This window comes from Microbacterium sp. B35-30, from assembly GCF_010634855.1.
GTDB lineage: Bacteria > Actinomycetota > Actinomycetes > Actinomycetales > Microbacteriaceae > Microbacterium.
This window is the reverse complement of sequence record NZ_MWLQ01000006.1, coordinates 57672-115342: the sequence shown is the minus strand read 5'-3', so window position 1 is coordinate 115342 and position 57671 is coordinate 57672. Positions and strand designations below refer to the sequence as shown.

The following is a 57671-nucleotide window of genomic DNA, read 5'->3' as shown; positions in this document are numbered from 1 at the left end:
TTCGTCGCGAACACGCCGCCGCCGACGCGGAACCGCTCGGTGCCGAGCGCCTCGGGCAGGTGCTGGTGCAGCGTGCCGCCACGCGCGACGTTGACGAGCTGGAGCCCGCGGCAGATCGCGAGCACCGGCATCCGTCGCTCCTCAGCCCCCCGGAACAGCGCGAGCTCCCACGCGTCGCGTTCGGGACGCGCCGCGTCGGTGAGCGGATGCCGCTCCGCACCGTACAGCGACGGGTCGACGTCGAGCCCCCCGGTGAGGATCAGCCCGTCGAGCCCGTCGAGCACCGCGGCAGCCGCGGCATCCGGCTCGGGCTGCGGCGGCAGCAGCACGGCGATGCCGCCCGACGCGGTCACCGAGTCGAAGTACTGCTGCGGCAGGAATGCGGCGCGGACGTCCCAGACCCCCTGCTTCGCCTGCTCGAGATAGGTCGTCAGGCCGATGACCGGCCGACGCCCTTCCCCGTCAGAGCCGTTCGAAACCACGGACCCTCTCCCAATCGGTCACGGCCGCGTCGTAGGCCTCGACCTCGATGCGCGCCTGGTTCAGGTAGTGCTCGACCATGTCGTCGCCGAACGCCGCACGGGCGATGGCCGACTCGTCGAACAGCTGCGCGGCCTCGCGCAGGGTGGTCGGCAGGTGATCCACGCCGGACGTGTACGCGTTGCCCTCGAGCCGGTCGGGCAGCGGCAGCTCGTGCTCGATGCCGTGCAGGCCGCCGGCGATGATCGCCGCGATGCCGAGATACGGGTTGACGTCTCCGCCGGGCACCCGGTTCTCCACCCGGAGCGAGTGGCCCCGGCCGATGACCCGCAGGGCGCACGTGCGGTTGTCGATCCCCCACGCGATGCCGGTCGGCGCGAACGACCCCTTCGCGAACCGTTTGTACGAATTGATGTTGGGCGCGAACAGCAGCGTGAACTCGCGGAGCGTGGCGAGGATGCCCGCGATCCAATGCTCCATGAGGGGGCTGAAGCCGTGCTCACCGTCGCCCGCCATCACGGGCTCGCCGGACGCCGACCGCACCGACAGATGGATGTGGCAGCTGTTCCCCTCGCGCTCGTTGAACTTCGCCATGAAGGTCAGCGCCTTGCCGTGGTGCTCGGCGATGGCCTTCGCGCCGTTCTTGTAGATCGCGTGCTGGTCGGCGGTCTCCTGCACCTCGGCGTAGCGGAACGCGATCTCCTGCTGGCCGAGGTTGCATTCGCCCTTGACGCCCTCGGTGTAGAGCCCCGCCCCGTCCATCGACAGGCGGATGTCGCGCAGCAGCGGCTCGAGGCGACCTGAGGCGAGCAGGTCGTAGTCGACGTTGTAGTCGGTCGAGGGTGTGAGATCGCGGTAGCCCTTGGCCCAGGCATCCCGGTACGTGTCGTCGAAGACGATGAACTCGAGCTCGGTGCCCGAGAACGCGACGAGCCCCTGGTCGGCAAGACGGGCGCGCTGGCGATTCAGGATGTCGCGCGGCGACTGCACGACGGGCTCGCCGTTCTCCCACGTGAGGTCGGCCATGACCAGCGCGGAGCCGGGGAGCCAAGGGATGCGGCGGAGCGTGGCCACGTCGGGCCGCAGCATCATGTCGCCGTAGCCGGTCTCCCAGCTGGACATCGCGTAGCCGTCGACGGTGTTCATGTCGACGTCGACCGACAGCAGGTAGTTGCAGGCTTCGGCGCCGTGGGGCAGCACCTCCTCCTGGAAGAGCCTGGCCGAGACGCGCTTGCCGACCAGCCGCCCCTGCGCATCGGCGAAGGCGACGACGACGGTGTCGATGTCACCCGCGGCGATCCCGGCGTTCAACTGCTCGACGGTGAGGTTTCCCGGCATCCGCCCTCCTCCTCTGATGACGTGCGACTGTCGACGTGCGACGAACTCGTGAGCGCGGTCCCCCCGAACCGCGCTCACCCGCACACTCTAACGAAAATCCGCTTCAAAGGTAGACACAGCCCACCAATAAGCACCACAATCGGCGAAAAGCGCATCCGCGCGACCCGAGCGCACCTCCCTTCGCAAATCCCTGGAGGACCGATGTCCCAAGCGAGCAGTGCACCCAAGCCGGAGTCCCCGGCATCCACACCCGATCGTTCTTCGAAGGTCGCCGGGGCGACCTATACCCGAGCCGGTCAGGACTACTTCCAGAAGCGCACCCTGAAGCGCTCCGCCGGCGTCTGGGGCCTCTGGGGCCTCGCCGTCGCCGCCGTCATCTCCGGCGACTTCTCGGGATGGAACTTCGGCATCGGCGCCGCCGGCTTCGGCGGCATGCTGATCGCCTTCGCCATCCTCGTCGTCATGTACTACGGCATGATCTTCTCGATCGGAGAGATGGCGTCCGCCATGCCGCACACCGGCGGCGCATATTCGTTCGCACGGTCCGCGATGGGACCGTGGGGCGGCCTCGTGACCGGAGCGGCCGAGACCATCGAGTACGTCGCCACGACGGCGGTGATCGTGTTCTTCTCGGCCTCGTACGCCAACGCCATCACGTCGGAGCTGCTCGGGATCTCGCTGGACGCGTGGGTGTGGTGGATCATCCTCTACGCCGTGTTCATCGCGCTCAACGCCGCGGGCGCGAACATCTCGTTCAAGTTCGCCATCGTCGTCTCCATCATCTCCATCGGCATCCTCGTCGTCTTCTCCGTCATGGCGCTCTTCTCGCCGGCGCTCGACTGGAACTCGCTCTGGAACATAGCCCCCGACCCGGGATGGAACGAGTTCCTGCCTCACGGCGTGCTGCCGATCCTGTTCGCCCTGCCGTTCGCCATGTGGTTCTTCCTCGGCATCGAGGAGCTCCCCCTGGCCGCCGAGGAGTCCCACAACCCCGTGCGCGACATCCCGCGCGCCGGTTTCTGGGCCCGCGGCACGCTGATCGTCACGGGTCTGCTGGTGCTCTTCCTCAACACCGCCGTCATCGGCGCCGAGGCGACCGGCGTCGCCGCCGAGCCGCTGCTCGACGGATTCCGGGCGATCGTCGGCGACCAGCTCGCCGCGGTGCTCGCGCTGTTCGCGCTGATCGGGCTGCTGGCATCGCTGCAGGGCATCATGTTCGCCTACGGCCGCAACATGTACTCGCTGTCGCGCGCCGGCTACTACCCGAAGTTCCTGTCGCTCACCGGCAAGCAGCAGACCCCGTGGGTCGCGCTGCTCGTCGGTGCCCTCATCGGCTTCGTCGCGCTGGTCGTGCTCGACGTCCTCGCGAGGATCGACCCCGACAACGCCGGTGCGGTCGCCGGCGCGATCGTGCTGAACATCGCGGTGTGGGGCGCGGTTCTGGCCTACCTCATGCAGATGATCGCGTTCGTCATCCTCCGGCGGAAGTACCCGAACGCGAGCCGCCCGTACCGGAGCCCGTGGGGCGTCACAGGGGCGGTCGTCGCCGCCGTGATCGCGGCGCTCATCTTCCTCGGGTTCCTGCTCAACTCCGCCTTCCAGCCGGCCATCGTCGCGATCGCCATCGTCTACGTCGTGATCCTCGTCGGCTTCGCGGTCTACTTCCGGCACCGCCTGGTGCTCTCCCCCGAGGAGGAGTACGCGCTCTCGGGCGGCACGCACGGCGACCCGCAGGCGGAGGGGTACGACGCGATGGAGACCGAGGTCTTCGGCGGCAAGTCCTAGAGGGGTTCGGCCACACCCTCAGGTTGGGGATAGGCGAAGCGGGGCGGTCTGGGGGCCGCCCCGCTTCGCCGTGTGGCGAGGACGGCGAGGACGGATGCCGCAGCCGTCAGATGCCGCAGCCCGCGGGAGACGGATGCCTCTCCCGGGCTGGACGGATGCCGCAGGTCGCGTGAGACGGATGCAGCGGCCCGCGCCGGCCGGTCCGGAGAGCGGGGCCCGTCAGTAGAGCAGGAACTGCTTCGGCTCGGTGGACCCTATGCCGCCGATCTCGACCGAGAGGTGGTACGAGGAGCCACCGCCCGGCGCGAGGGGGCGGTTGCCGTCCGCGCAGGTGCCGACGGCCGAGCGCGTCCGGTCCCACGCGAGGGGTGCGGCGCTCGACACGGTCTGGCCAGCGGCGATCATCACGACCATGTCGCTCGGTTCGCTCTGACAGTCGGTCGACCGCCACCAGACGTCGTCGCCGCTCATGACGGTGAACGACTGGGCGGTGGTGCCCACGTTAAGCGTGCAGTCGGCGCCGTTGTTGGTGAGTGTGATCGAGAACTCCGGCTTCTGATCGCCCGCGTAGGTGTCGGCGCTCGTCACCGCCTCGACGCTGATCTCGCTGGCGACGCAGGGCAGTGCCGTCGGCGTGGCACCGGGCGTGGGCGTCGCACCCTCGACCACCGCCCCCTCGACGACGCCGGTGTCTGTGCCGCCCGCCGTCGCCTGCGACGACGGCACCGGCAGGGAGTCGGCGGCGTTCTGCTGCTGTTGCGAGGGCTCTGTCTCGTCTGACGCGTCCGTCGCGGCGACCGCCCACGGCTGCGCGACGAGGAGCCAGACGACGCCGGCGATCACCAGGAGTGCGATCACCAGCAGCGCGAGACGCCGACGACGATAGACCGCCGGAGAGTGGCGACGTCGCGGAGTGGTGCCGGTCATGCTGACAGGTTAACCGCGGCGCCTGGGTTCTCCGTTCGGCGCGCCCTTCTTGCCGTGATGCCGCCGCCCCGATTCCTGAGGGACGGAGTCAGAGGCGCTTCATCATGCGGGTGTTGCCGAGGGTGTTGGGCTTCACGTGCGCCAGGTCCAGGAACTCCGCGATGCCCTCGTCGGGCGAGCGGATGAGCTGGGAGTAGACGTCGGGGTCGACCACCTGTTCGCCGATGGGCGCGAAACCCCGTCGGCTGAAGAAGTCCACCTCGAACGTGAGGCAGAACAGGCGCGACAGGCCGAGCGTGCGCGCGTTCGTCTCGAGCGCCTCGACGATCGCGCGCCCCACGCCATGATGCAGCCAGCCATCCGCCACGATCAGCGTGCGGATCTCGCCGAGGTCCTCCCACATCACGTGCAGCGCCCCGCAGCCGATGAGCTCGCCCGCGGCATCCTCGGCGACCAGGAACTGCTGCGTCGCCTCGTACAGCACGACGAGATCCTTGCCGAGCAGGATGCGCCGCTGAACGAACGGCTCGAGCAGCGCCTGTATGCGGCGAACATCGCGCGTGCGCGCGGGCCTGACGGTGAAATCTGCCACCTGTCCAGCGTAGATGCCCTGCTCAGGCAGCCGGACGCCGCGTTCCGCCCGTCGAGGATTCAGGAGAATCGCCGCTTGAGCACTCGGCCGCGGCGCCGGCTACAGCGTGTCTCCTGAATCCTCGACCGCGCGGCGGAGCGAACACCCGGCGGACGCAGAAGAGCGGATGCCGCGGCACAGGGCCGCGGCATCCGCTCTTCGAGTTCTGGTTACGCGTTGGCAGCGAGGTCCGGGGTGGCGGTGATCTCGCCGTTGTGGACGACGCCCACCGCGACCTTCTCGCCGCGCGGCCCGTGCTCGAAAGCGAACTCGCCGTTCTCGACGTCGACCTTCACGTGGTCGCCGGGGTCGAGCTCGCCGTGCAGGATCTTCTCCGACAGGCGGTCCTCGACCTCACGCTGCATGGCGCGACGCAGCGGGCGGGCGCCGAGGGCGGGGTCGAAGCCGATCTCGATCAGCTTGTCCTTCGCGGCATCCGACAGCTCGATGGTCATGTCGCGGTCGAGCAGGCGCTCGCCGAGGCGCTTGGTGAAAAGCCCCACGATCTGGCGCAGCTCGTCCTTATCGAGCTGCGGGAAGACGATGATGTCGTCCACGCGGTTGAGGAACTCGGGCTTGAAGTTGCGCTTGAGCTCCTCGTTGACCTTGCCCTTCATCCGCTCGTAGGTGGTGCCGCTGTTGCCCTCGACCTGGAAGCCGACCGGACCCCCGGCGATCGCCGACGAACCGAGGTTCGTCGTCATGATGATCACCGTGTTCTTGAAGTCGATCATGCGACCCTGACCGTCGGTCAGGCGACCCTCTTCGAGGATCTGCAGGAGCGAGTTGAAGATGTCGGGGTGAGCCTTCTCGATCTCGTCGAAGAGCACGACCGAGAACGGCTTGCGGCGCACCTTCTCGGTGAGCTGTCCGCCCTCTTCGAATCCGACGAATCCGGGAGGGGCACCGAACAGGCGCGAGACCGTGTGCTTCTCGCCGAACTCCGACATGTCGAGGGCGATCAGCGCGGCCTCATCGTCGAAGAGGAACTCGGCGAGCGCCTTGGCGAGCTCGGTCTTTCCGACGCCCGTGGGGCCGGCGAAGATGAACGAGCCCGACGGGCGCTTCGGGTCCTTGAGGCCCGCGCGCTGGCGGCGGATGGTCTTCGACAGGGCGGCGATCGCCTCTTCCTGGCCGATGACGCGCTGGTGCAGCGCCTTCTCCATGAAGACGAGACGGCTCGACTCCTCCTCGGTCAGCTTGAAGACCGGGATGCCGGTGGCCTGGGCGAGCACCTCGGCGATCAGGCCCTCGTCGACGACCGCGTGGGTCGCGACGTCGCCCGAGCGCCACTGCTTCTCGAGGCGCAGGCGCTCGGCGAGGAGGGACTTCTCCTCGTCGCGCAGGCCGGCGGCCTTCTCGAAGTCCTGGTCCTCGGAGGCGCGCTCCTTGTCTTCACGGACCTTGGCGATCTTGTCGTCGAACTCGCGCAGCTCGGGCGGGCTCGACAGGATCGACAGGCGCAGGCGTGCGCCGGCCTCGTCGATCAGGTCGATGGCCTTGTCTGGCAGGAAACGGTCCGAGATGTAGCGGTCGGCGAGGTTCGCCGCCGCGACGATCGCGCCGTCCGTGATCTGCACCTTGTGGTGCGCCTCGTAGCGGTCGCGCAGCCCCTTGAGGATGTTGATCGCGTGGGGCAGGCTCGGCTCGGCGACCTGGATCGGCTGGAAGCGGCGCTCGAGCGCGGCATCCTTCTCGAAGTGCTTGCGGTACTCGTCCAGCGTGGTCGCGCCGATGGTCTGGAGCTCGCCACGTGCGAGGAGCGGCTTCAGGATCGACGCGGCGTCGATCGCGCCCTCGGCGGCGCCCGCACCCACGAGGGTGTGGATCTCGTCGATGAAGACGATGATGTCGCCGCGCGTGCGGATCTCCTTGGTGACCTTCTTCAGGCGCTCCTCGAAGTCACCGCGGTAGCGGGAACCGGCGATGAGCGAGCCGAGGTCGAGCGAGTAGAGCTGCTTGTCCTTCAGCGTCTCGGGCACGTCGCCCTTGACGATCGCCTGGGCGAGGCCCTCGACGACCGCCGTCTTTCCGACGCCGGGCTCGCCGATGAGGACGGGGTTGTTCTTGGAGCGGCGCGACAGGATCTGCATGACGCGCTCGATCTCCTTCTCGCGCCCGATCACCGGGTCGAGCTTGTTGTCGCGCGCCGCCTGGGTGAGGTTGCGGCCGAACTGATCGAGCACCTGCGAACCTCCCTGGGTGGTGCCCTGAGTCTGCTCGCCCGCACCGCTCGCGACGCCGGCGGGCTCCTTGCCCTGGTAGCCCGACAGCAGCTGGATGACCTGCTGGCGAACCTTGTTGAGGTCGGCGCCGAGCTTCACGAGAACCTGGGCGGCGACGCCCTCGCCCTCGCGGATGAGGCCGAGGAGGATGTGCTCCGTGCCGATGTAGTTGTGGCCGAGCTGCAGCGCTTCGCGCAGCGACAGCTCGAGCACCTTCTTGGCGCGCGGCGTGAAGGGGATGTGGCCGGTCGGCTGCTGCTGACCCTGGCCGATGATGTCCTGCACCTGCTCGCGCACGGCGTCGAGCGAGATGCCGAGGCTCTCGAGGGCCTTGGCGGCGACGCCCTCACCCTCGTGGATGAGACCGAGCAGGATGTGCTCGGTGCCGATGTAGTTGTGGTTCAGCATCTTCGCCTCTTCTTGGGCGAGGACGACGACACGACGGGCACGGTCCGTGAATCTCTCGAACATCATTCACTCCTCCTGGGCGATGCGGGTCTGCTGAGCCCACTGCGCCTTACATCGAGGGTAGCCAGCAGGTGGATGCCGCATGCCCGTGTTCGCCGTGGGCATAGCGGGCCGGATCTCCGTCGGCGAGCGGGCACGGAATGCATGGGAAAGCAACACCGCGGGATCGACGAATGCCTTGACCGGCGGCATCCGATGGGCATATCGTTCTTCGATAACAACGTTTATCGATATGAAAGGAGTTCCCCATGACTTGGACATCACGTCTGCACGTGTCCCGAGGCGAGGGGTTCGCCCTGGGGCTCATCGCGACCGGTGCGATCAGCGTCGCCGTGGCCGCTCTGGTGGCCGTCGTCCGCGGCGCCGTCGAGATCTTCGGGAGCGCACCGACGGTCCGGATGCTGGTGACCAGGGGTGACGTGTCCGATCTCGCCGGCGTTCCGGAGATCTCGGCCGCCTCTTATGCGTCGGCCGACGTGACGTTCACCGAGCTTCCCGGTGCGGTCGGCTGGATGCTGTGGCTCGAGCTGGCACTGCCGGCACTCGCCACGATCGGCGTCTGCATCGTCGCGTGGTGGCTGGGCGTCTCGCTCATGCGCGCGCGTCCCTTCCGCCGTGCGATGTCGACGGCCATCGGCGTCGTGGCCGTCCTCGTCGTCGTCGGCGGCGTGCTCAGTCAGGTGCTCGGCGCCTTCGGCCGGGCACTCCTGGTGGATGACCTCGCCGCGACCTCGCCCGAGGTGGTCGACGTCTTCGGGACCTTCATCATGGAGCTCGACCTCGCACCCGTCGGCTGGGGTTTCGCGCTGGCGCTCGTCGCCGGGGCATTCGAGATCGGCACGCGCCTGCAGCGCGAGACGGAAGGGCTCGTGTGATGCGGGAGACGACGACGAAGGAGCGCAACGACATCCTCTCGACCCTCGTGGTCGCGGGTATGGTCGCGGCGATCGTGGTGGTGACTTCGGTGGTCCGGTGGTTCGAGACGTTCACCGGCGAAGGCGTCTTGGTCGCCGTGCCGTTCGCCGGCGTGCCCGCCGACTTCGCACCGGCTGACGGCTTGCCCGAGACGACGGTGCGGGTGACGGAGGGCGACGTGATCGCCGAGGGCGTGAACGCGCTCTCGACGGTCTCGATCGGCGCGTCGATCATCGTGAGTGCGATCGCGTGGCTCGTCGTGATCGCGCTCTTCGGAACCCTGGCGCTGCGGTTTCTCCGAGGACGGTTCTTCGACCCCACCAATCCGCGCCTGCTCGACGCCGCCGGCTGGACGATGTTCGGCGGGGCGCTGGCGATCTACTTCCTGGACACGTTCGGGCGCAACGGCGTCCTCGCGGCCGCGGGCCTCGGCGAGTTCTACCCGAGTTCCTGGGCCATCACGGCGTCCTTCATCCCGATCTGGATCGCCGCGACCGTGCTCGGCCTGATCTCGCTCGCGTTCCGCCGCGGCATCCGCCTGCAGCGCGACACGGATGGGCTCGTATGAGTCCCGCCGAGGACGAGGGCCCGTCGGGGGTGCACTGCCGGCTCGACGAGCTCCTGGCCGAGCGCGGCATGACCCTGACACGACTGTCGGAGCTCGTCGGCGTCTCTGTCGTGAACCTCTCGATCCTGAAGAACGACCGCGCGCGCGCCATCCGCTATTCGACGCTTTCCGCGATCTGCCGGACCCTCGACTGCGAGATCGGCGACCTGCTGGTCCGCGCCGACACGTAGTCTCGGCATCCGTCGCGGCGAGCGCGACAGTTACGGTCGAGAGCTGCCTCGCGACGGCGCGCTCGCAGCAGACTGCAGCGCTCGCTCGCGAAGCGACCGTGAGGGTCGAGCTCCGTGCGATCCGGGATGCCGCGGCCCGCGGCATCCCGGATCTCCGACGTCAGTCGCTGCCGATGATGGGGACGCGGACGTTGTCGAACTCGGCGCCGGTCAGGATCGCGAACGCCTCGGAGTCGTCGTCGACGCCGTCGACCTGCACGAGGGTGCCGCGCGGCGCCATGTCCATGGTGCACGCCTGGTTGGCGGGCGGCGTCGCGAAGGTGACCGTCACCTCGTTGCCGGCGGCGGTGGCGCCCTCGACGACGGGAACACATGTCGACGAGCCCCACGTCAGGACGATGAACTCGCCGTCGTCGCCGGTCCAGCCGGCGCTCGGCAGGTAGTCCGTCTCGGCGCCCGGGGTGAGACCGGGGACGCCGTCCAGGTCGGTGTCGCCGTGGATGCTCTCGCCGGTCACGCGGATCTCGAGCTCCTGCGCCGGGTCGACGCCCTCCGGCAGGCCGACGACCGTCACGCGGGGGACCAGATCCCTCGTGCAGGCGGTGTCGCCCGACGGCTCGACCAGCTCGACCGTGAGCACGCCGTTCTCGTACGACGTGTCACCTGCGGTCGGGACGCACGTCGACGAGCCCTCCGTGACCAGGCCGATCATCCGACCGCCGTCGAGCCACGCGGCGTCGACCTCGATCTCGGTGCTCTGACCCGAGGAGCCGGACGTCTCGGAGGGCGCCGGCGCTCCGCCGGAACCGGCGGGCGTGGCGCAGGCGGTCAGCATGCCGGCGGCGATGAGCGCGAGGCCGGCAGCAACGATGAGTGAACGGGAACGGACGGGCATGCGAGGCCTCCTGAGGTTCGCGGATGCCCATCCCCCGAGGCATCCGTCACCCTATGGTGTCGCAATCGGCGCCGGAATCTCAGTAACCGCGGTCACGCGGCGGTCACGATCCGCCGGGAGAATGCCTCACTGCAGCGCGGAGGTGAGCCGCGCCAGGTTGTCGAGCACCGTCGACCGCAACGGCTGCTTCTCCCATTCCTCCAGGGTGAGCTCGCGGCTGAGCGAGCGATACCTGTCCTCCACAGACCGCATCTGGCGCACGAATTCCTCGCCCCGGACGAACAGCGAGATCTCCATGTTGAGACCGAACGAGCGCATGTCCATGTTGCTCGAGCCGACGATCGCGACCTCGTCGTCGACGGTGAGGCTCTTCGTGTGCAGGATGTACGGCCTCTCGTACATCCAGATCTTCACGCCTGCCCGCAGCAGCGCTTCGTAGTAGCTGCGCTGGGCGTGGTAGACGATCGCCTGGTCGCCCTCCTCCGACACGAAGAGCTCGACATGGATGCCGCGCTGGCACGCCGTCGTGATGGCGAGAAGCAGCGCCTCGTCGGGCACGAAGTACGGGCTGACCACGATGATCTTGCGCTGCGCGGCGTAGAGCAGCCCAGCGAACAGCTTGAGGTTGTTCTGGAACTCGAACCCGGGTCCGGAGGGCACGATCTGGCAGTCCAGATCGCCCGGCCCGCTCGTCACGTCGAAGAGGTCGATCTGCTCGGTGAGCACTTCATCGGTCTCGCTGTACCAGTCGCTGAGGAACACGGCATTGACGGATGCCACGACCGGGCCTTCGATCCGCACCATCAGGTCGACCCAGTGCAGGCCGCGGCGGATGTTCTTGCGCAGGTTGTAGGTGGAATCGGTGACGTTCTGCGATCCGGTGAACGCGACACGTCCGTCGACCACCAGGAGCTTGCGGTGGTTGCGCAGATCCGGACGCTGATACTTTCCGCGCAGCGGTTGCACGGGCAGCATCAGATGCCACTGCGCGCCCATTGCGCTGAGCCGCTTGAGGGTGCGCTTGTAGAACGGCTTGCCGCGGTTCGCCCAGTGATCGAGGAGAACCCGCACCGTCACACCCCGCGCCGCCGTCTCTTCGAGCGCGCGGAAGAAGTTGTCGGTCGCGGCATCCGCCTGGAGGATGTAGAACTCGACGTGCACGAAGTGCTCCGCCTGCCGGATGGCGTCCGCCATCGCGTCGAGGCTCTCCTGGTAGTCGGGGATGAGTTGCGCGGCGTTGTCGCCCGCGAGGGGCATGGCCCCGAGGTTGCGGTTCAGCGTGACCAGCGAGGTGAACCACTGCGGGGCGTGCGGACGCAGAGTGCCGAAGTCGAGCGACGCGCTGGTGTCGTGGATGTAGTCGTTGATGCGCTCCTGCTTGCGCCGGCGCTTGCGCGGCAGCCGGGGGTTGCCGATCAGCAGGAACAGGAACACGCCGACGATCGGGATGAAGTAGATCGCGAGCAGCCACGCCATCGCCGCAGTCGGGCGGCGGTTGCGCGGGACGATGATGATCGCCGCCACCCGGATCACGATGTCGACGATGAAGACGAGCACCACCCACCACGTCGCATCGAACGTGATGGTGATCATCGAGCAGTGCCTCTCGACAGGGTCGGGCGGATCGGACGGGCGGACCGGGCCGGCGGACGGCACGGTGTGCTCACACTATCGGGGCCGACCGACGCCGCCCGGCACGCGGGGATCTCGCCACGGCGCGCGATTGCGGAATGGCCCGGCGGGGTTACGGGTGGTGCCGAGGGCCTGGCGTGGCGCGCGTCCGGCTTCAGCTGTCGGCAGACGCGGAGCCGGGAGCGACCGGCGGCAGTCCGCGCTTGGCGCGCTCCTCCGCCTCGATCTTCGCGTACACGCGCCGTTCGGTGCGGTCCGAGCGGATGATGCTGCGCAGCACGAAGAAGAAGATCAGCGACACGAGGACGGTCGGCAGGAGCGTCCACAGCACCGCGACCCAGTAATCCATGTGTCCAGGATACGCGGTGCGGGAATCGGCTCCTCCCCAGGCGGGCTCTTGCGCCGGCGAAGCGCGCTTATCCACCGCTGCCGACTCCTCCACAGGTGGGTTCTTACCGGCGGCGATGCGCCTTCATCCACCGCTGCCGACTCCTCCACAGGATCCCCTTGCGGGGCAGAGCGAGCCCGATCCATCCACAGGTCTTCCGGCGGGGCTGTGCCGCCCACGAGGCTCATCCACCATGACCCCCACCGTCGTGAAAGCCGCGGATGCCGCGCAGTTCCTGTCCATCGTCCCCCGCATGCTGGGCTACCACCCGACCCGCAGCCTCGTGGTGATCCCGTTTCACGGCGGGCGCAGCCTCGGAGCGATGCGGTTCGACCTCCCCGAGGGCGACGCCGAGTCCGTCGACCGCATTGCTGCGACCGTGACCGGCATGGCCTGCCGGCTTCCCGAGGCCGATGCCGTCGCCGCGATCGCGTACACCGACGCCCGGTTCCACGAGGACGGACGGATGCCGCATCTCGAGCTCTTCGCCGCTTTCGAGCGCCGCGCCCACGCATGCGGCCTTCGCGTCACCGACGTGCTGTGCGTGGCCGCCGATGCGTGGGGATCGTTCCTCGACGCCGACTGCCCCACCGAGGGCAGACCGCTCGCCGAGCTCACGTGGACAGGATCGGGAGACGTCCCGGCTCCGGACGGCGACCAGGCGACGGGCGCCGAACTTCCCGCGCGCTCCGCGGAGGAGCGGGCGAGCGTCGAGAAGGCGATGGGCGCTCTGGGTGAGGCGGTCGCGGTGCTGTGCGGGCCGGACGGGGGCGCCGCCGCCGCCGGAAGCCCGGGTCGAGCGGCGCGCGTACCTCGCCCATCCACCTCCAAGGACGATGCCGCGCCGTCACGAGCCACCGCCGTGCCTCGTGACGGCGCGGCGTCAGCCCACGAACGGGACGCCTTCGGGCGGCCGATCAATCTGCCGGTAGGAGGCGCGACGGCCGGCGCCGAGCCGCACACGCGCGCGAGCGACCTGGGGCCTGTGCCGGCCCCGGTGTCGGGGGTCGTGGAGGACGAGGCATCCGTCACCGACGCGTCGTCGCGGCTCGACCCGCGCGCACTCGCAGCCGTCTGCGGGCTCGATGACCTGCCGCGGTTCTTCGAAGACGCCCTCGCACGCCCGCTCGAGGGCGCGGACGTGTACGACACGGCCGCCCTGGTCTGGTGCCTGGCGCGTCCCGCCTTGCGGGACGTCGCGCTGGTGCAGTGGAGCGGCAACCTCGCGCAGGGCGACGAAGCGTTCGACGCGCAGCTGCGGTGGGAGGCCGGCGAAGAGTACCCGGCCCACCTCGCGATGCGCATGTGGGGCGAGGGCGATCCGCCGCAGGTCTCTCGACTCGAGGCGGCGCTCGCGCTGGCGCGGGCCGCCGCCGCTGTCGCGCCGCGGGCTTCGCAGCCGGGCCCCCTCGCGATGTGCGCGTGGCTGTCGTGGGCCCTCGGACGCTCGACTCACGCCGCCGCGTACGCCGAACGAGCGTGCGAGATCGAGCCCGAGCACGGGCTGTCGCAGATCGTGCTGTCATTCGTGAGCGCCGGCCACCTGCCCGACTGGGCGTTCCGCCGCGCGGGCGCTGCGGCGACGTGAGGGCGGGGTAGGCGCGCAGGGGGGCGCCGCACCCCGGCGCGGGACGCGACGGAGCCTCCCCCGGCGACGACCGGGAGAGGCTCCGTCACGGGCCGGCGGCCCGTCAGCATGAGGTCAGAGGCGCGGATCCTCCCGAACCTTCAGGGCATTGACGATCGGCTCGCGCTCGCTGATCTCGCCGGTGAACTCGATCGTCAGATCGCCTCCGGCGTGCTCGACGGTGACCTCCTGCACGTCCGCCGTCAGCGCGCCTACGGTGGCTTGGACGTCGTGGTCGTGGAGCACGGGGTTCCCGTTCACCAGGACGTCGAACGCCCGCATGCCGGCCTTGACCTTGTCGATCTCGGCGAAGTCGAGACCGATGCGGTACGTCCCGGCGGGCGCGTCCTTGAACACGTAGCTGAACGTCTTGCCCGTCCGCTGGGTGCGGTACAGGTCGTCGTCCTCCGTGCCGCCGATGTCGGCCTTGGTGGCACGATCGGTGCCACCGACGTACCCCCACGGCTCCGAGCCCAGCGCGCGGTCAGGCGACCAGACGAAGCCGTCCGCGCCGACGAACCCGGACCCGCCGGCATCCACGCCCTGCCAGTAGGCGGAGGTCGCCAGTCGGACCGGCTGGAACTGGGACGCGTCCTTGCCGGCGTTGGACGCGACGAGCACGTCCCCGACGAGCACGCCGGGCTCGACGCCGGCGTTGTCGACCTTCGCGGTGACCGTGGTGGACTCGCCGACCCCGAGCTCTACCGTGCCGTCCGCGGCCTTGCCCGTGAGGGTCAGCCACGGCAGGTCGGCGGCCTCGTGCCCGCCGTCGTCGGTGCGCCGCTGCTCACGCAGCTCCACCTGGAGCGGGGCGGAGCCCGTGTTCGTCACGGTGACGTCAGCCGTGGCGGTCTGGCCCTGGGCCAGCAGCCAATCGAGGTCGCCTCGGGTGACCGTCAGGACGCCCGTGGTCAGTGCGGTGTCGACCACCTCGGCCTGGTCCTTCGCGGCGATGGTCACCGGGTGGCTGGCCGTGACGTAGTTCGGCGCCCAGACCTCCACGGTGTTCTCGCCGACCAGCGCCTGGGCCTTCCACCGGCCCAGCTCGTCGGCCGTGATGACCCGGTCGCCGGCGGGACCGCGCAGCGTGATGATCGCACCGGCGATCGGCTGGCCGTCGTTCTTGTCGGTAACCGTTCCCTCGATCGTGCCCGACGTCGGAAGCGTGTACTCCAGCCCCAGCCCGGCCGTCAGCACCGGCTGATTGAAGGAGTACTGGCTGGCGGGGTTGCGCGTCAGGCTCTCCAGGCCGACCGTCGCCGACGACCCGTGGGTGAGGGGGTTGTCACCGCCGACGCCGTCGCCATACCCGATCTGGATGCGGCCGTCCGCGATCAGGGTGACGGAGAAGCTCACCCTGGCCGTCCGGTCGCTGTAGAAGGTGACGTTGCGCCACTCGATGACCTCCGCGGCAATCCCGTCCACCTCGGTCATGCCGAAGTAGATGCCCGCCTGGTCGTCGACGATCAAGTCATCCCACAGTGGGTAGATGGCATCGACCGGGCTCCGCGAGGGCAGCGCCGTGTTGCTCGCCTGGCTGCTCGACCGGTCGAATGCCAGCGATCCGTTGGTCGTCACGCACACGCCGTCCCAGGCCGTGTCGTAGAACGGGAACAGGAAGCTGGAGTCGAACCACAGGACGCCGCACAGGTCGTCGCCCTGCCATTCGGAGTCCGTGGTTCCCTGCCGGTAGAGCCCCTCGGTCACCTGCACCGAGTACGAGCGACCCGCCGGCGCCACGGGCACAGGGCCCGCTTCCGGCTGCTCGGGCTGAGGCTCCGGTTCGGCCTCGGCCCCGCGTGGGTCGAGCGTGACGCGCAGCGCCCCGACGCTCGGTGCCCGCAGGCCCTTCGCCCCGCGCAGCTCGACGGTCAGCGGTCCGCCCTCGTGCTGCACGACGGCGGTGTGCCAGTCGGCGGCGTCCGGACCCACGGCGGAGGCGGCGTCGTAGGCGTACTGCGTCAGCTCGTCGTCGACGAGGACGTCGAAGACCCGCTTGCCTACGCCCACCTGCTCGGTCTCCGCGAACCCGAGGTCGATGTTGTACGTGCCCTTCGGTACGTCGGGGAAGGTGTAGACGAGGTCGCGGTCCGGCGTGGTGCGCTGGGACTGGAACAGAGAGTCGTCCTCGGTGCCCGCGATCGGCGCGCGCGTGGAGGTCGCCTTGTCCTTGCCCTGGTAGCCCCACGTGCCTTCGCCGGCCGCCTGATCGGCAGACCAGGCGAAGCCGGTGGCATCGGTGAACGAGGACCCGCCCGCGTCGACGGCCACCTGGTAGGCGGAGGTTGTGAGCGTCACCGGGACGTAGGCCTTCGACTGCCGCCCGGAGTCGGACCGCACGATGACGTTCGCCGCCAGGGTGCCGGGGTCGACGTCCTTCGAGGAGATCGAGACCTTGACCGTGGTCGATTCTCCCGGGGCAAGTGTGCCACCGCTTGAGGAGAGCGACAGCCAGGGAAGGTCGGTGAACAGGTCGTCCTCGACGTCGACGAGCAGGACCTCGTCGGTCAGCTGATCCACCGCCCACAGCGCGCCGGTCGAGTCGGTCTCGAGGCCGCCACCCGCGCCCGGCTTCATGCCGGGGAACCACCACGCGTTGACGAGCGAGCAGTCCTCGGGGTCGACCTGCAGCAGGCGGGTGGGCCGGTTGGAGGTCCGGTCCGTGTACCAGATGGTGTCGGACGCCTGGTTGTAGGCCAGGCCCATGATCTCCGGCAGCGGCGGGGCACAGAACGACAGCAGTGCGCCGGCGTCGTCGTGAGACGTGCCCGCGACCGTCCCGATCATGCCGTTGCTCCGGCCGCCGACGTAGAACACGTCCTCCTCGGGGTTGTAGGCGAGCCCGGTCAGGGGCAACGTGGACCAGTCACCCTTGATCTGACGGGTCTCCTTGCCCGTCTCCCGGTCGAAGCAGTGGATGTAGCTGTCAGGGCTGTCCTCCATCTGGCACATGTCACCGGTCTCGGTGTCGAGCGCCATGTCGAAAGCCCGGTAGTCGGGGTTCCACGCCGCGTCGAAGACCTTGCCGGTGGACTTGCCCGTCACCGTGTAGGCGGTGTTGGTCCGCTTGTCGTAATCGTGGACCCACACGTCTCCGTCGTACCCGACGCCCGAGGGCTCCTTCTCCGCGATGGTGCCCGGGATCGCGATACGGGTGATGACCTCGCCGCCGGCCGTCGCGCCGACCTTGAGGGCCGCATCCGCCTCCGCGGCGGCGGATGCCTCCAACTCTCCGTCGACGTTCGACGGCGTCATGTCGCTCGCACCGGCCGTCCAGGCGGTGAGGTCGATGGTGCTGTCCGCCCCTGTCCCGGTGCGCGTCGTGGCGCCCGCGCCGTCGAGTTCGGGATGGCGCTCGGCCTCGCCCAGGTCGTACGTGAGCGGGGCGGAACCGTTGTTGGTCAGCGTCAGCGAGCCGACGCCGTTCTGATCTGTGCCCATCAGGACGTCCAGACCGTCGGACTTCAGGTCGGCGACGCCGGTGGTCAGGCGCGCGTCGATCTTCGCCTTCGCGTAGAGCTCGTCGAGGGTGAAGTCGTACGACGCGGTCACGTAGTTCGGCGCCTCGACCGTCATCGTGTAGTCGGCGACGGGAAGCTGGCGGTGCACGACGCCCGTCCCCCCCGTCGTGACGGACTCGACGAGTCCGTCCTCATCGGTGAACGACACCGTGGCACCGGATACCGGCAGCCCGTCGTTCTTGTCGACGACGGTGGCATCGAGGTAGCCCCAGTCGGGCAGGTCGTACGTGACGATCATCCCGTCCTCGAGCACCGGCGCGTTGTCGGAGAACCGGATGCCGTCCACGCCGGCCCAGCCCTGGATGCCCGTGATCGCGCGGGCGCCGGCCGTCACCGGGTCTTCGGTGCCGATGCCGTCGCCGTACCCGAAGACGATCTTGCCCGAGCGGGTGAACGTGGCCGAGAAGTCGACCGGCTCGCTGTACTCCGACCGGATCGGGTAGGCCCAGATCCTGGCGTCGCGGTACTCGACGACGAATGCGTCCTCGCCGTCGAGCTTCGTCGCCGCTGTGAACACGCCGCCACCCGGAGCGAACTCGACAGGGGTCTCGGTGGAGAACGGGAAGGCGCCGGCACCGCCGTAGCCCGGTCCCGTGGAAGCGTCGGGAGAGATCACGCCGCGCAGGCCGATGCCGAGCGTGTCGTGGCTCCCGTTGTAGAGCGCGATCGGGAACGGCAGGTTCACCTCGGACCAGACGAAGGGCGCCTCGAAGTCGAGTCTGTCCGTACCCCGCAGGTGCTCCCCCTCGGAGACGGCGCAGCTGTAGCCGCCGCCGTCGACGACGAGCCCTACGGGAATCTCCAGCCGCTCGTTCTCAGCACCGACCGTCAGCGGGACGGAGGTGGGCGAGAAGCAGGCGTTTGGCGTGACGGCGATGCCGTACTGGCCCTCGGGCACGTCGGCGATCTCGAACGCGCCGTCGGCGTCCGTGCGGACGGGGTCCAGCGGCGTGCCCCTGACCGAGACGTCGGCGTTCGGGACGGCGTCGCCCTCCCCGTCGACCACCGTGCCGCGGATGTCGTGCCGTGGGGCGGCCGTGAGCGGGAGGTCGGCGGAGGACTGCTCGCCCAGGACGATCGTGACCTCGGCGGTCGCGGTGAGGTAGCCGAAGACCTTCGTGCTCAGCCGGTAGTCGCCGACGGGCAGGTTCACCGAGAACCGGCCGGCCTCGTCCGTCCCGACGGAGCGGGTGAACGGTCCGCTGATCGTCACGTCGGCGCCGACGACCGGCTCACCGTTCGCGGTGACCACTCCGGTCAGCGTGCCGCCCTGACGGGGCGCGAGCTCGAGCAGGCGGGGCAGGTCCAGCCGACCCTCGCCGTACATGTTGTTGAAGTCGGCGGTCCCGCCGCACGACGTGTTGTCGACGTCGACGGCCGACTCGGCGAGCAGGCGACGGGTCTCCTCGACCTGCCCGATCAGCGTCGGGTCGTAGCTCCACAGGTCGGCGACGGCGCCGGCGACATGCGGTGACGCCATCGACGTGCCCGACATCTCGACGTACTGGTTGCCGGGATACGACGAGCGAACACCCACCCCGGGAGCCGAGATCTCAGGCTTGATCTGGCCGTTCTCGCCCTCACCCTTGCGCGAGAAGGCCCCCAGGTTGCCGCTCACGTCGTAGGCGCCGACGGAGTAGGCGCTCGGGGCCGCGCCCGGAGAGGAGACGGTGTCGCAGTCCGCATACGGAGAGGTGTTGCCCGACGACCAGACGCTGAAGATGCCGGCGGCCGTCCAGGCCGCGTCGATCGCATTGAAGAAGGTGTGGAAGTCGTGCTCGGTGTCCTGGCCCCACGAGTTGTTGATGATGTGGGGGCGCTTGGAGGGATCCGGGTTGTTGCCCTGCAGGTCGGTCGGGGCCAGCAGCCACCAGCCGGACTCCAGCAGCGACTCGGCACCGGAGCTGCTGCAGCAGCCGTCGGTCGCGATCCAGTTCGCGCCTGGGGCGACACCGACGTGATTGGTGCCGTCGTCGCCGACCATCGTGCCCATGGTGTGCGTGCCGTGACCGTTGTCGTCGCAGGGCGCGTCCGAGCAGGTGGTCCGGGTGGCCATCCAGTTGTAGTCGTGCTCGAACGTGCCGTCCGGCTTGGCGCCCCGGTATTTCGACACCAGCGCCGAGTGGTCGAACTGGACGCCCGAGTCGAGGTTGGACACCGTGATACCGGCGCCCGTGGCGCCCATCGCCCAGGCTTCGGGGGCGCGGATGGCGTCCACCCCCCACGCGTTGACGCCCGCGTCGTCTGCGACCGCGGCGTCGGGGCGGAGGCCCTCTTCAGCCGGCGTCTCCTCTTCGACGGGTTCGACGAGCGCGACCTGGGGCGACGCGTGGATCTCGGCGACCTGCCCCACCGAGGCGACGTCGAGCGCGAGGTCCTGCGTGCCGCCCTTGACGAGCACGGCGTTGACGAGCGGGTAGGACGTGTACTTCACGCCCGCTGCCTCGAGCTCGGCCGCCACGGCCGCCTCGGAAGCTTTGGCCGACTTCTTGAGCGCGTCGTAGACGAACTGACCGCGCTCGTCCCAGTCGGTGATCTCCTTGGCGGGCGCCAGGTCGGCGTTGGCGTTGAACGTGATCCAGAAATCGGCGACCGGGTCCTCATGGAACCGGTCCTTCAGATCGCCCGTGATCTTGGCTTCGGGGGGAACAGCATCCGGTTCGGCGGCGGCCGCCGGGAGCGGCGCACCCATGCTCAGGCCGGCCATGACGGCGAGCGACGTGGCGATGGCGATAAGTCTCATGGGTGGGGCCTCCGGTCTACAGGGGTTGGTAAGGGTCGTGGCTCTGGCGCGCACGGTCGGCAGCGCCGTCGGGGTCGACGGCACCCTCGGTGGTGCGCGCTCCACCGGGCTGGGGCAGCTCTGGCTCGGTGTTCGAGTCGTCACTCGCGGCGATCTCGTGGCGCGCGCGTGACTCCGGGTCGTGGGACATGCAGGTCATGTTTCGGCATGCAGCCCGCACGTCGCTATCCGGCGAATACGTCAATCTTTATGAGAGCGTCACACCCAACTCGTCGTCCTCGAGCAGTCCGGCCTCGGTCACCTTGACGGCGAGGGCGGTCCGGGACGTCACCTCGACCTTGCGCATGGCCGACCTCAGCTGCTGGTCCACCGTCGCCGGCGACTTGGCGAGGATCTGGCTGATCTGCCGGTTCGTCCTGCCGGCGACCACCAGCCGGACCACCTCCAGCTCGCGGGGCGAGAGGCGGTCGCCATACCCCTTCCGGCCGCCGCGCCACAGCCGGGGAACCTCCGCGCCGTGGTCGCGGAGCCGCTGGGCGACCCGGTCGGCGTCCCGGCGGGCGCCGAGCCGGAACAGCTCCTCGTACTGTGCGGACAGCAGCTGCCGCCCCTCGGCGAGGCGGTCTGCCGCCAGGAGCGCGACCGCCTGGCCCTCGCGCGCACGCAGAGCGTCGTACGGCCGCGGCAGCGCGTCCCACGCCTGCGCCGCCCGCGCGTACGCGGAAGCTGCCCTGGCCGGGTCGTCCCCTGCGGCAGCAACGTGCGCCCGACAAAGCGCCAGCGCGGCCCGAGGGGCCGGGGCGGTGTGACCGCGCAGCCCGCGGGCGAACTCCTCGGTGAGGGCTTTCGCGGCTTTGCGCTCCCCCGCGGCGATCAGCGCATCGACCCGCACGGGCGCGACGTCGGTGGCCCACAGCCAGATCCCCTTTGCCCGGACGGTGCGAAGCGGCGCGTCGGTGATCTGCAGCGCCCGCGCGATCTCGCCGTCCGCCCGCCAGAGCCGCGCCAGCTCCGCGGCGGGCTCCATCACGTCGTCGGCGGCGCCGAGCCGCGTCGCCTCATCGAGGACGTACCGGAACTGCTCCTCCGCCTCGCGTCGGCGTCCGGCCGCGGCGGCGAGCCGCGCGGTCAGCCGGACGCCGGCCAGGTGGATCGCCGGCCGGTCCGCGTTGGCCTCGGCGAGCGTGGCGCTGCGGTCTGCCAGCCCCTCCCACCGTCCGCGGAACCAGTCCAGGTTGGCGAGTTCGAGCTGGACGTTGAAGCGCAGCCGCGACGATTCCTCGGCGTCGGCGAGCCTCAGGGCGACGGCGAGGTGCCGCTCCGCCTCGGCGTACCGGCCCCACATCACCGCGCCTGTCCCGATGTTGGTGTGGATGCGGGCGACGTCGAGCCGCTCCGGGGCGGTCGCGCCGTCGAACGGCAGGCCGGCGACGACGTCCCATGCCTCGTCGTCGCCGAGCATGAGGAACGCGGCCGCGCGGTTGCCCGTCAGGTTCAGTCGGACCGCGGGCGACTCGATTCCCGCCGCGAGGTCGGCGGCACGCCGCAGCCAGCGTCGATGGGTGGAGGCCGGCCACGGCGACCCGTAGGCCCAGCCCAGGTACGTCATGGCCTTGGCCGCCTCGGCGGGGTCGTGGCCGAGGTCCGTCACCGCCCGCTCGAGCTCCACACGCGCGGCCGCCGCCTCGCCACCGGTGATCAGGAGCCGGCCCAGCGGGTTGCGCACCTCAGCCTGCTCGCGGGCGGACAGCCCGGGGCCGTCGAGCACCGTGCGCAGGCCGCGCACGACGCGGTGATAGACCTCATCGACCGGCTCTCGGCGCCCCAAGGAGGCGAGCCCCGTGGTGCGCGCGATTCGCGCGAGGTCGGCCGGCGGGAGTGCCGTCTCCCTCAGGAGGTCGACAAGCAGGACGACGGCAGCGGTGTTGTCGCCCGACGCCATCGCCTGCGCTGCCGCCTGCTCGGCGTACCGCGCCCAGGGCCGGGTCTCGCCGGCCTCGCGGAAGTGGTGGGCCAGGCGCGCGACGGGCTGCGGATCGACGGACTCCAACGCCTCGCCGGCTCGGCGGTGCAGGAGCGCGCGATCGGTGCGCGCGACGGTCTCGTAGACCGCCGTCGCGACCAGGACGTGCCGGAACCGCCACCGGCCGCGGTCGTCGCCGGACAGGATCCTGGCGTCGGCCGCCTCAGCGATGCCGGCGCGCGCGTCCTCGGGCGTGAGGCCGGCGGTCGCAGCGATCGCGGCCTCGGACGACCACTCGGCCAGGACCGCGGCGGCCCGCAGCGTCTGCTGCGCTGCGGGCGACAGGCGGTCCACCCGCTCTCGTGTGGAGTCGCGGACGGTGGGCGGCACCTGGAGCTCCGTGAGCGCCAGGCGGACCCACTGCCCGTCACGGAAGGTGATGTCCGCACGATCGCACATGAGCCGGACGGACTCCTCGATCGCCAGGGGGATGCCCCCGGTCCGCTCGTGCAGAAAGCTGCGGAACTCGTCGGAGACCGGCTCTCCGCCCAGCATCGACGACACCAGCGACGCCGTGTCGTCGGGTGCCACCGACGTGAGGGCGATCCTCGACCCGGTGACCCCGACGGGCAGGCGGGACGTCAGCCGCAGCAGCAGCGACCCGGCGTCCACCTCCTCCGGGCGGTACGAGATCACCAGGCTCGGTCCGTCCGAGCGCTGCCGGGAGGTGAGGAACAGGAGGAACTCCAGCGTCACCTCGTCGGCCCAGTGCGCGTCCTCCAGGACGAGGACGCCCACGCCCAGCGCCCTGAGCAGCTCGTCGAGCGCGCGGAACAGGCGATGCCGTGCCGCCTTCGCGTCGTCGAGGGGTTCGAGGGCGGGCGGCAGGTCGCCGGACCACTCTGGAAACAGCGGCCGCAGCGCGCCCGCGAGATCGGTGAGCCGCAGTCCTGCCACGAGTCGGTCGATCCCCCGGAACGCGTCGACGATCGGACCCAAGGTCAGCGACTCCCGCAGCGGCGGGCACACCGAGACCAGGGCGGTGAGAGTGGGCGCGCCGGCGAGCCACTCCTGCAGCAGTCGGCTCTTCCCGATCCCCGCCTCACCCTCCACCAGCACGATCGCGGGCGGCCGGGAGACGGCATCGCGGAGCGCGGCCAACTCGGGATCGCGACCGACGAAATGCGGCGTGGAGATCACTGGAGAGTTCGCGTCTGAGCGGTTGACCATGCGAGATGGTCTCACCTGACGCCCTCGACCGTCGAGGCGCGCCCGTCGTGGGAGTACATCGCGCCGGCGGTGACGGCGCGCTCCGCCTACTTGACGAGCGGGAAGAGGATCGTCTCGCGGATGCCGAGACCGGTGATCGCCATCAGCAGACGGTCGATGCCCATGCCCATGCCCCCGGTCGGCGGCATGCCGTGCTCGAGCGCCCGCAGGAACTCCTCGTCGATGCGCATGGCCTCGAGGTCGCCGCGCGCAGCCAGCTTGGCCTGCTCGACGAAGCGCTCGCGCTGGATCACGGGGTCGACGAGTTCGGAGTAGCCGGTCGCGAGCTCGAAGCCGCGGGTGTAGAGATCCCACTTCTCGACCACGCCCGGGATCGTGCGGTGCTCGCGCACGAGCGGGCTGGTGTCGATCGGGAAGTCCATGACGAACGTCGGGCGGGCGAGACCGGGCTTGACGAAGTGCTCCCACAGCTCCTCGACCAGCTTGCCGTGGGTGGCGTGAGGCGGGATGTCGACGCCCACCTCGTTCGCGAACGCGACGAGCTCGGCGAGCGGCGTCTCAGGCGTGACCTCGCGGCCGGACGCCTCCGAGAGCGAGCCGTACATCGGGAGGCGCTCCCATTCGCCGCCGAGGTCGTACTCCGTGCCGTCCGCCCAGGTCACCGTGGTGGATCCGGTGACCGCGACGGCGGCGTTCTGGATCAGCTCCTGCGTCAGGTCGGCGATGCCGTTGTAGTCGCTGTACGCCTGGTAGGCCTCGATCATGACGAACTCGGGGCTGTGGGTCGAGTCGGCGCCTTCGTTGCGGAAGTTGCGGTTGATCTCGAAGACCCGGTCGATGCCGCCCACGACGGCCCGCTTGAGGAAGAGCTCCGGCGCGATGCGCAGGTAGAGGTCGGTGTCGAAGGCGTTCGAGTTGGTGATGAAGGGACGCGCCGACGCACCGCCGTGCTGCACCTGCAGCATCGGGGTCTCCACCTCGAGGAACCCGTGGTTCGCGAAGGTCTGCCGCACGCTCGCGTTGGCCTTGGCGCGGGCGATGACGGTCTCACGCGCACGATCGCGCACGATGAGATCGAGGAACCGGCTGCGGACGCGGTTCTCCTCGCTGAGCTCGTTGTGCAGGTTCGGCAGCGGCAGGATGGCCTTCGAGGCGATGCGCCAGTCCGAGACCATGATCGACAGCTCGCCGCGTCGGCTCGAGATGACCTCTCCGCTGACGAACACGTGGTCGCCGAGGTCGACGAGCTCCTTCCACGCCTGCAGCGAGTCGGCGCCGACCGCGGCCAGCGACACCATCGCCTGGATGCGGCTGCCGTCGCCCGCCTGGAGCGTGGCGAAGCAGAGCTTGCCGCCGTTGCGGCTCAGCACGACACGACCGGCGACGGCGGCGGTGACGCCGGTCTCGGCCCCCGCCTCCAGGTCGGCGAAACGCTCCCGCAGCGCCGGGATCGTGTCGGTGATCGGCAGGCTGACGGGGTAGGCCCCGCCTGCGGCATCCGTCCGCTCCGCGATCAGCCGCTCGCGCTTGGCCAGACGCACGGCCTTCTGCTCGAAGATCTCCTCTTCGGTGGGCTCGGCGGTCTCGGCGGGCGAGGTCGTGTCGGTCACGGGATGTGCTCCTCGGTGGGGGATGTTCTCCGCAGAACGCGGACCCCCAAGTGTATCGGCGGCGACCTCCGGCCTTTCTGAACAGCCCACTCAGAACACTGGATGCCGCAGCCCGCGCCTCGGCCCGCGCCGGTGTCGGCGCCGGTCAGGGGAGCTCGATCGGCTCCCCCAGGGGCGCCCAGCGGACGCGCTCGCGCACCGCGCCGGGGGCGGCGTCCAGCACGCGGGCCGCCGCATCCTCCTGCTGCGAGAAATGGCTCCAGCCCTCGACGTGCACGGGCACCGCCGTGCCGGGCTCGGCCAGCCCGATCAGCTCGACCGCGTCGTCGGCATCCATCGTGTACGCCAGCGGGCCCGTGAGCGGGAACTTCACCGCACCGATGTGCACGAGGGCGACGTCCGGATGCAAGCCCGCGGCGACGCGACGCAGCGCGCGGTACATCACGGTGTCACCGGTCATCCAGAGCACAGGGTGCGCGCCGCCCACGCGCGCCAGCGTGAACCCGATGACCGGACCGACGATCGGACGCGTGAGAGGAGCGCCATGCCGGCACGGCGTCGCCGTGATCACGAGGTCGGGCTTGCCCTCGGCGGTGAGGGTGATGGCGTCTCCGGCACGCAGACCTCTCGCGTCGCGGTGCGCGCCCGACGTCGACAGGCTCTTGGCGCCGGCGATCGTCGTCAGCACCGTACGCGCGACGCCGAGGCCGGCGCGGCCGGCATCGTCGAGGTTGTCGGCGTGGTGGTGGTGACTCAGCAGCACGATGTCGACCTCGCCGATGTCGGAGAGGTCGACCGCGGGCCCCGTCGTCTTGCGGGACGACGTTCCCGCCCCGAACGAATAGGTGCGACCCGGTGGATCGAAGGTGGGGTCGGTGAGGATCCGCCACCCCTCCCACTCGACGAGGGCCGTCGGACCGCCGATCCGTGTGATGCGCATGTCGTCTCCTGGGGCCCGGTGTCCGCGCTCAGCCGAGGTAGATCTCGGCGTTATCGATGAGTCGGTGGCCCGCCACCGTCGCGGCGATGAGCGCGAGCGCGGGTCCGCTGGTGCCCTCGTCGACCGGGAGGAACGTCACCGGATCGACGACGCTCAGATACTCGAGGCGGATGCGGGGCTCCCCCATGAGCGTCGACTGCGCCGCGGCGATGCAGGCGTCGATGCCGCGGTCGGCGTTGGCGGCTGCGGCATCGAGAGCCGCGGGGAGGAGCGCGGCGGCGGCGAGGTCGCGGTCCTCGAGCATCCCGACGCGGGTCGACACCGGAAGGCCGTCGTCGCCGCGGACGGTCTCGACCGTCGCGACCTCGACGTCGAAGAATAAGTCGCGGATCATCCTGCGCACCAGGAAGACGCGCTGCCGATCCCGCTCGCCGTAGACGGCGACATCGGGCCGGACGAGGTGGAACAGCTTGGCCTCGACGGTGAGGAGACCGTCGAAGTAGAACGGGCGGAACCGCCCCTCGTACCGCAGGCCCAGGTCGCCGGCGGAGACCTTCGTCGTCGCGGAGCCGTCGGGGAGCAGTTCGTCCCTCTCGGGCGCGAAGACGACGTCGACGCCGAGCGACGCGAGCAGTCGGGCGTCGTCCTCGGGAGTGCGCGGATAGGCGGCGAAATCCGCCGGCGATGCGAACCGCAGCGGATTGACGAACACCGACACCACGACGATGTCGGCGACCTCGCGCGCCCGGTGGACCAGGTCGATATGTCCGTCGTGAAGGGAGCCGATGGTCGAGATGAGGGCGACGCGGGACCCCGGTGCGGCGGCGCGTACCTCGGCGAGCCGAGCACGCAGCTCGTCGATGGTGCTGATCATCCTTGGATCGTAGCGGGAGGCTCGCCACCCACCGGACCAGAGCCGGCCTCGGTGAGCGCGTGGTCGAGCGTGGTGTGCGCCAAAGCGGAGAGGAACGACCCCGGGTACGGCACGCCCGCTTCGGCGAGGAGAGCGGCCGCCTGGTGCACGATGGAGCGCGAGAAGACCCTTGCCGTGGCGATCGCCTCGCCGTAGGCCGCGCGGGCCGACTCCTCGACGACCACCGGTTCGCACCCCAGCTCCACGGCGAGGGCCTGCGCGATCGGCAGCACCGGCCCGGGTGCCGTGACGGCCGCGTACGCACTGGTCAGCGCGCGCAGATCCATCGACGTTCCGCTGAACTCGATCGCGGGATGCACGGCGAGCGGGATGGCGCCCTTCGCGACGGCGGGAGAGAGGATGCCGGCCCCCCAGGCCGGGTCCGTGTGCAGGACGAGCTGCCCCGGCTGCCACGCACCGACCTCGGCCAGACCTCGCACGAGTCCCTCGAGCTGGTCGTGGGGCACGGCGACGATCACCAGCTCGCTGCGCCGGGCGACCTCGGTCGCGTCCAGCACGGGCACGCCCGGAAGGATCGCCTCGACCCGCTCCGGGTCGGAGCCCTGCGTGATCCCGACCAGCGCGTGTCCGGCACCGGCGAGCGCCGCACCCAGCACCGGTCCGACGCGACCCGCCCCGATGATCCCGACTCCGAGCCTTCCATCACGGGTCATCCGTGGTCCTCCTCGCCGGGCGTCCTCTCGGAGGCTCGGCGCGTTTCGTCTCCCTCGCTGGCGCTCGCTCGCTCAACGACCGCAATCAGAGGTTCGGTCGTTGAGTGAGCGAAGCGAGGCGAAACGTCGCCAGCCTCGTCCGCTGCGGTGGATCCGGCGCTTGCGGGGACCGCGGGGACCGTCTCGTCCTCCGCCCACCGATGCGTGCGGTCGGCGAGCGCTTCGCGCACCGAACCGCGCGCGACATCGTCGAACAGCGCGAGAGCGTGGTCGCGGTCGACGGCAGCCAGGAACGGCGACACCGGACCGGTGACGACGTGCGCGCGCACGTTCGTCACGCCCGACGCCCGGTCGAGGGGGCCCTGGTACAGGCCGATGCTCTGCAGACGCGCGAGCGGCAGGATGACCAGCTTGCGCCACACGACGCCGCGTCGCATCAGCAGCGCGTCGGCGGTGAGGCGGAAGCCGTTGCGCCGATACGACAGCGGGACGATCCACCAGGCGCGCTTCGGCGTGTTCGTGAAGGTGTCGACCTCGCCCGGTCCGAACATGCCCTCCTGCACGACCAGCGCTCGCTCCTCGTCGGAGAGCGTGGGCTGCAGCAGCCGCAGCACGCGTTCGACGTCGGCGACGGTGCCCACCGGCAGGGCGGTGGTGAACTGATCCGTGCTGCCGTCGGCGGCGCTGCGCCCGGTGAGGCGGTTGATGCGCACCGCCCACCAGCCGGCGGGGCGCCACATGATGGGCTGTGTCACCTCGACGGCGTGCACACGCCCCGGGGGCACGATCTCGGTGATGGTCGTGAAGAGGCCGAACGTGATCCGCACGCCGTCGGGCGTCGGCGCGATCGCGTACCGCAGCGACCGGACGATCGAGCGCAGCCAGTAGGCGCCGAAGCCGATGATCGCGGGAACGAACCCGAACAGCAGCCACGTGACGCCCTGGCTCACACCGACCACGATCGCGATGATCGCGAAGATCAGGCCCAGCGTCGACATGCTGAGGATGTGGGATGCCACGAGCCGGCCGACCGGGATGCTCACGACGGACTCGAGCTCGGCGACCGGCGCCTCTGGCCCCTCGATCATGCCGGTGATCTCGCGACCCACGGTCTGGCTCAGCATCGCGGCCCTGCCGACGGGCCTGACCGCGGCCGGTCCCGTGGTCATCGCGAGACGACGTCCGGATGCGAGGCGGAGGATGTCGGTCCGCACAGCCTCGGCGTTCGCGGTGGAGAGGTACTCGAGCTTGACGTTCGCATCGGCTCCGGCGCCGACGACCTCGAGCTTCGCCATGCCCAGCAGTCGCGCGATCATCGGCCGCGTGAGGTTGACACCCTGCACGCGATCGAGCGGTGCCCGGCGCTGCGTGCGGAACAGGATGCCGCTGCGCACCTCGACGTCGTCATCGGTGATGCGGAAGGTGTGGAAGCGCCACGACGTGTAGAACACCGCGACGAGGACGATGAGCGCCGCGAGGACCGCGAGCCCCGCCAGCACGTAGAGGTTGTTCGCGACGATGAAGTCGATGGGGTCGCCGCCGGCACCCTCCCACTCGCCGACCTCCTCCTCGATGTCGGGCGCGAGCCACGGCAGGAAGATGAACACGAGGCGATCGCGCAGATTCGCGAGCACGATGCCGATGACGACGATCAGGAACAGCCCGCCGCGCAGGAGGGGCGTGAGCGGGTGCAGGCGATGCCACTCGCCGTCGCTGAGCGGCGATCGCACCAGCTGCGGCGGCGGTGCGCCGGGGGCGAGCGGCCCTTCGACAGGCTCAGGGACCTGGTCCCCAGGGTCGGGAACCTGGTTCACGGGCTCGGGGGTGGACGTCATAGACCCGTGCGCCGGCTCTCGGCGACTCCGACGAGGTGGTCGCGGAGCGTCTCAGCGGTGGACTGCTCGAGCCCCGGGATGATGACGCCGGTCGCCGCGGCCGCGGTGACGAACTTCAGCTGGGCGATGCCGAAGCCCCGGTCCAGCGGACCGTGCGTGATGTCGATCAGCTGCATGCGGCCGTACGGCACCGCCACGAAGCGTTGCCAGAGGATACCGCGCCGGAAGACCAGATCGTCGTCGCGCAGCTGATACCCGATCGAGCGAGCCTGGCGGGGCAGGATGAGGAGCGTCCACGCGAGGATCACGGTGAGGATCCCGCCGGGGATCCAGGCCCACAGCTGATGCATCAGCAGGGCGAGCACCAGCGTGGCTGCGACCACGAGTACGAGGAACGAGCCGGTGGAGATCAGCTGCACCGTCACGTACTTCGGCGAGATCTGGTGCCACACGCCGCCTTCCAGCACCAGCCGGTTCTCGGAACGCGGCTCGGCGATCCCCTCGAACGTGCCCCCGGCCTCAGTGGTCGTGGAGGCGGGGCTCGAGTCCGGGGTCGTCGCCTCCGGGCTGTTCGTCATCGTCGTCCTTCCGGATGGTGCAGAGGTGCTCCGCGACCAGACCGGCGGCGACCAGCAGGGCGCCGCTCACGGTCGTCGCGATGACCGCTGCCAACGAGCCTAGCGAGGGTGTGACAGGCCGGGTCGCCAGGAAGACCCACAGCCCCGCTCCCAGCCCGCCGATCGCCGCGCCGACGATGCTCGAGGCCTTCGCCAGCATCGCGATGCGCACGGCGCGGAACGGGTCGACTTTCGACGTCGAGGTGCCGCGCGTGGCGCGCCGGATCGGGATGGCGAGCGCGATCACGAAGGCGCCCAGCAGCACCAGGAGGATCGGCAGCGTCACCGCCGGCGTGAACGTCGGGCGTCCCGCCGATGTCAGCAGCTGGTCGACGAGGAAGCCCGCGGCGACCCCGAGGATCGCTGAGATCGCGAGAACACCGGCACCGGTGCGCTTCATCGGCGTCCGCCCTCCTGCAGCCGGCGGAGAACCTCGTCGACACGACCTGCGCCCGGAAGCACGGCATCCGGATCCACCGCCAGCCAGGGCCCGAGCACGAAGTCGCGCTCGGCGGCGCGCGGGTGCGGCAGCCGCAGGCGGGGGTCGTCGCTGACGACATCGCCGTACGCGATGAGATCGAGGTCCAGCGTGCGATCCTCCCAGCCGGGCTCGCCGGCGGAGCGGGCAGCGGAGCGCACACGGCCGTGCCGCTGCTCGATCGCATGGAGGTAGCCCAGGAGCACCGACGGCGCGAGGCGCGTGGTGAGGATCGCCACGGCGTTCAGATAGGCCGGGGCCTCGGCATCCGGTCCCTCCGGCTTCATGGCGACCGACTCGATCGGCTCCGACACGCGCACGGCGTCGACCAGCGGCACGCGTGCGAGGTCCTTGATCGCAGCCCCCATCGTCGCGCTGCGGTCGCCGAGATTCGCGCCCAGGGCGATGACGGCCTCGACCGGTCCGCGCGGGTGACGCTCGGCATCCCCGTCGAAACCCTGTGCCAGGCGCCGGTTCACGATTCCTCCGTCCGGAACGGCTCTTCACGTCGGGCACGGCGGATCGTGACCGACACATCGGCGAACGGCACCGTGATGGGCGCCTGCGGCTTGTGGACCGTGACCGCGACCATCTTCACGCCGTCGCGCGCGAGGAGGTCGTCGGCGATCCGCGCCGCGACGCCCTCGATCAGATTCAGCGGCTCGCGGCCGACCAGTTCGACGATGCGCTCGGCCACCTCTCCGTAGTGGACGGTGTCGGCGACGTCGTCGGATGCCGCGGCCTGCGCGGTGCTGACGTACAGGGTCGCGTCGACGACGAACTCCTGGCCCTCCCGCCGTTCTTCGGCGAACACGCCGTGGTGCCCGAAGGCGCGCACCCCGGTCAGCGTGATTTCGTCGATGAAGTCCATCAGCCCTCCCGGCTGCCCGATCGGTCGTCCTGTCGCGAGCCTGTCCAGCGCCCGGCCACCACGAGAGCATCCCGCGTGGCGGCGACATCGTGAACACGCACCGCCCATGCCCCGGCCTGCGCGGCGAGCACGCTCGTCACGGCGGTCGCCAGGTCGCGGCGAGCCTCGGACGGTTCGGCGCCGTCGGCGGGATCGCCGGCGAGCGCGTCGGCGAGGAACCGCTTGCGGCTCGTGCCGATCAGCACCCGCGGGCCCATCGCGACGAAGCGGTCGAGCCCGCGCAGCGTCTGCCAGTTCTGCTCGCCGCGCTTGCCGAACCCGATGCCCGGGTCGACGATCACCCGGGCGGGCGCGATGCCGGCCGCCGCGGCCGCCTCGACGCGAGCGCGGAGCTCTGCCGCGACCTCGGTCACGACGTCGTCGTAGACGGCGCGCGCGTACATGTCGGCGGAGTGGCCCCGCCAATGCTGCAGGACCACGTCCGCATCCGTCGACGCGACCGTCGACAGCATCTCGGGGTCGGCCATGCCGCCCGACACGTCGTTCACGATGCGTGCCCCGGCCGTCACGGCGGCGAGGGCCGTCGACGCGTTCATCGTGTCGATGCTCACGACCACGCCGGCGTCGACGAGGGCGCGCACGACGGGAAGCACGCGGCCCTGCTCGACGCGCGGATCCACGCGCTCCGCACCGGGCCTCGTCGACTCGCCGCCGACATCGAGGATGTCGGCGCCCTGCGCGTGCAGCGCCAGGCCATGGGCGACGGCGGTATCGGCATCCGCATGCCGTCCGCCGTCGCTGAACGAGTCGGGCGTCACATTTACGACGCCCATGATGAGCGTCATGCGCGCATCCCCGACGGCCGCGCCGTCCCGAGCAGCGCGACCAGCTCAGCACGCGCCGCGGGCTCGGCCAGCTCGCCGCGCGCCGCGATCGTCACGGTCGAGGCATCCGGCTGACTCCCGCCGCGCATCGTCACGCACTCGTGCGTCGCCTCGAGCACCACCAGCACGCCCCGCGCGTCGAGGGAGGCGGCGATCACGTCGGCGATCTGCTCGCCGAGGCGCTCCTGCACCTGCGGACGCGAAGACAGGATCTCGACGACCTTCGGCAACGCGCCGAGGCCCACGACCTGCTCACCGGGGAGGTACGCGAGATGCGCATGGCCGCGGAACGGCAGCAGGTGATGCTCGCACACCGAGCGGAACAGGATGTCGCGGAGCATCACCGCGCCGGACGGGAGCGTGTCGGGGGCCGGGCCCCGCGACACCGAGATGGTGCGCGCGAGCGGCGCCCCGGCATCCTCTCCCACTCCCGCGAAGAACTCGCCGTACGCGTCGGCCACGCGCTCGGGCGTCTGCTTCAAGCCGGGACGATCGGGGTCTTCGCCGATCGCCTCCAGCAGCTCGCGCACGAGCGCGGCGATGCGCTCACGATCGACGGCCACGGGCCGAGCCTACGCGGTCGCGGGTCGCGCCTGTCCCGACGGACGACGCTTGGGCGCCTTCTCGGCGGCCGGCTGCTCGGCCTCGACGCTCGCGGCGAGCCCCGCCTCATCGCGGCGCTTCGGCACGTCGATCGGGGGCAGGGTCGACGGCGGGCGCTGCTCGCTCGACAGCCACTGCGGGCGCGGGGGCAGGCGCTTGACGTCCTTGAAGATCTCGGCGAGCTCCAGGTGGTCGAGCGTCTCCTTCTCGAGGAGCTCGAGGGCGAGCTTGTCGAGCACGTGGCGGTTCGCGTTGATGACCTCGTAGGCCTCGTTGTGAGCCTGCTCGATGAGGTCGCGCACCTGCGTGTCGACGCGCTCGGCGATCCGCTCCGAGAACTCGCGGCCGTGGCCCATGTCGCGGCCCATGAAGACCTCGCCCGACGACTGCCCGAGCTTGACCGGGCCGATGTCGCCGGTCATGCCGTACTCGGTGACCATCTTGCGGGCGATGCTCGTCGCCTTCTCGATGTCGTTCGATGCGCCCGTGGTGGGATCGTGGAACACGATCTCCTCGGCGACGCGGCCGCCCATCGCGTAGGCGAGCTGGTCCTGCAGCTCGTTGCGGGTGACGGAGTACTTGTCCTCGAGCGGCAGCACCATCGTGTAGCCGAGGGCCTTGCCGCGCGGGAGGATCGTGACCTTCGTGACGGGGTCGGTGTGGTTCATCGCCGCGGCCGCGAGCGCGTGACCGCCCTCGTGGTACGCGGTGATGAGCTTCTCCTTGTCCTTCATCACGCGGGTGCGCCGCTGCGGACCGGCGATCACGCGGTCGATGGCCTCATCGAGCGCGCGGTTGTCGATCAGCTGCGCGTTCGAGCGCGCGGTGAGAAGGGCGGCCTCGTTCAGCACGTTCGCGAGGTCGGCGCCGGTGAAGCCGGGCGTCTTGCGGGCCACGACCTCGAGGTCGACGCCGTCGGCGAGCGGCTTGCCGCGGCCGTGCACCTCGAGGATCTTGGCGCGACCCTTGAAGTCGGGCGCGTCGACGCCGATCTGACGGTCGAAGCGGCCCGGGCGCAGCAGCGCCGGGTCGAGGATGTCGGGGCGGTTGGTGGCCGCGATCACGATGACGTTGACCTTGGGATCGAAGCCGTCCATCTCGACGAGCATCTGGTTGAGCGTCTGCTCGCGCTCGTCGTGACCGCCGCCCATGCCGGCGCCGCGATGGCGGCCGACCGCGTCGATCTCGTCGATGAAGATGATGGCCGGGGAGTTGTCCTTGGCGGTGTTGAACAGGTCGCGCACGCGGCTGGCGCCGACGCCGACGAACATCTCGACGAAGTCCGAGCCCGAGATCGAGTAGAACGGCACGCCCGCCTCGCCGGCGACGGCACGCGCGAGAAGCGTCTTGCCCGTTCCGGGAGGGCCGTACAGCAGCACGCCCTTGGGGATGCGCGCACCCACGGCCTGGAACTTCGACGGGTCCTTCAGGAAGTCCTTGATCTCTTCGAGTTCTTCGATCGCCTCGTCGGAGCCCGCGACGTCCTGGAAGGTCACCTGCGGCATCTCCTTCGTCACGAGCTTCGCCCGCGACTTGCCGAACTGCATGACCTTGCTGCCGCCGCCCTGAGCGCTGGACATCAGGAACCAGAAGAGCAGACCCAGCAGCAGGATCGGCAGCAGGAGCGAGAGGAACCCGTCGAACCAGGTCGCGCGCGGCACCGCGTCGTTGAAGCCGTCCTTCGGGTCGGCCGCGTTGACCGCGTCGACGACCTCGGCGGCACGTGCGGTGACGTAGTAGAACTGCACGTCGGTCGCGCCGTCGTACTCCTTGGAGAGCTTCATGTCGACGCGCTGATCGCCGTCGGTGTTGACGACCTCGGTGACCGTCTCACCGGAGAGCAACTCGAGACCCTCCTGCGTGGAGATCTGCTTCGCACCGTTCAGGCTCGAGATGAGCGAGAACCCCACGATCAGGAAGACCCCGATCAGCAGGACGTAGAAGAGGGGGTTGCGGGTGATCTTCTTGAAGTCCATGGCGCGGGCGAGAGCCCGACCCCTTTCGTCGACGTGCCGTCGGGGACAGGAAAGCGCCCGTCGACGGTTGAATCAGGGTATCGCGCGGTTCCTAAGCGTCGTCTGTGCATTCGCCCCGGGCGTAATCGCCGGATGCAGGGCGCTTCGTCTCGGTCGTTCCTTCCTCGCTCAACGACCGGTCGTTGAGTGAGGGACGGTCGTTGAGCGAGCGAAGCGAGACGAAACGCAGAGACGGAACGCGACGATTACGAGTAGACGTGCGGGGCGAGGACGGCGACGTCGCGGAGGTTGCGGTACTTTTCGGCGTAGTCGAGGCCGTAGCCGACGACGAACTCGGTGGGGATGTCGAAGCCGACGTACTTGCAGTGCACCTCGACCTTGGCGGCCTCGGGCTTGCGCAGCAGCGCGAAGACCTCGACGGATGCCGCGCCACGGGCCGCGAAGTTCTCCAGCAGCCAGCTGAGGGTCAGGCCCGAGTCGATGATGTCCTCGACGATGAGCACGTGCTTGCCGAGGATGTCGGTGTCGAGGTCCTTGCGGATCTGCACGACGCCGCTCGACTTCGTGCCGGCCCCGTACGACGAGACCGCCATCCAGTCCATGGTGATGTGCTTCTTGAGCGCGCGGGAGAAGTCGGCCATCACCATGACCGCGCCCTTGAGCACGCCGACGAGCAGCAGATCCTCGTCCGCGTAGTCCTCGGCGACCCGCGCCGCGATCTCATCGAGCTTGGCTCGGATGTCCTCCTCGGTGACGAGGACTTCGGTGATGTCGCTGGAGACGTCGGCCGCGCGCATGGGACGAGTCTAGAGGGGCACCGCCTCTGACCCGACCGAACGCCCTCCGCGCCTCAGCGCGCGGTGAACTCGATGCGTCCGCCGACGCGGCGAGCGCGGCATCCGGGAAGATCGATGGGTCCTTGGCCCGACCAGTCGGTGACGAGGCGCGCCACCTCGATCGTCTGCGACCGCGTGAGGCCCTGGTGGAACTCGCTGGCCACCACGTGCCGGATGATGCGGTTCCGCAGCGCGGCAGGGTTGGCCGCGAGGGCGGCGACCGACACCGAGATGCCGGCTTCGGCGTGCTCGACGATGTCTTCGATCGTCTCGTCGATCATCTCGTCGAAGGCCTCCGCGTCTTCACGCAGCTGCGCCGCGGTGCGGGCGAGGGCATCGGCGATGCCGGGGCCGAGCTCGGCCTCGAGGACGGGCAGCACCGTCTCGCGCACGCGCACCCGCGCGAATCGGGGGTCGGCGTTCTGCGGGTCTTCCCACGGCTCGAGGCCTTCGGCCGCGCACGCAGCGCGGGTCGTGGACCGCCGCACCCCGAGCAGTGGCCGCAGGAGAGCGACGCCGTCGAGCTCGGAGACCTCCGCCATGCCCTGCAGGCTGGTGGCGCCCGCGCCGCGCGCGAGGCCGAGCAGCACCGTCTCGGCCTGGTCGTCGAGCGTGTGGCCGAGGAGGATCGCCGCCGCGCCGGCGTCGCGGGCGGCGTCGCGCAGCGCGCGGTAGCGCGCGTCGCGTGCCGCCGCCTCGGGCCCGCCGGCCGCGCCTACCTCCACGCGGACCACGCGGGCCTCGAGCCCGAGAGCCTCGGCCTTCGCCGCCGCGGCGGCTGCGGCATCCGTCGACCCGTCCTGCAGTCCGTGGTCGACGGTGACCGCTGCGACGCGCAGTCCGAGCTTCGAAGCCTCGAACGCCGTCGCCGCCGCCAGCGCGAGCGAGTCCGCGCCGCCCGACAGAGCCACGAGCACGGTGGCTCCACGCGGGACCCCCGTCAGCGCGCGGCGTACGGCGAGCCGCACTTCGGCGACGGCGGGGGCCAGTCCGGGGCGGCGCTCATCCACCCGCCCACCGTACCGGCGCGACCCAGGCGAATCGCATCGAACCTCACTGCCTCGGCCCGGTGCAGCGCGTTTCGTCTCGCTCGTTCCTCCCTCGCTCAACGACCCGGGACGACCCGAACCCCGGTCGTTGAGCGAGCCTGCGACACGAAACGCCCCGAGCCTGCGCGACTAGGCTTGTCGCGGCATCCCACCGTCTTTCCGAAGGAGCACCAATATGGGCGCGTACGACGCCGTCATCGAGATCCCGCGCGGCAGCCGCGTGAAGTACGAGGTCGACCACGGCACCGGCCGCGTCTTCCTCGACCGCATCCTCTACACCGCGTTCGGGTACCCGACCAACTACGGGTTCTTCGAGAACACGCTCGGCGAGGACGGCGACCCGCTCGACGTGCTGGTGCTGCTCGACTTCGACCTCGCGCCCGGTGTGCTCGCGAGCGTCCGCCCCGTCGGCGTGCTCAAGATGAGCGACGAAGCCGGCGGCGACGACAAGGTGGTGGCGGTGCTCGGCAAGGACCCGCGCTGGTCGCACGTCCAGGACGTCAACGACATCCCCGAGTTCACCCGCAAGGAGATCGAGCACTTCTTCGAGCACTACAAGGACCTCGAGCCCAACAAGTGGGTCAAGGTCGACGAGTGGGCCGGCGCGGCCGAGGCCGAGCGCCTGGTCGGCGAGGCCTTCGACCGCTTCAAGGAGCACGAGGGCGAGACCCGCACCCAGGGTGAGGGCGTCGCCCCGAACACGCTCTGACACCGAGATTCACGCGAGAACCGGATGCGGAGCATCCGGTTCTCGTCGTTTCAGAGGACGTGCGGCACAGAGGACGTGCGGCTCAGGTGGTGCGGCTCAGACCCCGACACCCCGGGCGCCCATGAAGTCGATCGGATTCACGGGGTAGTTGTTGACGTAAGTCTCGAAGTGGAGGTGGCAGCCGAACGAGTTGCCGGTGTTGCCCTCGCTCGCGATGAGCTGACCGGCGTTGACCCACTGACCCACGCCCACGAAGATGCCGCCGTTGCGGATGTGACCGTAGCCGGTGCCGACGCCGCCGCCGTGGTCGATCTTGATGTAGTTGCCGTAGCCGCCGTTCCCGCCGGCATACACGACGCGGCCGGCCGAGGCGGCATAGATGCCCGCTCCGCAGCCGGCAGCGAGGTCGACGCCGTAGTGGAAGCCGCTGGAGCAGTAGCTGTTGCCGCATTGCACCGTACGAGGGCCGTAGCCGGAGCTGCGCCAGCCGGACGACGGACGGGCCCAGCCGGAGCCGACGACGCCTCCACCGCCTCCGCCACCGCCACCGCCGCCACCACCGCTGTTCTGCCGGGCGAGGCGCTCGGCTTCGGCTCGCGCGGCAGCTGCTGCCGCGGCTCGAGCCGCTTCTTCGGCTGCCTTGCGGACGCGTTCGCCTTCTTCGTAGTCGGCGACGGTCTTGGCCACGGTGTCCTGCAGGGCGGCGAGCTGCGCCTCGAGCTCGCCCCGTTTGGCGTTCTGCGCGTCGAGCGCAGCCTGCGCCTCGTCGGCGGCCTTCTGGGCGGCGACCATCTTCTCTTCGGCGATCTTCTGCAACCGGTCTCGCTCGACGCGCTGCACCGCCGCCTGGTCGCTCAGGCTCTGGGCCGAGTCGCGCGCCGTGACGGCCTGCGCGTACACGTCCTGGTTGCGCTGGACGAGCTTGTCCATCGTGCCCAGGCGCGCGAGCAGGTCGTCCGCCGATGTGGCCGAGCCTGCGAAGAAGAGTTCGAGCGACGTGTCGTCGCCGCCGTTGCGGTACAGCTGTGCCGCGACGCGGCCGGCCTTGTTCGCGGCATCCACCGCGGCTGCCGCCTGAGCGTCGGCCTGCTGCTGCAGCTGGTCGGCCCGCAGCGCCGCGTCGAAGTACGCCTGCTGGGCGACATAGAACTCGTCGGCCAGCTGCTGGGCGACCTGCTTCTTGGCCGCGACATCAGCCTCGAGCCCGGCGATCAGTTGCTGGATCCTGGTGACCTCGGCCGCCTTGGCCTGTTCGTTGGCCTTCGCGGCGACGACGTCGTCCCACGACGGGTAGTCGGCGGCAAAGGCAGGGCTGGCCAGCGGGCCGATCGTGCCGCCAACCGCGCCCAGCGCGGCGACGCCGAGGATTCCGAGCCCGAGCGCTGTGCGCCGGTTCATCGCGGGCCAGAGCCGCCGCTCCTCCGTCGCGGAAGGGGCGCACCCGCACTCCACGGCGTCGTCGGCAAGGGTCTTCACGGTGACGTTCTCGGGCTGCACCGGGTCCCTCCCCTCGCGGCGTCAACTCGTTTCACACTAGCAACATCGTTAACATGCGCAACCCCCAGTGGCGCATAACGACCGCCGCCTCGGGAAGCGGTCACCCGGCCAGTGTGCGCCCGGATGGTGTGATCCACAAGAGCGCCACGCCCCCGATTGGCGTTTTGAGGGACTATTACGTATGCTTGGTCCTCGGCAGTGAGCCCCAGGGTTCACCCGGCCCCATCGTTTAGCGGCCTAGGACGCCGCCCTTTCACGGCGGTAGCACGGGTTCGAATCCCGTTGGGGTCACTCCCACAATTAAAAAGCATGGCCCTGTAGCGCAGTTGGTTAGCGTGCCGCCCTGTCACGGCGGAGGTCGCGGGTTCAAGTCCCGTCAGGGTCGCTCCGAGCGACGGGCCCTTTTTTCGAAGAGGGCCTTTCGTCTAGGACGCGGCAGGTCTCGTATAGAGGAGTATTCCTCGCACAGCTGCCGCGCGGCTCTGTAGCTCAGTTGGTAGAGCGCACGACTGAAAATCGTGAGGTCACGGGATCGACGCCCGTCGGAGCCACTGAAACCCTCGTGAGGCTTCTACTCACGGGGGTTTCTTCAATTCCCCCGCCGCACGCGGTAGCCGAGATACACCGACCCGTTCGCGAAGCGGCGCTCGTCGAAGAGCTCCAGATCCAGCCGCAGCCCTTCGTCGAGGAAGCGGATGCCGCCGCCGACGACCGCCGGCGCCACGATGACGTGCACCTCGTCGAGCACGCCGGCGCGTGCCGCCACCGAGGCGAGCTGCCCGCCGCCGATCCCGATCGGTGAGGACGAGGCATCCGTCATCGCCCGGACCTCCGCGGGATCGAAGTGCGAGCGCAGCTCGGTGCGGCCGGTCGACACCGACTCGAGCGACTGCGAGTAGACGATCTTGTCGACGTCGCGCCACTGCAGCGCGAACTCGCGCTCGGCGGGAGACAGGTCGTCGAGCGCGAAATCGTCCCACACCTTCATGACCTCGTACACGCGACGCCCGAGCAGGTGCGTGGTCGCGGGAGCCATCAGCTCGTTCACGAACGAATGCACCTCGGCGTCGGGACTCGCCCAGTCCCACCGCCCGTCGGGACCGGCGATGTAGCCGTCGAGCGACGCCGAGTTGAAGTACATCAGGGAGCCCACGCCTCCGCACGCTACCCCGCACGCCCGCCGCCGACCACCCCCGCGGTTGCCAGGCGGTTCTCAGGCTTCCCTCTTGCGCCGGAGACGGATGCCGAGGCTATTGTTTCTCGATAGGTCCTTGCCGTTTATCGATAGGTTTCCGATGCGCCCCAGAACGATCGTCGTCCTGAAGGCGATCCTCGCCGTGCTGATCGGCCTGCTGCTCCTCTGCCAGGTGGTGGTGCTGCCCGGCATGGCGCGATCGCTCGCCGGCATGTACCCGTACCTCGCCTACCTCGAGGTGCCCGGGATCGTCATCGGCGTGATCTTCACCCTCTGCGCCCAGGTCGTGCTCGTCTGCGTCTGGCGACTGCTGACACTCGTGCGCGCCGACAGCATCTTCACGCCGCGCGCATTCGTCTGGGTGGATGTCAGCCTGTGGGCCGTCGTCTTCGCCACGGTCCTCATCGTCACGACCCTCGGCTTCCTCATCAGTGCGCCGGCGGGATCGCCGTCAATCGTCCTGCTGTGCCTGCTCGGCATCGTGGTGGGCGCGGGGCTCTCCCTCCTGCTCGTCGTGCTGCGCGGACTGCTTCAGAAAGCTTCGCAGCTCGAGCACGACCTCTCGGAGGTGGTGTGATGCCGATCATCATCACCCTCGACGTGCAGCTGGCGAAGAAGAAGATGTCTGTCACCGACTTCGCGGCGGCGATCGACATCACCCCCGCCAACGTCTCGGTGCTCAAGAACGGGCGCGCGAAGGCGGTGCGCTTCACGACCCTGGACGCCATCTGCCGGGTGCTCGAGTGTCAGCCGGGCGACATCCTCGAATGGGTGCCCGACGACCATCCGGCGGCCATCGCCGTGAGAGAGGGTGACGCGTGAGTGCCGCAACGGCGAGCGCGCGGCGCACGCACGCCTGGAGCGACACGGCGATCGCCGAGCTGCTCGATGTCGCACGCTGCCCGGTCTGCGCCACGGGGGTCGTCGACGACCAGCGCTGCCCCGCGTGCGGCGCGGACTTCGCCGGCACCATCGGCCGCGACCTCTGGCTGGCGTCTCGGAGGGCGGCCGACGCGCTGCGCGCACGGCAGGCTCTGCTCGCGCAGGTGCCCCTCGTCCCGATCTCGGCGCCGGCGAGCGCCGCGACCGAAGCCGCGGACACCGCGCCGCAGCACGCCGCCTCCGCTGCCTCGCCGTCGCCCGGCCCCAGCGACGTGTACGCGGGCGCAGCGCGGGCGTCCGCCACGGTGCAGTCCGTCCTCGCCGTGGCCGGGGCGGCGCTCGTGGCCGTCGCCGCGGTGGTGTTCACGTTCTTCAACCCCGACCTCGCCGACCCGTGGCCGCGCGCGGCGATCATCGGCACGATCGCGGCGGCATTCCTCGGCGGCTCCGCACTCCTCGCTCGACGGGGGCTGCGGTTCTCGGCCGAGGCGATCGGCGCCCTCGGCGTCGTCTTCCTCGCGCTCACGGTCACCGCGGCGCTTCCGCTGCTGCCGCCGGAGTCGAACGGCTGGGTCTTAACCGCGCTCGCGACGCTGATCGCGGGCGGCGCGCTCGCGGCGCTCGGCCCGCGCGCCGGCATCCGTGCCTGGCTCTGGACCGGCCTGCTCGCGCTCGCCTTCGTTCCGCTCCTGCTCGCCCTGGGCGCGGACTCGGCGCTCGCCACCACCGCGGGCTGCCTCGCGTCGGCCGCCGCTGCCAGCGCACTGGTGGCCCTCGCCGCACGCGGATCCGCCGGGTTCGGCCCACTCACGGCCGAGCGAACGACGCTGACGGTCGCGCAGTTCGGCTTCGCGGCCGCCGCACTGGTCACGGTGTGGGAGACGGATGCCGCCACCGCCGTTCCGACCGCGTACCTGGCGAGCGCCACCCTGGCGTCGATCGCGGCGATCGCCGTCGCTTCGGCGCACCACCCCGCCGGCCGGCTCTGGAGCGGAGTCGCCGGCGCGGCGATCGTCGGCGCGACGACCGTGCTGCCGATCGCGATGCCGCCGCTCGGGGTCGGCACCTGGTTCGCGGCGTTCCCCGTCGCCGCCGGCGTCGGACTCGTCGCCGTCGGCGCGGCCACACCGCTGCATCGCGTCGTCGCACGCGGAGCCCTGTTCATCGGCGCGGTCGCCGTCGTCGCAGTGATCGCCGCCATCCCGACGCTCACGGCGCTCCTGTCGCTCGCGGGTGCCCTCGCGAGCTCCTCCACCGACCGCATGTTCCTGCTGCCCGGCAACGCGATCGGACTGACGGCGGGGCTCGCCGCCCTCGCGCTGTCGCTCGCCGCGTTCGCCGCCCTCACGCGGCGCGACCACGTGCCCACGGCCGCAGCCGATGTCGCGGCATCCACCCCCCACGGGTTTGGGGCGGCGTCGGGCCGCCGAATCGCCGTACCCGTCGACGCCGCGTTGGGTGGCACGTCGCTCGCAGCAGACCCCGGCGGAGAATGGATGCCGCAGCCGCTCGGCACGCGATGGCTCGGGTTCCTCGGCGCCTGGTACGCGGTGCTCGCCTTCCTCACGGTGCTGTCGCTGCCGGGACTCGAGGTGTGGGCGCGCGTCGCGCTCGGGCTCGTCGCCGCCGTCACCGCGGGCGCCGTCGTCACCAGCGGGCTGCGGGGAGCCTCGGCCGCCGTGCGCATGCCGCTCGTCGCCGGCGCGCACGCGACGGTCGTGTTCGCAGCGGTGCTGTCGTGGCGGGAGGACGACCTCACCGTCTGGGCCGGCGCGGCGGTCGTCGCGTCGATCGGCGTGCTCGCTCTCACCGTGCCGCGGGCGGCACGGTTCGTGCACGTCGGCGTCGGATTCGCGTACGCGCTGGTGGTGCTCGCCACCGCACTCGGCCGGGCCGGCGCGGATCCCCTCGTCGTGGTGTGCCTCACCACGTGCGCCGCCGGCGCGGTCGCCATCGCGGTGACGTTCGCCCGACGCGTGCCGTCGCGCGAGTGGTACGCCGTGCTGGTCGTGACGGCGGTGCCCTTCGCGATCGGCGTGCTGCAGGTGGTGTTCGAGCGGAGCGGCTGGACGGCGCTGTCGACCGCCGTGATCTTCGGCCTGGCGCTCACCCTCGTCACCACGAAGCGCGAGGGCCTGGGAGTCGTCGTACGCACATTCGCCGCCGCGACGCTCGTGCCCGCCGTCGCGGTGGTGGCGGTCTGCCTCGGCGCTCAGCTCCTGCCGATGAGCGGATCGCCGGTCGTGCTCCCGATCATCGCCGCGATCGTCGCCGGCGTGCTCGCGTCGGCCGACCTGATCGGCGACGCGCTCGGCCGCCGGCTGCCGCACGCGCAGGCGCGCGCCGCAGGGCTGGCTGTCGAGGCATCCGCGCTCCTCACGGCTGCGATCGCCGTCGCGCTCTCGCTCGTCCGGACGTCGGCCGGGCTGCCGACGACCCTGCTCGTGCTGTTGATCCTGGGCGTCGGGTTCGCCGCGACCGCCCTCACCGCCCCGCGCCGCTACGCGTGGCCGCTCGCCGGCGCGGCGTTCACCGGCGCGCTGTGGAGCGCGTGGGGCATCGCCGGCGTCACCGGGCTCGAGCCCTACCTGCTGCCGCCGGCCCTCGGGGCCTCGATCGTCGCCGCGGTACTCACGGCGCGCGGTCGCCGCGCCGTGGGCCTGTACGCCGCCGGGCTGGCGATCGCGGTGGTGCCGGTGCTGGTCGCGCTGGCCCTGGACCGGACGGATGTCACAGTCCCGGCGCTCTCGATCGAGGCCGGCTTCCCCGCCCGGGCGTACGCACTGGTGGCCGCCGCGTGGGTGCTGGTGTCGGCATCCGTCATCGTCACGCGCGCGTCCGCACCCCGCGTGCGCCGGCTCCGCGCGCTGCGCACCCCGACGCTCGCCGTCGCCATCGTCGCCGCGACGGCCGCCGCGGCGCAGGGCGTGCGGTGGAGCACCGGCCTCGACACCGCGCCCACCGACCCGGTCGTCGTCGCGGCGCTCCTGTTCGGCCTGATCGGCGGCGGGGCTGCGGCGAGCGCGGCGCGCGCCCTGCGCCCAGGCGCGCCCGCGGGGTCGCTGCTCGCCGATACGCGGTGGCTCGGCGCTCCGGCCGTCCTGATCCTCGGTGTGGCGACCTGGCCGGCGATCGAGCGGGACTGGTTCGTCATCTGGACGATGTGGGCGCTGCTGCTCGGCTTCCTGACGCTGATGGTGGCGGTCGCGGCCCGCGGCCTGCGCGGGCCGACCGGGCTGCCGCCGGTGTGGTTCCTGTTCGCCGTGTCGTTCGTGACGGCGGTGGTCGCGTGGAGTCCTCGCGACCTGCGCGTGGAGTGGTTCTCGCTGCCCCTCGGCCTGTTCCTCCTCACCGCCGGTGCGCTGGCGCTGCGCCGACCCATGGTGGAGGCGCCGATCAGGTCGATCACCGCGTGGCCCGCCGGCTGGACCGGATCGTGGCCGCTGCTCGCGCCAGGGCTCGTGACGATGCTGAGCGCCTCGGTCGCCGCGACCTACACCGATCCGCGGACCTGGCGGGCGATCCTCGTCATGGCCATCGCACTCGTGGCGATCCTCGTCGGCGCCACCCAGCGCCTCGCCGCGCCGTTCCTCATCGGCATCGTCGTGCTGCCGATCGAGAACGTGCTCGCGTTCATGGTGCAGATCGGCCGCGGCATCGAGGCGATGCCGTGGTGGATCACGCTGTCGGTCGTGGGCGCGGTCCTGCTCATCATCGCCGTCGGCTACGAGCGGCGTGCGGGCGACGGCACCGGGCTCACCGCGCGCCTCCGCGACCTCTCCTGACCCACGGCCCGGGAACGGCTCGTCCGCAACCCGGGGCTCAGGGGGCGAGCGTGACGTCGACCTGGATCTCGGTCGCCAGGCGCTCGAGCTCGCCGGTGAGGGCATCGAGATCGACGGATGCCGGAACCCGGGCGACGACCGTCGCCTCGAAGAGCCGTCCGCCGTACATGGCCGCCTCTGCGGTGCGCGTCGTGAGGTGGTCGATCGAGACGTCGTGGTTGCGCAGCACAGCGGAGATGTCGCGGACGATGCCGGGATGGTCGTTTCCGATCACCTGCAGCGTGAGCGCGCGGGCCGGGGCTCTCGGCGGCTCTTCGGCGCCGGGGTGCACCGTGACCTTGAGTAGACCCTCGAGCTCGGTGAGCGCCGCCCGCAGCTCCTCGGCGCGCTCGGCGGGGACCGACACCTCGATGATGCCAGCGAAGGCGCCCGACAACTCGGCGAGCTGGCTGTTCTCCCAATTCCCGCCGTGGTCTCCGACGACGTCCGCGACCGCCGCCACGAGTCCTGACCGGTCGTCGCCGACCACGGTGAGCACGAACGTCGTCATGCGTTCACTGTAGCGAGCGGGCGGGGCGGCCACCCGGAGTGCGCCCACCCATCGCGCGCTCCGCCGCCATCGCGGTCTCAGGCTCTGCCCTCGCAGCATCCGTCGAGCGATCGCAGCACGCATCACCTCGGTGAGCACAGCGCTCACCAGGGTGACGACCGCGTTCGCAGAACGCTCCGCCGGGACCGACGGCCCTACCCGAATTGTGCTGTAACCGGTCCTAGCCAGCGGCTCCGCGACCCGATAGATTCCGATCAACGGCCTCCCCCAGGGCCTGCCCCCTCGCACGTCGTCGTGCGCGAGGACTCCTGCCGGAGGTGTTCGTTTCCAGCGCAGTGAGAGGGGTACGACCGATGAAGTTCACCCGCCAACCCACGCGATGGCGCAAGCGCACGCTCGCCGCAGCAGGAGCCCTCCTGCTCGGCGCGTCGCTGATGAGCGCCACCGCAGCAGCCGCCGAGGACGACCCCCGCGAGGGGCTCGCTCCCGGATACTTCGACGCCGGCCTCGCCGCGAGCAACATCGAGCTGCTCGCAAGCCTCCCCCGCGTCGCTCCGTTCGACGCCCCTCCGGGCAACTTCGGCTTCGTCAACTCCGACCTCGCCTTCACCGGCGACCACGCCGTCGTCGGCAACTTCAACGGCTTCCAGGTCTACGACGTGACGGATGCCGCGGCCCCGACGCTGCGGAACTCGTTCGTGTGTCCCGGCGGCCAGGGTGACGTATCGGTCTACGGGAACCTGCTGTTCATGTCGGTCGAAGAGACCCGCGGCCGCATCGACTGCGGGACGCAGGGAGCACCCGGGGCCGTCAACCTCGAGCGGTTCCGCGGCGTGCGCATCTTCGACATCACCGACATCGACAACCCGGTGCAGCTGCCGGGCGTGCAGACCTGCCGCGGCTCGCACACGCACACGCTCGTCACCGATCCCGACGACCCTGCGAACATCTACATCTACAACTCGGGCACATCGAACGTGCGTTCGCCGCTGGAGCTCGCCGGGTGCGAGAGCGTGTCGTCGAACACGCAGGCGCCCATCACGGAGGGCAACCCCACGCAGTGGCGGATCGACGTCATCAAGGTGCCGCTCGCAGCACCAGCGACCGCGGCGATCGTGAACCAGCCGCGCATCTTCTCCGACCCCGACACCGGCGCCTTCAACGGTCTGCAGAACACGCTGTCCGGCACACTGCACCCGTCGGGCACGCCCTACAGCCCGTTGCCGAACACCAACACGTGCCACGACATCACGGCCTACCCCGAGATCGGCCTGGCCGCCGGTGCGTGCCAGGGCAACGGCATCCTGATCGACATCTCCGACCCGGCGAACCCGGTGCGGCTGGATGCGGTCTCCGACCCGAACTTCTCGTACTGGCACTCCGCGACGTTCAACAACGACGGCACCAAGGTCATCTTCACCGACGAGTGGGGCGGCGGCACGTCAGCGCGCTGCCGTGAGACCGATCAACCCCAGTGGGGCGCCGACGCCCTGTTCGACATCGTCGACGGCAAGCTGCAGTTCGCGAGCTACTACAAGCTCCCGGCCGTGCAGACCACGCAGGAGAACTGCGTCGCCCACAACGGGTCGATCGTTCCGGTGCCCGGTCGCGACATCCTCGTGCAGGCCTGGTACCAGGGCGGCGTCTCGGTGATCGACTTCACCGACACCGCGAACCCGGTCGAGATCGCCTACCTCGACCGCGGCCCGATCGACGAGCCCAATGCGACCGGGTTGAATCTCGGCGGCTACTGGTCGACGTACTGGTACAACGGCAATGTGCTCGGCAGCGAGATCGCGCGCGGCTTCGAGACGCTCGGGCTCACGCCGAGCGCGATGATGTCGGCGAACGAGATCGCGGCGGCCGGTGAGATCCAGCTGAGCGAGTTCAACGCCCAGCTGCAGACGACGCTCGTGCACGCGCCGAGCTTCGCTGTCGTGCGCTCCTACGTCGACCAGGCGGAGCGCGCAGGGACGCTCACGGGCAAGGCGCTGAGCGAGGTGCGCGGGCACCTCGACAAGGCCGAGGCGCTCGCCGCCAAGGGCAATGACCAGTCGGTCCTCGACCACCTGGCCAATGCTGCGCGCAAATCGGGCGCGGGTGCCGATTCCGACCTGGCGCAGGCGATCGCCGCACTGGCGGGCACCTTCAGCTGAGGCGACGCCCGCGGCCACCGGGCCGCACACCGGATGCCCCCGGGATCCACGGATCGCGGGGGCATCCCTCGTCTCGCGGCGGACCTGCCGGGCGATCCCCGTGGGGATCAGCCCTCGCGCTCGGCGAGGAGCTCCTTCATGCGGGCGATCTCGATGCCCTGGTCGGCCTCGACATGCCGGGCGAACGCATCGATGTCGGACTCCTGGCCGCCGGCCTCCGCGTAGAGCTCGGTCACCATCTGTATCGCGCCCTCGTGGTGCCGGATCATGTACGCGAGGAAGAGCCGCTCGAACTCCTCGCCGTCGGCTGCCTCGAGCTCGGCGAGCTCGTCATCGGTGAGGAGTCCGGGCATCGACTCCGCGCTGTGCGCGTGGGAGTCGTCCGGATCGCGCACGGGTTCGCCCCGTGTCTGCAGCCAGGTCTCGAGCTGGGTGATCTCGTCGGTCTGGCTCACGTTCATGCGCTCGGCGAGCAGGCGGATGTCTTCGTCCGTCGTGCGCTCGTCGACGTAGCCGGTCATCTGGATCGCCTGCGAGTGGTGGTGGAGCATGTCGCGCACGAAGAGCACGTCCTGCTCGACGTACGTCGGCGAGCCGAGTCCGGCCGCCTCCTCCGGGGACAGTGTCCGGTTCGGCTCGCCCGGAGCGCCCAGCTGCACGACAGGACTCGTCGGCAGCGGCGCTGCCTCTTCAGGCTCTGCCGTGCAGGCGGAGAGCCCGACGATGAGGAGCGCGGCGGCACCGAGCGAGACCAATCGGGTCGGCGTCGACATGATCGAACCTCTCGTAGGGGGGTTGCTCCATCATGCGCGGCCGAGCGGCCGGAAGCGAGCGACGGAAACAGAAAGTTAACGATTTCTGTAGCGGTGGCTGATGCGGCACCGATACGTTCCATTCATATAACTGCATACGCATGCAGTATGCGAAGTGCGATCGGTGTCGCCCCCAGACGGCGCGGAATGCACTTCGGCCTGAGGAACAAACCGACATATCGATGATGCAATGCTGATTTGGAAGGCCATCCCCGCATGACGACACGATCTCCCCACAGATCACACTGGAGGACCCGCACGCTCGCCGCTGTCGGCGCGCTGGCGCTCGGATTCTCCATGATGACGGCGACCGCGGCGCTCGCCGATGTCCCGGACTCCGACCCCCGAGAAGGCCTGGCCGCCGGCCTGCACGACGCGGAGCAGGCGGCGAGCAACATCGCCCTCCTGTCGGCGCAGCAGAAGACCTCGCCGTTCACCACCAACTCCGACCTGGCCTTCACCGGCGACTACGCGATCGCCGGGAACTACTACGGCTTCCAGATCTACAACATCTCCGACCCGGCGGCCCCGACCCTCGACGGCACCTTCGTCTGCCCCGGCGGCCAGGGCGACGTCTCGGTCTTCGGCGACCTGCTGTTCATGTCGGTCGAGTCCGGCCCCGGCCGCCTCGACTGCGGCACCGTCTCGGTGCCCGCGACCGACCCGCAGACCTTCCGTGGCGTGCGCGTGTTCGACATCTCCGACATCACGAGCCCGGTGCAGGTCGCCGCGGTCCAGACGTGCCGCGGATCGCACACCCACACCGTCGTGGAAGACCCCGACGACGCCGAGAACGTGTACGTCTACGTGTCGGGCACCGCGGGCGTCCGCACGACGACCACGGCGCTCGAAGGCTGCGTCAACCCGACGAACGCCAACACCGAGGCGGCCTACCTGGACGCCAACGGCAACCCGATCGACACCGCCCGCTTCCAGGTCGAGGTCATCAAGGTTCCGCTCGCCGACCCGGCCTCCGCGGCCGTCGTGAACGAGGCGCGCCTGTTCGTCGCCGAGAGCGGCAGCCCTGCGGGCCTGTGGCCGGGCGGCAGCCACGGCGAAGGGCTCCAGAGCACTTCCGCAACGGATGCGTGCCACGACATCACGGCCTACCCCGAGATCGGCCTCGCGGCCGGCGCGTGCGAGGGCAACGGCATCCTGATCGACATCAGCGACCCGGTGAACCCGGTGCGCCTGGATGCCGTGACCGACCCGCGGTTCGCGTACTGGCACTCGGCGACGTTCAACAACGACGGCACCAAGGTCGTCTTCACCGACGAGTGGGGCGGCGGAAGCTCGCCGCGCTGCCGCGCGGAGGACCCGAAGAACTGGGGCGCCAACGCGATCTTCGACATCGTGGACGGCAAGCTGCAGTTCGCGAGCTACTACAAGATGCCGGCGATCCAGACGGCGCAGGAGAACTGCGTCGCGCACAACGGCTCACTCATCCCGGTGCCCGGACGCGACATCATGGTGCAGGCCTGGTACCAGGGCGGCCTGTCGGTGTTCGACTTCACCGACAGCGCCAACCCGGTCGAGATCGCGTACTTCGACCGCGGCCCGAACGACGCGACGCGTCTCGTGACGGGCGGCTACTGGTCGACGTACTGGTACAACGGCAACGTCTTCGGCAACGAGATCGGCCGCGGGTTCGACAGCCTCGCACTGCAGCCGAGCGCGCAGCTGAGCGCCAACGAGATCGCCGCCGCGGGCGAGTACACGGTCGACCTGTTCAACGCACAGGCCCAGCCGCGGTACGAGCACGCGCCCAGCTTCTCGGTGGTGCGGTCGTACGTCGATCAGGCTGAGCGCGCAGGAACGCTCACGGGCACGGCCCTGACCGATGTGCGCGGGCACCTCGACAAGGCAGAGATGCTCGCCGCCAAGGGCAACAACCAGTCGGTCGTCGACCACCTGGCCAACGCCGCGCGCAAGTCGGGCCTGGCGGCCGAGTCCGACCTGGCACAGGCGATCGCTGCCCTCACGGGCACGTTCAGCTGACGCCTGACCTCTCCGGACGCTGCCCGGTGACTTCGGTCGCCGGGCAGCGTCGCGTTTCCGGGCGGCGGGGGGCGCGAGCCGTCAGCGCGGTCTGAGCTCGTCGGTCACCGGGAACGGCACGCGGAAGCGCTCCGGATCGGCGCCGACGACGGATGCCGCGCCGAACTCGTCGGCGACGACGGTGATCCCCCGCGCGCTGACCTCGGCGATGCGCACGGGTCGCTCCGCACCGTCCGGGAGGCACAGCGTCCACTGATCGGCGAGGTAGCCGATTCCGAGCTCGTCGAGCAGCTCCTCGCCGGTCAGCCAGTCGATGGCGCCGTCGTCTTCGGCCGACGTGCGTTCCCGCCCGAGCAGGTCGAAGACGCGGAAGCCCTCGCCGTCGGCGAGCATCCATCCCAGCAGCTCACCGTCGGCACGACGATGTTCGATCCAGTCCAGGGGCAGCACGGCATCCGAGCGTAGCGACTGACCGCGCATGCGTCACAACCGCGTTCTCCACAACCGGCGCTTTCCGCGGGCCCCGGCGGCAGCATCCCGCTACCATCCCCTCAGGGGCCAAGCGTGGGGGACGCGCGGTCCGGACTCTTGGGGGAGTCGTATGGCCACATTCAACACAGGTCCCGCGCGGCCGTCCGCGCGGGTGCGCCGCCGGCGCCTGTTCGTGGGCGTCGCCGGCGCCGTCGTCGTGCTCGCCGCCATCGGCGGTATTGTGGCGGCGATCGGATTCGCGCGGGCCGGCGTCGAGAGTCGCGAACCGGATGCCGCGGTCGTCACACACGCCGCCTCGCCCGACGCGACGCCCGTTCCCGAACAGACCCCGCTCACGCCCGAGGAGCAGCTGCTGGGCACGGCCACGGATCCCGCCGCCTGCGCGGTGAGCTTCACCGGCGACGGCATCGGCGACGCCCCGATGCTCCAGACGCAGGGCGCCCTGTATACGGGCCTGCCGATTCCCGCGCGCGACGGGCTCGTTTTCGCCGGGTGGTACGCGACGCCGGCGGATGCCGCAGCCTTCGCCATCCCGGGACGCGTGAACGGGTCCGAACCCGTCGTGTGCACCGACCGCCGTGTGACGCTCCACGGCGCGTGGATGAGCCCCGAGCAGAACGCGGCGGAGGACGCCCGCATCCCGATCCTCATGTACCACCAGTTCACCGCCGACCCCGAGGGCGAGAGCGGATGGCTGCGCGGCAACTACGCGTACATCGGCGACTTCGACGCGCACGTGAACCACATCGCGACGACGGGCTTCTACCTGCCGACCTGGGACGAGCTGTCGGCCTTCATCGACGGGCGGCTGTTCCTGCCGAACCACTCGGTGATCGTCACCGACGACGACGCCGACCAGACGTGGTTCGACCTCGCCGTGCCGGTGGTCTCCACGTACAAGGTGCTCGCGACATCGTTCATGATCACGGCGTACCGGCAGGATCCGCCGCCGAACATGTACGTGCTGCGCCGGTCGCACACCCACGACATGCACCGCGCGGGCGCCAACGGCGACGGTCTCATCACAAACCTCGGCGTGCCCGAGATCGTCGCCGACATGGAGGCCTCGTACGGCGTGCTCGGCGTCAAGGAGATCATGGCCTACCCGTTCGGCCACTACAGCGATACCGCCAAGGAAGGCCTCCGACAGGCGGGCTGGGAGATGGCACGCACCATCGAGCCCGGCTACGTCACGATCGGCACCGACAAGCTCGCGCTGCCGACGGTGCGCATCAACTACGGCATGGGCCTCGACGCGCTGGTGAACCTCATCGGCTGAGGCGAGACTGCGGCACACCGCGCAATACCGGTTCGAATTAAGTCTTGTCAAGGTTTTCGGGACCAAAGTCTTCCGATCGACGGGCGGCCGCAGTACATTTACAGGGCGCAGGGGAGTTCGAACCCGAATCGAGCGATCCCACGACCCGACAACCCGGCCGGGTCTGCGCACTGGGGTGGAATGGCCTGCTCGGCATGCCGTCGTGCGGGCTTCTGGGGAAGTACATGTCTGCTAGGGACGCGTCATCGTGCGCGCGGTGGACCGCGGCCTGAAGCCGACCGCGATCGAAGCGGCGCCGACGGGCGCCGGAGGAGTGACCCGAACGCTCCTTCGACGCCCAACTCCGACGCGCCCGATTCTGGATGTCCTCCCCGACGCGATCGCCCCTCGCGCGCAGCCGTCGCTGGAGCGCCGCCACCTCTGGGAGCGGCGCTACCGGCGACGGCTGATCGCGACCGATGTGGTCTGCATCACCGCGGCCGCCGCCGCAGCGATCGTCTTCGAGATCGCCGGGGGCGTGCCCTTCGCACAGCTCGCCGGGCCCGCCCGCATCGGACTCTTCGTCATCTGCGCGTGGATGACGCTCCTGGCGCTCGCCCGCACGCGGGAGCCCTCCGTGGTGGGCTCGGGGGCCGCCGAGTACATGCGCATCGGGCATGCGACGGGCTTCGCGTTCGGCATCCTGTCGACCGTCTTCATCCTCGCGCAGCTGCCCGGACTGCGCGCGCAGCTCATCATCGCGCTGCCCGTGGGCCTCGTCGCCCTCGTGCTGAGCCGCTGGCTCTGGCGCAGGTGGCTGATCCACGAGCGCGAACGCGGCGAGTGCGTCTCGCGAGTCCTCGTCGCGGGCACACGCGACGACGTCGAGTACGTCATCGAGAAGCTCGTGCACGACCCTCATCACGCCTACCTCGTGATCGGGGCGACGACGACGGACGGCGTGTTCGAGCCGATCGACATCGAGGATCATCTCTACCCCGTGATCGGGTCGATCCGTTTCACGGCGGCCTACGGACGCGAGGCCGGTGCCGACACCATCATCGTTGCGAGCACCCCGGACGACGACCGCGACTTCGTTCGGCGGCTGGGGTGGGAGCTGGAGGGCAGTGCGGCCGAGCTGGTGCTGTGCAACCGGCTCACCGACGTGGCAGGACCCCGATTGTCGCTGCGGCCACTCGATGGGCTGCCGCTCGTGCAGGTGAAGATCCCCGAGTTCGAGGGCGGCATCCACGCCATCAAACGGGGGATGGATGTGGTGCTGTCACTCCTCGCCCTTGTCCCGATCGCGCTCATCGCGCCGTTCGTGGCCATCGCCATCAAACTCGACTCGCGCGGCCCGGTGCTGTTCCACCAGCTGCGGGTCGGCCGCGACGGCCGCCAGTTCTCGATGCTCAAGTTCCGCACCATGGTCGTCGACGCCGAGGAGCGGCGCGCTGAGTTGCTCGCCCGGAACGACGGCGCAGGACCGCTGTTCAAGGTGAAGCGCGACCCGCGGATGACGCGCGTGGGCGCGATCCTGCGCAGGTTCTCGATCGACGAGCTGCCGCAGTTCGTCAACGTGCTGCGCGGTGACATGAGCATCGTCGGCCCTCGCCCGCCGCTTCCGAGCGAGGTGACATCGTACGACGGCAGCGTGTACCGCCGGCTCTACATCAAGCCCGGTATCACCGGGCTCTGGCAGATCAGCGGTCGCAGCGACCTTTCGTGGGCCGACAGCGTGCGCCTGGACCTGCGCTACGTCGAGAACTGGTCGATCGCCACCGACGTCATGATCATGTGGCGCACGGCGAAAGTCATGATCGCACCGAAGGGGGCCTACTGATGCTCCCTCAGAAGACTTGGCCGGCGACAATGGCGTCGCCGGCCGCCAACAGCTGGATCCGCGGTCGTCACCCGCCGCTGCCCGTCAGGTGCACACTGGCGCTGGCATCAACGGTGGACGCCCGTTCCCCAAGCGGGCGTGACCGCGGGTCCTTAAGACCGGCGCCGCGGCGGCGGAGACCGGCGCGAGGCGTACATTCCGATAATGGAATACCCTGGGCCGTAGTCAGCTCGACACGACCCGCACCTGGGAGAACTCGACCGCCTGGTTCGACGCGTAGTCCTTGAAAAGGCGGAGCCAGGGTCCCCTGGCGTCCGATTCCGCGAGCTTGGCCTCGATCGGTTCACCGCCGTCGGCGGCGGCGAGCATCCGGCCGTCGGACACGTCGATCCGAATCCGCACCGGGTCGCCTGCCGTCGGCGCGTCGACACTTCCCGCAGCCAGGTCGGGCCCGGTGACGCCGCGCTTGCAGCGAGCGAGGGCGATCGTGCCGTCGGCGTGAAGCGAGAACTGATAGCCGTCGGCGTCGCCCCGCCCGCCCTGCCCTCCCGGCGCGTCGCCGTTCAAGGCGAACACCACGCCGGCGGCGCCGCGGGGAGGAACGGCATCCGGCCAGACGATCGTCAGATCCAGACGGCTCAGCGCCCCTCCTGGAACGGCCAATGAACCCATCAGGTAGCTGGTCGGATCCATCTGCTGGATGCGGAGGGCTGCCCGGTCCGGGACGAACGAGGGTTGAGAAGACCAGCCGAGCGCGGCGATCGCCGTAGGAAGATCGCCGGGCGCTCGTCGGCCGGTGGCGAAGGTGTCCCGGTCGGCACGCCTGCCGTCGACGAGGTAGCCCACGTTGGAGCACATCAGCCCGGCGACTCCGAGGCCCGCGAGCCGTTCCACATCGTCGTGGAACCGCACCTCCCAGCACATCAGCGGGATCCCCGTGGCCACGACCTGCCTGATCACTTCGTCCGGCATCGACACCGGCACGCCCAGGATGTCGAAAGTCGTCGCGAACTCATCCAGCCGATCGATCTGTTCCACGTCGAAGTATCCCCACGCGCAATAGCCTCTCTCCTTCGCAGCGCGCACCTGTGAGGCCGGCGCCCACTGCTTCCAGACGAAGCGCTGCGTCGCCCGGGGCTGAGCATCGAGGGTGTCCAGGAGCTGAAGCGTGTTCGTCCCCTGCTTGTCCTCGACGAACACCAGCGTGTCCGGGCCGATCTCCCGCAGGACGTCCTCGAGCCTCGAGACGGGCTCCAGAGGAGTGTTGACGCCCAGCCAGCTCCTGGCGTCCACAGAACGTGCGCTCACCTCGCTCCAGGTCATGTCGGCGATCTTCCTGTCGACACCCAGCACGCGTTCTCCGGACAGATCGTGGTGACAGATCAGCACGCCGTCCGAGGTCGAGCACACCGAGATCTCGATCGCCTCGGCGCCCGCCTGCAGCGAGTTCCGATAGGCGCCGAGAGTGTGCTCCGGCCAGTTGTCGCCGCTGCCGCGGTGACCGACGTAGAACCTCGGCCGGCTGATGAGCTCGCGGACGTCGAGCGGGATGGGTGCGCGCGAGGGTGAGGGCGCGCCCGAAGGAGAGGGAGAAGCGGGGATCGCCTGGGACGGGCTCCTGCTCGCGCGGGGCGGCGCAGAGCAGCCGGCCAGGACCACGGTCGACAGCCCGCCGATGAGGAAGCCACGCCGCGACATCGGAGACGGGGCCATCGCTTCACCTCCCGTTGTTCCCTGGCGCCCCGGCCGCCGAGGCGCTGCCGTCTCGGCGATCTGCGGGCTCTACGGCACCGCCGTGTAGGTGAGCGTCAGTGTCGGGCGATACGACGCGTTGGCGGCCTCTCGCGACCAGATCCGCACGTTGTCCGTCCCCGCTGTGCTCGACATCCGCATCGTGATCGTCTGACCCGACAGCCCTGCGAGATCGGCTGCCCGGATGACCACGGCGTAAGCGGTGTTGGTGGCGCCGGCACCCGCCAGCTGACCGATCACACCGGACGAGGTCTGCGTGATACGGCTGTTCCACGTCATGGTCGCCTCATCCCATGGCCCGGACATCAGGTGGAGCACATGGGTGTCCGCGGAGGCCGCGGTGGAGTCGGTGGACGTTCGCACCGACAGTGAGGCGGACGCCAGCTGCATCCCTGCCGGTGCGGCAGGAAGCGCGAACGACATGAACGACTCGATACCCGTGGTGAACCGGGACGACAGCTGGTTGGTCGTGCCGTACATCCCCGCGGCGTTGCTCGCGGCGACCATGGTGTCGGCGCTGGTCACGACTGCCTGCACGACGGGGGGCACGACCGGTGGAGTGATGGTCGCCGAGACGGCGGACGAAGCCGCGCTCACGTTGCCGGCGGCATCCCGCGCGGTCACCCGGTAATACCAGGTGCCCGTCGGACGCCCGCTGTCGGTGTACGAGGGGTTGGTGACGTCGGACAGCCGGGACGACGAGTCGGCCGTGAAGTCCGCAGCCGTCCCGCGGTAGACCGTGTAGCCGGTCACACCGCTGTCGTCGGTGGATGCGCTCCAGGTGAGCCCGACGTCGGCGTTGCCCGTGACAGACGCACTGAGACCCGTCGGCACCGAAGGCGCCTCCGTGTCGGGGCCGGCGACGGGTGTGAAGGTGAGCTTCACGGACGGACGGTATGTCGCCGACGTCGCTTCCGCCGACCAGAGCCGGAGGTTGTCAGCGCCCGCGCTCGACATCCGGAGGGTCACGGTCTGGCCGAGGGCCGATGCGAGAGGGCCCGTGGTCAGCGCGGCGGTGTAGGCGGTGTTGGTGGCCGTCGCGCCGGTGAGACTGCCCAGGACCCCCGATGTGGCGGTCAGCGGGCGGTTGTTCCAGGTCACTGTGGCCTCCGTCCACGCTCCGGACATCAGACGGAACTCGTGCGTGCCCACGGAGGCCGCCGTGCCGTCGGTCGACGTGCGGACCGAGAGGACGGCGCCCGTGAGAGCGGTGCCCGCGGGAGCCGCCGGAAGCGGGACGGCGAGGAACGACTCGATCGCACCGCCGGTGCCGCGCGACGAAAGTTGATTCGACGTGCCGTAGAGCGTCGTCGGGGACGACTGCGCGACCATGGCGTCGTCGGTGATCGGCACCGTGATCTCGACCGGGGTGCCGCCGTTGGCGAGGATGGTCGCGTAGACGCTCGCAGACGCCGCGCTCACGTTGTTCTCCGCGTCCCGCGCCGTCACCTTGTAGTACCAGACGCCCGCTGTCCGGCCGTTGTCCGTGTACGACGGCGTCGTCACGTCGGCGATCTTCGAGGAGGCGTCCGGCGCGAAGCCCGCACTCGTCCCCCGGTACACGGTGTAGCCGGTCACGCCGACGTCGTCCGCCGCGGGCGACCAGGTGACGGTCACGTTCGCGTTGCCGGCGACGGAGGTCGCGAGCCCGGTCGGCACCGTCGGCGCCTGCGTGTCCGGGCCGGAGGCGGGCGTGAAAGTCAGCCGCAACGATGGCCGGTACGCCGTCGACGCCTCCGCGGACCACAGGCGGATGTTGTCGCTGTTCGTGCCCGACATGCGGAGGGTCACCGTCTGCCCCAGGAAGGACGACAGTCCGTCGGCGCCGAGGCTGACGGTGTAGGCGGCGTTGAGCGCTGTCGCACCCGTGAGAGCGCCCAGCACGCCGGT

At 70.2% G+C, this 57671-nt stretch carries 45 protein-coding genes and 3 tRNA genes (2 of these 48 cut by a window edge); 16 read left to right on the top strand and 32 right to left on the bottom strand.

Annotation, left to right across the window (positions count from 1 at the left end):
• Window positions 1–482, bottom strand: the 5' portion of a protein-coding gene (locus B2K11_RS02955; RefSeq protein WP_163616682.1) for a gamma-glutamyl-gamma-aminobutyrate hydrolase family protein. Its footprint begins 382 nt before the window's first position; the window shows 482 of its 864 coding nt (coding positions 1–482); its start codon is at window positions 480–482; the stop codon falls past the left edge of the window.
• On the bottom strand, window positions 463–1818 hold the full coding sequence (locus B2K11_RS02950) for a glutamine synthetase family protein (RefSeq protein ID WP_163616681.1): 1356 nt from the start codon (window positions 1816–1818) through the stop codon (window positions 463–465). Before B2K11_RS02950 ends, B2K11_RS02955 begins: the two co-directional genes overlap by 20 nt.
• A 201-nt stretch (window positions 1819–2019) precedes the next feature.
• Between B2K11_RS02950 and B2K11_RS02945 the strand changes: the two genes are divergently transcribed.
• Window positions 2020–3603, top strand: coding sequence for an amino acid permease (locus B2K11_RS02945; RefSeq protein WP_163616679.1), 1584 nt, complete (start codon window positions 2020–2022; stop codon window positions 3601–3603).
• Window positions 3604–3822: 219 nt separating this feature from the next.
• Here the strand turns inward: B2K11_RS02945 and B2K11_RS02940 are convergent, their stop codons facing one another.
• The 3 genes from B2K11_RS02940 to B2K11_RS02930 form a co-directional block, all read right to left on the bottom strand.
• The gene (locus tag B2K11_RS02940; RefSeq protein ID WP_204259986.1) at window positions 3823–4530 is read right to left on the bottom strand and encodes a hypothetical protein; all 708 of its coding nucleotides are present in this window, start codon (window positions 4528–4530) and stop codon (window positions 3823–3825) included.
• An 88-nt stretch (window positions 4531–4618) separates the two neighbouring features.
• Complete coding sequence (locus tag B2K11_RS02935; protein WP_163616677.1) at window positions 4619–5122, bottom strand: amino-acid N-acetyltransferase; 504 nt, start codon at window positions 5120–5122, stop codon at window positions 4619–4621.
• A 209-nt stretch (window positions 5123–5331) separates the two neighbouring features.
• The gene (locus B2K11_RS02930; RefSeq protein ID WP_163616704.1) at window positions 5332–7857 is read right to left on the bottom strand and encodes an ATP-dependent Clp protease ATP-binding subunit; all 2526 of its coding nucleotides are present in this window, start codon (window positions 7855–7857) and stop codon (window positions 5332–5334) included.
• Window positions 7858–8102: 245 nt separating this feature from the next.
• Between B2K11_RS02930 and B2K11_RS02925 the strand changes: the two genes are divergently transcribed.
• Genes B2K11_RS02925 through B2K11_RS02915 form a run of 3 tightly spaced genes read left to right on the top strand, consistent with a single transcriptional unit; the run spans window position 8103 to window position 9567 of the window.
• Entirely contained in the window at window positions 8103–8729 is a 627-nt protein-coding gene (locus B2K11_RS02925) for a hypothetical protein (RefSeq protein WP_163616674.1), read from the top strand.
• Window positions 8729–9337, top strand: coding sequence for a hypothetical protein (locus B2K11_RS02920; protein ID WP_163616672.1), 609 nt, complete (start codon window positions 8729–8731; stop codon window positions 9335–9337). Before B2K11_RS02925 ends, B2K11_RS02920 begins: the two co-directional genes overlap by 1 nt.
• Window positions 9334–9567, top strand: coding sequence for a helix-turn-helix domain-containing protein (locus B2K11_RS02915; protein ID WP_163616671.1), 234 nt, complete (start codon window positions 9334–9336; stop codon window positions 9565–9567). Before B2K11_RS02920 ends, B2K11_RS02915 begins: the two co-directional genes overlap by 4 nt.
• Before the next feature lie 160 nt (window positions 9568–9727).
• Here B2K11_RS02915 and B2K11_RS02910 read toward each other — a convergent pair whose 3' ends face one another.
• The 3 genes from B2K11_RS02910 to B2K11_RS02900 form a co-directional block, all read right to left on the bottom strand.
• The gene (locus B2K11_RS02910; RefSeq protein WP_163616669.1) at window positions 9728–10462 is read right to left on the bottom strand and encodes a hypothetical protein; all 735 of its coding nucleotides are present in this window, start codon (window positions 10460–10462) and stop codon (window positions 9728–9730) included.
• Between the two features lie 126 nt (window positions 10463–10588).
• The gene (gene cls / locus B2K11_RS02905) at window positions 10589–12055 is read right to left on the bottom strand and encodes a cardiolipin synthase (RefSeq protein WP_163616667.1); all 1467 of its coding nucleotides are present in this window, start codon (window positions 12053–12055) and stop codon (window positions 10589–10591) included.
• Between the two features lie 193 nt (window positions 12056–12248).
• A complete protein-coding gene (locus B2K11_RS02900; protein ID WP_163616665.1) occupies window positions 12249–12443 on the bottom strand; it encodes a hypothetical protein in 195 nt (64 codons plus the stop codon).
• Window positions 12444–12675: 232 nt separating this feature from the next.
• On the opposite strand from B2K11_RS02900, the gene B2K11_RS02895 reads away from it, so the two are divergent.
• Complete coding sequence (locus B2K11_RS02895) at window positions 12676–14070, top strand: DUF4192 family protein (protein ID WP_163616662.1); 1395 nt, start codon at window positions 12676–12678, stop codon at window positions 14068–14070.
• Between the two features lie 114 nt (window positions 14071–14184).
• On the opposite strand, the gene B2K11_RS02890 is transcribed toward B2K11_RS02895, so the two are convergent.
• From B2K11_RS02890 to tilS, 17 genes are all read right to left on the bottom strand, one after another.
• Window positions 14185–20373, bottom strand: a complete 6189-nt coding sequence (locus tag B2K11_RS02890) for a S8 family serine peptidase (protein ID WP_163616661.1) — start codon at window positions 20371–20373, stop codon at window positions 14185–14187.
• A 16-nt stretch (window positions 20374–20389) separates the two neighbouring features.
• Window positions 20390–20563, bottom strand: a complete 174-nt coding sequence (locus B2K11_RS02885) for a hypothetical protein (RefSeq protein ID WP_163616659.1) — start codon at window positions 20561–20563, stop codon at window positions 20390–20392.
• 57 nt (window positions 20564–20620) lie between these two features.
• Complete coding sequence (locus tag B2K11_RS02880) at window positions 20621–23566, bottom strand: AAA family ATPase (RefSeq protein ID WP_163616657.1); 2946 nt, start codon at window positions 23564–23566, stop codon at window positions 20621–20623.
• An 86-nt stretch (window positions 23567–23652) separates the two neighbouring features.
• The gene (lysS, locus tag B2K11_RS02875; RefSeq protein WP_163616655.1) at window positions 23653–25176 is read right to left on the bottom strand and encodes a lysine--tRNA ligase; all 1524 of its coding nucleotides are present in this window, start codon (window positions 25174–25176) and stop codon (window positions 23653–23655) included.
• Window positions 25177–25321: 145 nt separating this feature from the next.
• Window positions 25322–26116, bottom strand: coding sequence for an MBL fold metallo-hydrolase (locus B2K11_RS02870; protein ID WP_163616653.1), 795 nt, complete (start codon window positions 26114–26116; stop codon window positions 25322–25324).
• Between the two features lie 28 nt (window positions 26117–26144).
• Window positions 26145–26990: a pantoate--beta-alanine ligase gene (gene panC / locus B2K11_RS02865; RefSeq protein WP_163616651.1), complete on the bottom strand. Its 846-nt coding sequence runs from the start codon at window positions 26988–26990 to the stop codon at window positions 26145–26147.
• The gene (locus B2K11_RS02860) at window positions 26987–27703 is read right to left on the bottom strand and encodes a DUF2520 domain-containing protein (protein ID WP_163616649.1); all 717 of its coding nucleotides are present in this window, start codon (window positions 27701–27703) and stop codon (window positions 26987–26989) included. The genes panC and B2K11_RS02860 overlap by 4 nt, the downstream gene beginning before the upstream one ends.
• Window positions 27700–29538 (bottom strand): PH domain-containing protein, encoded by a 1839-nt coding sequence (locus B2K11_RS02855; RefSeq protein WP_239525661.1) that lies wholly within the window; start codon window positions 29536–29538, stop codon window positions 27700–27702. The genes B2K11_RS02860 and B2K11_RS02855 overlap by 4 nt, the downstream gene beginning before the upstream one ends.
• On the bottom strand, window positions 29535–30116 hold the full coding sequence (locus B2K11_RS02850; RefSeq protein WP_163616647.1) for a PH domain-containing protein: 582 nt from the start codon (window positions 30114–30116) through the stop codon (window positions 29535–29537). Before B2K11_RS02850 ends, B2K11_RS02855 begins: the two co-directional genes overlap by 4 nt.
• Window positions 30058–30555, bottom strand: coding sequence for a DUF3180 domain-containing protein (locus B2K11_RS02845; protein ID WP_163616645.1), 498 nt, complete (start codon window positions 30553–30555; stop codon window positions 30058–30060). The genes B2K11_RS02850 and B2K11_RS02845 overlap by 59 nt, the downstream gene beginning before the upstream one ends.
• Complete coding sequence (folK, locus tag B2K11_RS02840) at window positions 30552–31112, bottom strand: 2-amino-4-hydroxy-6-hydroxymethyldihydropteridine diphosphokinase (RefSeq protein ID WP_163616642.1); 561 nt, start codon at window positions 31110–31112, stop codon at window positions 30552–30554. The genes B2K11_RS02845 and folK overlap by 4 nt, the downstream gene beginning before the upstream one ends.
• Window positions 31109–31504: a dihydroneopterin aldolase gene (gene folB, locus B2K11_RS02835; RefSeq protein ID WP_163616640.1), complete on the bottom strand. Its 396-nt coding sequence runs from the start codon at window positions 31502–31504 to the stop codon at window positions 31109–31111. Before folB ends, folK begins: the two co-directional genes overlap by 4 nt.
• Entirely contained in the window at window positions 31504–32349 is an 846-nt protein-coding gene (gene folP, locus B2K11_RS02830; RefSeq protein WP_163616638.1) for a dihydropteroate synthase, read from the bottom strand. The genes folB and folP overlap by 1 nt, the downstream gene beginning before the upstream one ends.
• On the bottom strand, window positions 32346–32951 hold the full coding sequence (gene folE, locus B2K11_RS02825; protein ID WP_163616636.1) for a GTP cyclohydrolase I: 606 nt from the start codon (window positions 32949–32951) through the stop codon (window positions 32346–32348). The genes folP and folE overlap by 4 nt, the downstream gene beginning before the upstream one ends.
• Before the next feature lie 9 nt (window positions 32952–32960).
• A complete protein-coding gene (gene ftsH / locus B2K11_RS02820) occupies window positions 32961–34967 on the bottom strand; it encodes an ATP-dependent zinc metalloprotease FtsH (protein ID WP_163616634.1) in 2007 nt (668 codons plus the stop codon).
• A 245-nt stretch (window positions 34968–35212) separates the two neighbouring features.
• A complete protein-coding gene (gene hpt / locus B2K11_RS02815) occupies window positions 35213–35764 on the bottom strand; it encodes a hypoxanthine phosphoribosyltransferase (RefSeq protein WP_163616632.1) in 552 nt (183 codons plus the stop codon).
• A 53-nt stretch (window positions 35765–35817) separates the two neighbouring features.
• Window positions 35818–36813, bottom strand: coding sequence for a tRNA lysidine(34) synthetase TilS (gene tilS, locus B2K11_RS02810; protein WP_163616630.1), 996 nt, complete (start codon window positions 36811–36813; stop codon window positions 35818–35820).
• Window positions 36814–37027: 214 nt separating this feature from the next.
• Here tilS and B2K11_RS02805 point away from each other — a divergent pair, with 214 nt between their 5' ends.
• On the top strand, window positions 37028–37561 hold the full coding sequence (locus B2K11_RS02805) for an inorganic diphosphatase (protein WP_163616628.1): 534 nt from the start codon (window positions 37028–37030) through the stop codon (window positions 37559–37561).
• A 96-nt stretch (window positions 37562–37657) separates the two neighbouring features.
• Here the strand turns inward: B2K11_RS02805 and B2K11_RS02800 are convergent, their stop codons facing one another.
• The gene (locus tag B2K11_RS02800) at window positions 37658–39037 is read right to left on the bottom strand and encodes a M23 family metallopeptidase (protein WP_239525638.1); all 1380 of its coding nucleotides are present in this window, start codon (window positions 39035–39037) and stop codon (window positions 37658–37660) included.
• 239 nt (window positions 39038–39276) lie between these two features.
• Here B2K11_RS02800 and B2K11_RS02795 point away from each other — a divergent pair.
• From B2K11_RS02795 to B2K11_RS02785, 3 genes are all read left to right on the top strand, one after another.
• Window positions 39277–39349 (top strand) — tRNA-Glu (locus tag B2K11_RS02795).
• A gap of 20 nt (window positions 39350–39369) precedes the next feature.
• A tRNA-Asp gene (locus tag B2K11_RS02790) sits at window positions 39370–39443 on the top strand.
• A gap of 93 nt (window positions 39444–39536) precedes the next feature.
• Window positions 39537–39609, top strand: a tRNA-Phe gene (locus tag B2K11_RS02785).
• Between the two features lie 38 nt (window positions 39610–39647).
• Here the strand turns inward: B2K11_RS02785 and B2K11_RS02780 are convergent.
• On the bottom strand, window positions 39648–40211 hold the full coding sequence (locus B2K11_RS02780; protein ID WP_163616626.1) for a dihydrofolate reductase family protein: 564 nt from the start codon (window positions 40209–40211) through the stop codon (window positions 39648–39650).
• Window positions 40212–40353: 142 nt separating this feature from the next.
• Here B2K11_RS02780 and B2K11_RS02775 point away from each other — a divergent pair, with 142 nt between their 5' ends.
• From B2K11_RS02775 to B2K11_RS02765, 3 genes are read left to right on the top strand one after another with little or no spacing between them, the layout of a single operon-like run.
• A complete protein-coding gene (locus tag B2K11_RS02775) occupies window positions 40354–40830 on the top strand; it encodes a DUF2975 domain-containing protein (protein ID WP_163616624.1) in 477 nt (158 codons plus the stop codon).
• Entirely contained in the window at window positions 40830–41075 is a 246-nt protein-coding gene (locus tag B2K11_RS02770; RefSeq protein ID WP_163616622.1) for a helix-turn-helix transcriptional regulator, read from the top strand. The genes B2K11_RS02775 and B2K11_RS02770 overlap by 1 nt, the downstream gene beginning before the upstream one ends.
• Window positions 41072–44920 carry a hypothetical protein gene (locus tag B2K11_RS02765; RefSeq protein ID WP_163616620.1) on the top strand — a complete coding sequence of 1283 codons (3849 nt, stop codon included), beginning with the start codon at window positions 41072–41074 and terminating at the stop codon, window positions 44918–44920. The genes B2K11_RS02770 and B2K11_RS02765 overlap by 4 nt, the downstream gene beginning before the upstream one ends.
• A 37-nt stretch (window positions 44921–44957) precedes the next feature.
• On the opposite strand, the gene B2K11_RS02760 is transcribed toward B2K11_RS02765, so the two are convergent.
• Window positions 44958–45470, bottom strand: a complete 513-nt coding sequence (locus B2K11_RS02760; RefSeq protein ID WP_163616618.1) for an ACT domain-containing protein — start codon at window positions 45468–45470, stop codon at window positions 44958–44960.
• Between the two features lie 353 nt (window positions 45471–45823).
• Between B2K11_RS02760 and B2K11_RS02755 the strand changes: the two genes are divergently transcribed.
• Complete coding sequence (locus B2K11_RS02755; protein WP_163616616.1) at window positions 45824–47626, top strand: DUF4398 domain-containing protein; 1803 nt, start codon at window positions 45824–45826, stop codon at window positions 47624–47626.
• 107 nt (window positions 47627–47733) lie between these two features.
• Here the strand turns inward: B2K11_RS02755 and B2K11_RS02750 are convergent, their stop codons facing one another.
• The gene (locus tag B2K11_RS02750; protein ID WP_163616615.1) at window positions 47734–48399 is read right to left on the bottom strand and encodes a DUF305 domain-containing protein; all 666 of its coding nucleotides are present in this window, start codon (window positions 48397–48399) and stop codon (window positions 47734–47736) included.
• Between the two features lie 336 nt (window positions 48400–48735).
• Between B2K11_RS02750 and B2K11_RS02745 the strand changes: the two genes are divergently transcribed.
• The gene (locus B2K11_RS02745) at window positions 48736–50436 is read left to right on the top strand and encodes a hypothetical protein (RefSeq protein WP_204259985.1); all 1701 of its coding nucleotides are present in this window, start codon (window positions 48736–48738) and stop codon (window positions 50434–50436) included.
• Between the two features lie 81 nt (window positions 50437–50517).
• On the opposite strand, the gene B2K11_RS02740 is transcribed toward B2K11_RS02745, so the two are convergent.
• Window positions 50518–50916: a hypothetical protein gene (locus tag B2K11_RS02740; RefSeq protein ID WP_163616611.1), complete on the bottom strand. Its 399-nt coding sequence runs from the start codon at window positions 50914–50916 to the stop codon at window positions 50518–50520.
• 121 nt (window positions 50917–51037) lie between these two features.
• On the opposite strand from B2K11_RS02740, the gene B2K11_RS02735 reads away from it, so the two are divergent.
• Together B2K11_RS02735 and B2K11_RS02730 are read left to right on the top strand one after the other, a co-directional pair.
• Window positions 51038–52207 carry a polysaccharide deacetylase family protein gene (locus tag B2K11_RS02735; protein WP_163616609.1) on the top strand — a complete coding sequence of 390 codons (1170 nt, stop codon included), beginning with the start codon at window positions 51038–51040 and terminating at the stop codon, window positions 52205–52207.
• Between the two features lie 256 nt (window positions 52208–52463).
• Complete coding sequence (locus B2K11_RS02730; protein ID WP_239525636.1) at window positions 52464–54029, top strand: sugar transferase; 1566 nt, start codon at window positions 52464–52466, stop codon at window positions 54027–54029.
• Between the two features lie 225 nt (window positions 54030–54254).
• Here the strand turns inward: B2K11_RS02730 and B2K11_RS02725 are convergent, their stop codons facing one another.
• Window positions 54255–55742: a glycerophosphodiester phosphodiesterase gene (locus tag B2K11_RS02725; protein WP_163616608.1), complete on the bottom strand. Its 1488-nt coding sequence runs from the start codon at window positions 55740–55742 to the stop codon at window positions 54255–54257.
• A 69-nt stretch (window positions 55743–55811) separates the two neighbouring features.
• Window positions 55812–57671, bottom strand: partial view of a DNRLRE domain-containing protein gene (locus tag B2K11_RS02720; RefSeq protein ID WP_163616606.1) — the 3' end only. The gene runs 4152 nt beyond the window's last position; the window shows 1860 of its 6012 coding nt (coding positions 4153–6012); the start codon falls outside the window, past its right edge; the stop codon is at window positions 55812–55814.

Coding starts and splice junctions, on each gene's coding strand:
- hpt (WP_163616632.1), bottom strand. CDS start 35,764: ATGCGCGCGGCCGACGTCTCCAGCGACATCACCGAAGTCCTCGTCACC.
- B2K11_RS02770 (WP_163616622.1), top strand. CDS start 40,830: ATGCCGATCATCATCACCCTCGACGTGCAGCTGGCGAAGAAGAAGATG.
- B2K11_RS02845 (WP_163616645.1), bottom strand. CDS start 30,555: ATGAAGCGCACCGGTGCCGGTGTTCTCGCGATCTCAGCGATCCTCGGG.
- B2K11_RS02885 (WP_163616659.1), bottom strand. CDS start 20,563: ATGTCCCACGACCCGGAGTCACGCGCGCGCCACGAGATCGCCGCGAGT.
- B2K11_RS02860 (WP_163616649.1), bottom strand. CDS start 27,703: ATGACCCGTGATGGAAGGCTCGGAGTCGGGATCATCGGGGCGGGTCGC.
- B2K11_RS02805 (WP_163616628.1), top strand. CDS start 37,028: ATGGGCGCGTACGACGCCGTCATCGAGATCCCGCGCGGCAGCCGCGTG.
- B2K11_RS02870 (WP_163616653.1), bottom strand. CDS start 26,116: ATGCGCATCACACGGATCGGCGGTCCGACGGCCCTCGTCGAGTGGGAG.
- B2K11_RS02940 (WP_204259986.1), bottom strand. CDS start 4,530: ATGACCGGCACCACTCCGCGACGTCGCCACTCTCCGGCGGTCTATCGT.
- B2K11_RS02895 (WP_163616662.1), top strand. CDS start 12,676: ATGACCCCCACCGTCGTGAAAGCCGCGGATGCCGCGCAGTTCCTGTCC.
- B2K11_RS02755 (WP_163616616.1), top strand. CDS start 45,824: ATGAAGTTCACCCGCCAACCCACGCGATGGCGCAAGCGCACGCTCGCC.
- B2K11_RS02890 (WP_163616661.1), bottom strand. CDS start 20,373: ATGAGACTTATCGCCATCGCCACGTCGCTCGCCGTCATGGCCGGCCTG.
- B2K11_RS02880 (WP_163616657.1), bottom strand. CDS start 23,566: ATGGTCAACCGCTCAGACGCGAACTCTCCAGTGATCTCCACGCCGCAT.
- B2K11_RS02925 (WP_163616674.1), top strand. CDS start 8,103: ATGACTTGGACATCACGTCTGCACGTGTCCCGAGGCGAGGGGTTCGCC.
- B2K11_RS02735 (WP_163616609.1), top strand. CDS start 51,038: ATGGCCACATTCAACACAGGTCCCGCGCGGCCGTCCGCGCGGGTGCGC.
- B2K11_RS02850 (WP_163616647.1), bottom strand. CDS start 30,116: ATGACGAACAGCCCGGAGGCGACGACCCCGGACTCGAGCCCCGCCTCC.
- cls (WP_163616667.1), bottom strand. CDS start 12,055: ATGATCACCATCACGTTCGATGCGACGTGGTGGGTGGTGCTCGTCTTC.
- B2K11_RS02855 (WP_239525661.1), bottom strand. CDS start 29,538: ATGACGTCCACCCCCGAGCCCGTGAACCAGGTTCCCGACCCTGGGGAC.
- B2K11_RS02775 (WP_163616624.1), top strand. CDS start 40,354: ATGCGCCCCAGAACGATCGTCGTCCTGAAGGCGATCCTCGCCGTGCTG.
- folP (WP_163616638.1), bottom strand. CDS start 32,349: ATGACGCTCATCATGGGCGTCGTAAATGTGACGCCCGACTCGTTCAGC.
- B2K11_RS02950 (WP_163616681.1), bottom strand. CDS start 1,818: ATGCCGGGAAACCTCACCGTCGAGCAGTTGAACGCCGGGATCGCCGCG.
- B2K11_RS02900 (WP_163616665.1), bottom strand. CDS start 12,443: ATGGATTACTGGGTCGCGGTGCTGTGGACGCTCCTGCCGACCGTCCTC.
- B2K11_RS02910 (WP_163616669.1), bottom strand. CDS start 10,462: ATGCCCGTCCGTTCCCGTTCACTCATCGTTGCTGCCGGCCTCGCGCTC.
- folB (WP_163616640.1), bottom strand. CDS start 31,504: ATGGACTTCATCGACGAAATCACGCTGACCGGGGTGCGCGCCTTCGGG.
- B2K11_RS02745 (WP_204259985.1), top strand. CDS start 48,736: ATGATGACGGCGACCGCGGCGCTCGCCGATGTCCCGGACTCCGACCCC.
- B2K11_RS02750 (WP_163616615.1), bottom strand. CDS start 48,399: ATGTCGACGCCGACCCGATTGGTCTCGCTCGGTGCCGCCGCGCTCCTC.
- B2K11_RS02930 (WP_163616704.1), bottom strand. CDS start 7,857: ATGTTCGAGAGATTCACGGACCGTGCCCGTCGTGTCGTCGTCCTCGCC.
- B2K11_RS02725 (WP_163616608.1), bottom strand. CDS start 55,742: ATGGCCCCGTCTCCGATGTCGCGGCGTGGCTTCCTCATCGGCGGGCTG.
- B2K11_RS02740 (WP_163616611.1), bottom strand. CDS start 50,916: ATGCGCGGTCAGTCGCTACGCTCGGATGCCGTGCTGCCCCTGGACTGG.
- B2K11_RS02920 (WP_163616672.1), top strand. CDS start 8,729: ATGCGGGAGACGACGACGAAGGAGCGCAACGACATCCTCTCGACCCTC.
- B2K11_RS02760 (WP_163616618.1), bottom strand. CDS start 45,470: ATGACGACGTTCGTGCTCACCGTGGTCGGCGACGACCGGTCAGGACTC.
- panC (WP_163616651.1), bottom strand. CDS start 26,990: ATGATCAGCACCATCGACGAGCTGCGTGCTCGGCTCGCCGAGGTACGC.
- B2K11_RS02945 (WP_163616679.1), top strand. CDS start 2,020: ATGTCCCAAGCGAGCAGTGCACCCAAGCCGGAGTCCCCGGCATCCACA.
- ftsH (WP_163616634.1), bottom strand. CDS start 34,967: ATGGACTTCAAGAAGATCACCCGCAACCCCCTCTTCTACGTCCTGCTG.
- B2K11_RS02915 (WP_163616671.1), top strand. CDS start 9,334: ATGAGTCCCGCCGAGGACGAGGGCCCGTCGGGGGTGCACTGCCGGCTC.